Annotated in this window: 49 protein-coding genes (1 of these 49 cut by a window edge); 31 read left to right on the forward strand and 18 right to left on the reverse strand. The window is 37.7% G+C overall.

The features are described from left to right. From yaaA to K5G00_RS06480, 4 genes are all read right to left on the reverse strand, one after another. Positions 1-745, reverse strand: the 5' portion of a protein-coding gene (gene yaaA, locus K5G00_RS06465; RefSeq protein WP_238765321.1) for a peroxide stress protein YaaA. It extends 29 nt beyond the left edge of the window; only the first 745 of its 774 coding nucleotides appear in the window; it begins with the start codon at positions 743-745; its stop codon lies off the left edge, out of view. Positions 746-918: 173 nt separating this feature from the next. After that, entirely contained in the window at positions 919-1,353 is a 435-nt protein-coding gene (locus K5G00_RS06470; RefSeq protein ID WP_238765322.1) for a response regulator, read from the reverse strand. A 5-nt stretch (positions 1,354-1,358) separates the two neighbouring features. Next, positions 1,359-2,813, reverse strand: coding sequence for a PAS domain-containing sensor histidine kinase (locus tag K5G00_RS06475; RefSeq protein ID WP_238765323.1), 1,455 nt, complete (start codon positions 2,811-2,813; stop codon positions 1,359-1,361). Positions 2,814-3,020: 207 nt separating this feature from the next. Continuing rightward, complete coding sequence (locus K5G00_RS06480; protein ID WP_238765324.1) at positions 3,021-5,375, reverse strand: ammonia-forming cytochrome c nitrite reductase subunit c552; 2,355 nt, start codon at positions 5,373-5,375, stop codon at positions 3,021-3,023. Positions 5,376-5,521: 146 nt separating this feature from the next. Here K5G00_RS06480 and K5G00_RS06485 point away from each other — a divergent pair, with 146 nt between their 5' ends. The 4 genes from K5G00_RS06485 to K5G00_RS06500 all read left to right on the forward strand — a co-directional run bounded on the left by K5G00_RS06485 (position 5,522) and on the right by K5G00_RS06500 (position 8,315). After that, a complete protein-coding gene (locus K5G00_RS06485; protein ID WP_238765325.1) occupies positions 5,522-6,730 on the forward strand; it encodes an NAD(P)-dependent oxidoreductase in 1,209 nt (402 codons plus the stop codon). A 117-nt stretch (positions 6,731-6,847) separates the two neighbouring features. Next, positions 6,848-7,249 (forward strand): DoxX family protein, encoded by a 402-nt coding sequence (locus K5G00_RS06490; protein WP_238765326.1) that lies wholly within the window; start codon positions 6,848-6,850, stop codon positions 7,247-7,249. A 27-nt stretch (positions 7,250-7,276) separates the two neighbouring features. Beyond that, entirely contained in the window at positions 7,277-7,759 is a 483-nt protein-coding gene (locus K5G00_RS06495) for a glutathione peroxidase (protein ID WP_158863462.1), read from the forward strand. 76 nt (positions 7,760-7,835) lie between these two features. After that, positions 7,836-8,315 carry a MarR family winged helix-turn-helix transcriptional regulator gene (locus K5G00_RS06500; RefSeq protein ID WP_238765327.1) on the forward strand — a complete coding sequence of 160 codons (480 nt, stop codon included), beginning with the start codon at positions 7,836-7,838 and terminating at the stop codon, positions 8,313-8,315. A gap of 58 nt (positions 8,316-8,373) precedes the next feature. Here K5G00_RS06500 and htpG read toward each other — a convergent pair whose 3' ends face one another. Continuing rightward, positions 8,374-10,428: a molecular chaperone HtpG gene (gene htpG, locus K5G00_RS06505; protein WP_238765328.1), complete on the reverse strand. Its 2,055-nt coding sequence runs from the start codon at positions 10,426-10,428 to the stop codon at positions 8,374-8,376. Positions 10,429-10,616: 188 nt separating this feature from the next. Between htpG and K5G00_RS06510 the strand changes: the two genes are divergently transcribed. After that, entirely contained in the window at positions 10,617-12,089 is a 1,473-nt protein-coding gene (locus K5G00_RS06510; protein ID WP_238765329.1) for an aminotransferase class V-fold PLP-dependent enzyme, read from the forward strand. Between the two features lie 57 nt (positions 12,090-12,146). Further along, entirely contained in the window at positions 12,147-12,908 is a 762-nt protein-coding gene (locus tag K5G00_RS06515) for a patatin-like phospholipase family protein (protein ID WP_238765330.1), read from the forward strand. 16 nt (positions 12,909-12,924) lie between these two features. On the opposite strand, the gene pbpC is transcribed toward K5G00_RS06515, so the two are convergent. Continuing rightward, positions 12,925-15,273 (reverse strand): penicillin-binding protein 1C, encoded by a 2,349-nt coding sequence (gene pbpC, locus K5G00_RS06520; RefSeq protein ID WP_238765331.1) that lies wholly within the window; start codon positions 15,271-15,273, stop codon positions 12,925-12,927. A gap of 10 nt (positions 15,274-15,283) precedes the next feature. Next, entirely contained in the window at positions 15,284-20,824 is a 5,541-nt protein-coding gene (locus K5G00_RS06525; RefSeq protein ID WP_238765332.1) for an alpha-2-macroglobulin family protein, read from the reverse strand. A gap of 140 nt (positions 20,825-20,964) precedes the next feature. Between K5G00_RS06525 and kefF the strand changes: the two genes are divergently transcribed. The 9 genes from kefF (at position 20,965) to rsxA (ending at position 28,999) form a co-directional block, all read left to right on the forward strand. Then, complete coding sequence (kefF, locus tag K5G00_RS06530) at positions 20,965-21,561, forward strand: glutathione-regulated potassium-efflux system oxidoreductase KefF (RefSeq protein WP_238765333.1); 597 nt, start codon at positions 20,965-20,967, stop codon at positions 21,559-21,561. Continuing rightward, positions 21,554-23,455: a monovalent cation:proton antiporter-2 (CPA2) family protein gene (locus tag K5G00_RS06535; protein WP_238765334.1), complete on the forward strand. Its 1,902-nt coding sequence runs from the start codon at positions 21,554-21,556 to the stop codon at positions 23,453-23,455. Before kefF ends, K5G00_RS06535 begins: the two co-directional genes overlap by 8 nt. 137 nt (positions 23,456-23,592) lie before the next feature. After that, entirely contained in the window at positions 23,593-23,997 is a 405-nt protein-coding gene (locus tag K5G00_RS06540; RefSeq protein ID WP_317235536.1) for a SoxR reducing system RseC family protein, read from the forward strand. Between the two features lie 3 nt (positions 23,998-24,000). Next, complete coding sequence (locus K5G00_RS06545) at positions 24,001-24,867, forward strand: Fe-S cluster domain-containing protein (protein ID WP_238765335.1); 867 nt, start codon at positions 24,001-24,003, stop codon at positions 24,865-24,867. Positions 24,868-24,873: 6 nt separating this feature from the next. Further along, on the forward strand, positions 24,874-26,205 hold the full coding sequence (rsxC, locus tag K5G00_RS06550) for an electron transport complex subunit RsxC (RefSeq protein WP_238765336.1): 1,332 nt from the start codon (positions 24,874-24,876) through the stop codon (positions 26,203-26,205). Between the two features lie 23 nt (positions 26,206-26,228). Continuing rightward, complete coding sequence (locus tag K5G00_RS06555; protein ID WP_238765337.1) at positions 26,229-27,209, forward strand: RnfABCDGE type electron transport complex subunit D; 981 nt, start codon at positions 26,229-26,231, stop codon at positions 27,207-27,209. A 2-nt stretch (positions 27,210-27,211) separates the two neighbouring features. Further along, positions 27,212-27,820 (forward strand): RnfABCDGE type electron transport complex subunit G, encoded by a 609-nt coding sequence (locus K5G00_RS06560; protein ID WP_238765338.1) that lies wholly within the window; start codon positions 27,212-27,214, stop codon positions 27,818-27,820. Between the two features lie 10 nt (positions 27,821-27,830). Then, positions 27,831-28,415, forward strand: coding sequence for an RnfABCDGE type electron transport complex subunit E (locus K5G00_RS06565; RefSeq protein WP_158863494.1), 585 nt, complete (start codon positions 27,831-27,833; stop codon positions 28,413-28,415). 11 nt (positions 28,416-28,426) lie between these two features. Next, complete coding sequence (rsxA, locus tag K5G00_RS06570; protein WP_158863496.1) at positions 28,427-28,999, forward strand: electron transport complex subunit RsxA; 573 nt, start codon at positions 28,427-28,429, stop codon at positions 28,997-28,999. Between the two features lie 59 nt (positions 29,000-29,058). On the opposite strand, the gene K5G00_RS06575 is transcribed toward rsxA, so the two are convergent. Together K5G00_RS06575 and K5G00_RS06580 are read right to left on the reverse strand one after the other, a co-directional pair. Continuing rightward, complete coding sequence (locus K5G00_RS06575) at positions 29,059-30,141, reverse strand: TIGR04133 family radical SAM/SPASM protein (RefSeq protein ID WP_238765339.1); 1,083 nt, start codon at positions 30,139-30,141, stop codon at positions 29,059-29,061. Beyond that, the gene (locus tag K5G00_RS06580) at positions 30,141-30,581 is read right to left on the reverse strand and encodes a radical SAM-associated putative lipoprotein (RefSeq protein WP_238765340.1); all 441 of its coding nucleotides are present in this window, start codon (positions 30,579-30,581) and stop codon (positions 30,141-30,143) included. Before K5G00_RS06580 ends, K5G00_RS06575 begins: the two co-directional genes overlap by 1 nt. A gap of 115 nt (positions 30,582-30,696) precedes the next feature. On the opposite strand from K5G00_RS06580, the gene K5G00_RS06585 reads away from it, so the two are divergent. Next, entirely contained in the window at positions 30,697-31,389 is a 693-nt protein-coding gene (locus K5G00_RS06585; protein ID WP_238765341.1) for an aspartate/glutamate racemase family protein, read from the forward strand. A gap of 3 nt (positions 31,390-31,392) precedes the next feature. Here K5G00_RS06585 and K5G00_RS06590 read toward each other — a convergent pair whose 3' ends face one another. Next, positions 31,393-32,283 carry a cation diffusion facilitator family transporter gene (locus tag K5G00_RS06590; protein ID WP_238765342.1) on the reverse strand — a complete coding sequence of 297 codons (891 nt, stop codon included), beginning with the start codon at positions 32,281-32,283 and terminating at the stop codon, positions 31,393-31,395. A 79-nt stretch (positions 32,284-32,362) separates the two neighbouring features. Between K5G00_RS06590 and K5G00_RS06595 the strand changes: the two genes are divergently transcribed. The 4 genes from K5G00_RS06595 to K5G00_RS06610 all read left to right on the forward strand — a co-directional run bounded on the left by K5G00_RS06595 (position 32,363) and on the right by K5G00_RS06610 (position 35,958). Next, on the forward strand, positions 32,363-33,055 hold the full coding sequence (locus K5G00_RS06595) for a hypothetical protein (RefSeq protein ID WP_238765343.1): 693 nt from the start codon (positions 32,363-32,365) through the stop codon (positions 33,053-33,055). A gap of 728 nt (positions 33,056-33,783) precedes the next feature. Then, positions 33,784-34,338 (forward strand): RNA polymerase sigma factor, encoded by a 555-nt coding sequence (locus K5G00_RS06600; protein WP_238765344.1) that lies wholly within the window; start codon positions 33,784-33,786, stop codon positions 34,336-34,338. A gap of 2 nt (positions 34,339-34,340) precedes the next feature. Further along, positions 34,341-34,928 (forward strand): hypothetical protein, encoded by a 588-nt coding sequence (locus K5G00_RS06605; RefSeq protein ID WP_238765345.1) that lies wholly within the window; start codon positions 34,341-34,343, stop codon positions 34,926-34,928. After that, positions 34,912-35,958, forward strand: coding sequence for a hypothetical protein (locus K5G00_RS06610; protein WP_238765346.1), 1,047 nt, complete (start codon positions 34,912-34,914; stop codon positions 35,956-35,958). Before K5G00_RS06605 ends, K5G00_RS06610 begins: the two co-directional genes overlap by 17 nt. A 23-nt stretch (positions 35,959-35,981) precedes the next feature. On the opposite strand, the gene K5G00_RS06615 is transcribed toward K5G00_RS06610, so the two are convergent. Continuing rightward, a complete protein-coding gene (locus K5G00_RS06615; RefSeq protein WP_238765347.1) occupies positions 35,982-36,905 on the reverse strand; it encodes a glycosyltransferase in 924 nt (307 codons plus the stop codon). Between the two features lie 126 nt (positions 36,906-37,031). Between K5G00_RS06615 and K5G00_RS06620 the strand changes: the two genes are divergently transcribed. Then, a complete protein-coding gene (locus tag K5G00_RS06620; RefSeq protein WP_238765348.1) occupies positions 37,032-38,423 on the forward strand; it encodes a redoxin domain-containing protein in 1,392 nt (463 codons plus the stop codon). A 2-nt stretch (positions 38,424-38,425) separates the two neighbouring features. Here the strand turns inward: K5G00_RS06620 and K5G00_RS30010 are convergent, their stop codons facing one another. Continuing rightward, positions 38,426-40,060 (reverse strand): SulP family inorganic anion transporter, encoded by a 1,635-nt coding sequence (locus K5G00_RS30010; protein WP_238765349.1) that lies wholly within the window; start codon positions 40,058-40,060, stop codon positions 38,426-38,428. Positions 40,061-40,251: 191 nt separating this feature from the next. On the opposite strand from K5G00_RS30010, the gene K5G00_RS06630 reads away from it, so the two are divergent. Next, on the forward strand, positions 40,252-40,833 hold the full coding sequence (locus K5G00_RS06630; RefSeq protein WP_238765350.1) for a hypothetical protein: 582 nt from the start codon (positions 40,252-40,254) through the stop codon (positions 40,831-40,833). An 87-nt stretch (positions 40,834-40,920) separates the two neighbouring features. Next, positions 40,921-41,508: a hypothetical protein gene (locus K5G00_RS06635; protein ID WP_238765351.1), complete on the forward strand. Its 588-nt coding sequence runs from the start codon at positions 40,921-40,923 to the stop codon at positions 41,506-41,508. 2 nt (positions 41,509-41,510) lie between these two features. Here K5G00_RS06635 and K5G00_RS06640 read toward each other — a convergent pair whose 3' ends face one another. Together K5G00_RS06640 and K5G00_RS06645 are read right to left on the reverse strand one after the other, a co-directional pair. After that, positions 41,511-42,227, reverse strand: coding sequence for a LytR/AlgR family response regulator transcription factor (locus tag K5G00_RS06640; RefSeq protein ID WP_238765352.1), 717 nt, complete (start codon positions 42,225-42,227; stop codon positions 41,511-41,513). Next, on the reverse strand, positions 42,224-43,288 hold the full coding sequence (locus K5G00_RS06645) for a sensor histidine kinase (protein WP_238765353.1): 1,065 nt from the start codon (positions 43,286-43,288) through the stop codon (positions 42,224-42,226). Before K5G00_RS06645 ends, K5G00_RS06640 begins: the two co-directional genes overlap by 4 nt. Positions 43,289-43,503: 215 nt before the next feature. Between K5G00_RS06645 and K5G00_RS06650 the strand changes: the two genes are divergently transcribed. The 7 genes from K5G00_RS06650 (at position 43,504) to K5G00_RS06680 (ending at position 52,047) form a co-directional block, all read left to right on the forward strand. After that, the gene (locus tag K5G00_RS06650) at positions 43,504-44,280 is read left to right on the forward strand and encodes a S1 family peptidase (protein ID WP_238765354.1); all 777 of its coding nucleotides are present in this window, start codon (positions 43,504-43,506) and stop codon (positions 44,278-44,280) included. Next, a complete protein-coding gene (locus K5G00_RS06655) occupies positions 44,277-46,667 on the forward strand; it encodes an ABC transporter permease (protein ID WP_238765355.1) in 2,391 nt (796 codons plus the stop codon). Before K5G00_RS06650 ends, K5G00_RS06655 begins: the two co-directional genes overlap by 4 nt. A gap of 31 nt (positions 46,668-46,698) precedes the next feature. Next, the gene (locus tag K5G00_RS06660) at positions 46,699-47,076 is read left to right on the forward strand and encodes a hypothetical protein (protein ID WP_238765356.1); all 378 of its coding nucleotides are present in this window, start codon (positions 46,699-46,701) and stop codon (positions 47,074-47,076) included. Positions 47,077-47,280: 204 nt separating this feature from the next. After that, the gene (locus tag K5G00_RS06665) at positions 47,281-47,637 is read left to right on the forward strand and encodes a MotA/TolQ/ExbB proton channel family protein (RefSeq protein WP_238765357.1); all 357 of its coding nucleotides are present in this window, start codon (positions 47,281-47,283) and stop codon (positions 47,635-47,637) included. A gap of 162 nt (positions 47,638-47,799) precedes the next feature. After that, a complete protein-coding gene (locus K5G00_RS06670) occupies positions 47,800-48,564 on the forward strand; it encodes a DUF5995 family protein (RefSeq protein ID WP_238765358.1) in 765 nt (254 codons plus the stop codon). A 464-nt stretch (positions 48,565-49,028) separates the two neighbouring features. Beyond that, entirely contained in the window at positions 49,029-50,765 is a 1,737-nt protein-coding gene (locus K5G00_RS06675; protein ID WP_238765359.1) for a CotH kinase family protein, read from the forward strand. Positions 50,766-50,874: 109 nt separating this feature from the next. Next, the gene (locus tag K5G00_RS06680; protein WP_238765360.1) at positions 50,875-52,047 is read left to right on the forward strand and encodes a 6-bladed beta-propeller; all 1,173 of its coding nucleotides are present in this window, start codon (positions 50,875-50,877) and stop codon (positions 52,045-52,047) included. A 14-nt stretch (positions 52,048-52,061) separates the two neighbouring features. On the opposite strand, the gene ftcD is transcribed toward K5G00_RS06680, so the two are convergent. From ftcD to K5G00_RS06695, 3 genes are all read right to left on the reverse strand, one after another. Then, entirely contained in the window at positions 52,062-53,756 is a 1,695-nt protein-coding gene (gene ftcD, locus K5G00_RS06685; RefSeq protein ID WP_238765361.1) for a glutamate formimidoyltransferase, read from the reverse strand. Positions 53,757-53,837: 81 nt separating this feature from the next. Beyond that, entirely contained in the window at positions 53,838-55,091 is a 1,254-nt protein-coding gene (hutI, locus tag K5G00_RS06690) for an imidazolonepropionase (protein ID WP_238765362.1), read from the reverse strand. A gap of 371 nt (positions 55,092-55,462) precedes the next feature. After that, positions 55,463-55,633, reverse strand: coding sequence for a DUF362 domain-containing protein (locus K5G00_RS06695; protein ID WP_238765363.1), 171 nt, complete (start codon positions 55,631-55,633; stop codon positions 55,463-55,465). 384 nt (positions 55,634-56,017) lie between these two features. Here K5G00_RS06695 and K5G00_RS06700 point away from each other — a divergent pair, with 384 nt between their 5' ends. Further along, entirely contained in the window at positions 56,018-56,833 is an 816-nt protein-coding gene (locus K5G00_RS06700; RefSeq protein ID WP_238765364.1) for a ZIP family metal transporter, read from the forward strand. Here K5G00_RS06700 and nth read toward each other — a convergent pair. Continuing rightward, positions 56,830-57,489 (reverse strand): endonuclease III, encoded by a 660-nt coding sequence (gene nth / locus K5G00_RS06705; RefSeq protein ID WP_238765365.1) that lies wholly within the window; start codon positions 57,487-57,489, stop codon positions 56,830-56,832. The two genes, K5G00_RS06700 and nth, sit on opposite strands and share 4 nt — an antisense overlap. Between the last annotated feature and the right edge of the window lie 182 nt (positions 57,490-57,671).

Consider the following 57,671-nt stretch of genomic DNA (forward strand, 5'->3'; position numbering starts at 1 on the left):
TTCCGGGTTTCGATAAATCAGAATTAAATAGGTACCCCTCGTAATCAAATGCCTGCAGGTTTTCAGGTTCAGTAATATCGTTATCCAGAATAAAACGAGTCATAAGTCCGCGGGCTTTCTTTGCAAAAAACGAAATCATTTTATACTGCCCGTTTTTTAAATCTTTAAATTCAGGAGTAATAATTTTCGCTTTCAGTTTCTTCTTGTCAATACTTTTAAAATATTCGTTTGAAGCAAGATTTATTAAAAAATCAGTTCCCGACTCAGCAACGGCTTCATTTATTTTCCTGGTAATAATAGGATTCCAAAAAGAGTACAAATCATCTGATTTATAATATTTTAATTTGGTCCCCATTTCCAAACGATAGGCCTGAATTAAATCCAACGGTTTTAAAACTCCATATAATCCTGAGAGTATTCGCATTCGTTTTTGCGCCAATTCCAATTTTTCTTCAGAGAGTGTGGCTGCACTCAGCCCTTGATAAACATCGCCATTAAAAGCAAGTACCGCCTGTTTAGCGTTTTCAGTATTAAACGGGAGAATCCAATTTTGATAACGTTCATAATTCAATTCACCCAAATCTTTCGAAATATTCATTAATTTGGATAATTGCCCGGGACTCATTTTTTTTAGTTTCCCGATTAATTTTTCAGATTGCTCCAAAAGTTCGGGTATACTATAATTCGCAACCGTGGCAGGTGTTTCAAAATTCAATGATTTTGCCGGTGATACAACTATTAACATGACTTTTTCTGATTTTTTTATGTTTATCAAAAATAACAGAAAAAGTGCAGATTAGTTTACAAAAACAGTTACAAACCAAACAAAATATAATGCCACAGCGTTCCCGACAAAGAATCCTAAATAATCGAAAAACTTTCTCCTTTAATTGAAAATAAAACCAGAATAAAAATGGCTCAAACTTCAACAGGATAAAACTTAGAAATAATTTCCTCCAGTTTTTCCAATGTGAGAGGCTTATACAGATAAGCGGGAAGTTCATATTTTTCGAGTGCCGTATTTACATCGTCATCGTTGTTGCTCGATGTCAACATGGCAATTACGATGTCGGCTTTCTTGTTACTGTCAAGTTTGCTATACTCTTCCACAAACTCCCAACCATTCATTCTCGGCATGTTGATGTCAAGAAATATTAATCCTGGTTTTGGGAACCCATTGTTACCACTGTACTTTCCGGTAGATGTAAGATACTCCAATGCAATTTCTCCATTTAAGGCTACTTCTACATGAACATCGATCCCACTTTTTTTTATAAGCACCTTATTCAAATAATTTGTAACCTCATCATCATCAACCAACAAAATACAATCTAGTCCTTTAAACTTTTTCATTTTTATTACTTTAAGGGGATGAAAAAATAGAATGTACTACCTTTTTCGGGTTCGGACTCCACCCAAATTTTACCGTCATGTAATTCTACAATCTTCCGGCAATGTGCCAATCCGACTCCGATACCTTCATATTCATTGCGTCCATGCAATCGTTGAAATATGACGAAAATTTTTTCCTGTTGACTTTTCGGGATACCGATGCCATTATCGCTAACGGCAAACTCCCATCCACTTTCAACTTTTTGCGCCGATATTTCAATCTTTGGTTTTCTATATTTTGAACTATATTTTATCGCGTTACTAATTAGGTTTTGAAACAGTGAATGTACTTCAACTTCCAGCGCAGCCATTACAGGAAGTCTTTTAACATTGATTTCTGCTTCCGAATTTTTCACCAACAATTCAAGATCATTAACAACAATTGCTGCAACCTCATTAAAATCGACAATCCCAAATTCAGAATTCTTTCCAAGCCTTGCGTAGTCAAGCAATCCTTTAACAAGATCTTTCATGCGGGAGGAAGACTTTGCGATGTAGTCGAGTCGTTTTAACATTTCAGCGTCCACCTTTCCAGCATCTTCTTCCAGCAATAGATCAATTAAACTCGTAATTGAATTCAATGGCTCCCTCAAATCGTGTGAGGCAATAAAAGAAAATTGTTCCAATTCCTTATTTTTTGCTTCAATTCGTTTTGTATATAATCGTATGGCCTCTTCGTTCTTTTTCCGCTCGGTTATGTCAATTATCGAAGCCAAAACAAATTGAGACTCATTTTTTTCCAGCGGATTCAAACCTATTTCAATAGGAATTTCGGTTCCGTCTTTTCGGAGACCAAACAAATCTCTTCCAACTCCCATCGGCCGGGCCTGAGGCTTTGTATAAAATTTATCACGAAGCTGTGGATGATACCGTTTAACTGTTCCGGGAACCAATAATTCCACTTTTTGTCCAACCAACTCATCTCTTTCATATCCGAAAAGAATTTCAGTTTGCTTATTAATCATAACGATTGTCCCTGAATAATCAGCTAAAATCATAGCATTTGGAGCCGATTCTACTACCAGGCGAAATTGTTCGTTCGCTTTTTTCCTTTCTGTAATATCTATTATTGCCGCTAAAACAAGCGTGCCTTCAACGGTAACGATAGGATTTAAGCCTATCTCTACAGGAAATTCAACATTATCTTTTTTTAAGGCGTACAAATCTCTGTTCTCTCCCATTTGCCTTGTAACCGGATTGGTAAAATAGTCCTTTAGCAAATCAGGGTGGTGAGAACGATATTTTTGAGGCAACAAAATACTCAGATCCCTCCCTATGAGTTCATTTTTATTATATAAAAATAATTTTTCTGCATAACTGTTTAAATACGCTATTTTTCCATAACTGTTGACCAATACAAGTGAAATTGGAGAAGCTTCAACCATCAGCTGAAAGCTTAATTCTTTATGTTTTACATTCAAGGTGTTTGTAATTTGGCAATAAAGATAAAAATGTCTTTTATTTTTTCAAACCTTTATTTTATAAATTATTTCACATCCAGAAAAGAGGTGGATAATCCGTAACTACGCTTCTGATTATTTTAAACAGAAATAACAAAAAAGTACATCGTTTTTAAATAGATATAGTCAAGTTCGCGAACCTTAAATTTCTAACAACTCTCTCAAAACCTATATACTTTTCTGAATAGATACTATAGCCTGTTGAATTCCGGCTTTGTCCTGATCTGAAACACCTTCTGTTTTTAAAGTTTTCTCATACAGTTTGATTGCATCCTGTTTTTTGCCATCGCGCAGATAAATCTCAGCAAGAAAACTCACAGCTGTATAATAAAGGGGATTTTTATCGAGCAATGCTTTTAATGTAGCAACGGCCTGCTTTTTATTATTATTTTCCATCTGATAATAAGCCAAAGTATAAGCATACTTGGGCTCATCGGGTCGCGCATCAGCAGCGATTTTCGCGTATTGAAGAGCAGCATTCAAATCACGCGGTGCAGTTATAACACTTAGGTTGTATGCGGCAACTGCTTGCTCAGGATTTACCTTAAGTGCATTTTTTAATGCTTTTTCTGCTTCACCCATTTTGCCTTTTTCGGCAAGTAAAAGTCCAAGATTCAGATTAGCTGCCTCATTCTCCGGATCCACCTCAACAGCTTTTTTCAGATTTTCCTCTGCCTTCTCAGTATTACCAACATATGAATACAATACACTGCTATTGATTAGTGGCATCATCGATTCGGGATACAACCGGGCGGCTGTTTCGTAGGAATTGAGCGCCTCATCAACATTTCCCTTGTTTTGATAATAAATTCCAAGGTTGTAGTGATTGCTCCAATTGTCCAACCGCGAAGTCATTGATGTTACATATTCCTTTTCAGTTTTTTGAACTATCGACAACTCTTCTGCAGTAAAACTATTTTCAGGAAATGCTAATATGGCATTAACAGCCTGAATACGCACTAATCTAATTTCATCTTCGCATGCTTTTAGCAATGCGTCTTTTACTTTCGCTGTTTGAATTCCTCCCAAACCACCAGCTGCTGATGACCGAACCAACTCTGATTTGTTATTGAGAGCTTCCAGCAATACATTTGTTTTTGAGTCGAGCGTACAATTCGCAAGCAAACGAATTAAAGAATTTGCAACCACCTCATTGGTCTCTGAATCAGCAATGTATTTATACATTTTATCTACGTTGGTCCAGTCGTTGTCGCGGGCTTCTTTAATCAGCTGTGCCCATCTTAATGTTTCTTCCTGGTAATTACCGTTAGGGCGAGCTTTAACAATCTTATTCGCCCATTCGGGTGACTTATCAGTGTGGCACTGATTACACGCGTTTGGTGAACCAAACCGAATTGTTGCCTCGGGCATTGGTGGCCGAAATGAATGGTCGCTACGAAGGAAACGCCCAACAAATTGCCTTTTGGGCATGTGACAACTCAAACAAGTAAGCCCGTCTTCCGTTTTATGCCCCGTATGCGCCTGAATATTTTCAGCCTTATCAGTATGACATTGTAAACATGAATTGTCGGGATTATCCTTGTTCCTGTCACGACCGCTTGATGTATGACACGTCACGCAGTTCAAATCGCTTTCCTCTAAACAAGGGTTCATCTTCCATCCGGTCAGGGTATAATTTTCGCCAAGTGAACGACCGTCGGGATAAAAGTCAAGATCTTCGAGCGTTGTAAGATTATAATTGTCAAAATATTTATCACCGGGCATATAGCTCGGTGTAATCGGATTCATTTTTGAATGACAGGTAGCACACGCATCCGTATTTTGCTCGGGGGTAAAAGTACTGGTAACAATCAAACCAATGTCTTTTACCTCTTCCCCTTCTTTCAGATTTTTAAAGATGCGAATATGTTCACCTCCTGGTCCGTGACAAGTTTCACAGTTTATACCTGCTTCTCGCCAGGTAGTGTGATAGGTTTCAGTTGACAAATCAAAATTGCTACTCAACTGGCTGATATGACAACTGTAACAACCGGTATTAAAAGCGTACATGGCATCCTTCCACGGCAAAGCCTCATCTTCCGGGTATTCATCGCCAAAATGACGGACACCTGATTCGGGATAATTAAACCATGTTTTACCGTTTGCATCATAAGCCAGAGGGATATTCTGTAGTTTACCCTTTTCAAATGGCGTTAAAAAACAGTAGACATTGTGCCCCCCCATCGCCCATAAAACTTCATAAGTTTTAATTAACTTATCTCCATCTTTTTCATACATCATCATTGTTGAATCCTGAAATTCGACAGTAAACATATGACCTTCCACTTCGATGGGCTGACTGTTCGGCAACTGATGTTTCGCAATAAAACCTGAATTAACCGGCATCATTGCCTGACCGTGATAGGAAGGCTGCCAGAGTTTATAAAACTTGTCGTGACATTCGATACAGCTTTCCGAACCTGAATATTCGCCGGCAACTTGAGAATTGTTCCGCTGTGTGCATGAATATGTAAAAATCACCAATACGGTAGCAACAATTAGATTTATCCCTCTTCCCAACATATCATTTAATTTATATATGCAAATATTAGTATTATTTAACTAAGAATGAATAAAATTTATTTGTCTTTTTAAATTAACAGAAAATTTCAAGTTTGATTGTTACTAATGGATGAACTATATTTATCGATAATTACAAATTAATATTTATGAGAGTTGGAATTCTCCGTGAAAGCAAAACTCCACCCGACAAAAGAGTTCCTTTAACACCCGAACAATGTATTGAGGTTCAAAATAAATTTCCTCATGTAAAAATAATCGTGCAGCCAAGTCCGGTGCGAAGTTTTAAAGATGAAGAATACAGATTACTTGGAATTCATTTACAGGAGGATTTAAGTGAATGTGACATTTTATTGGGCGTAAAAGAAGTTCGGATTGAAAATTTTATTCCGGGAAAGATTTACCTTTTCTTTTCACACACCATAAAAAAACAGGAATACAATCGAAAATTGCTACAAACCGTGTTGGAGAAAAATATCCAGTTGGTTGATTACGAGGTCCTGACAAACAAAGAAGGATTCCGAATTATTGGTTTTGGGCGATTTGCAGGCTTGGTTGGAGCTTACAGTGGATTGCGTGCTTTTGGGCTTCGCAATCAGGCTTTTGATGTAAAACCGGCACACCTTTGTGCTGATTTAGGAGAAATGTTGACCATCCTCGATTCAGTAAAACTACCGCCGATAAAAATTGCAGTAACCGGCGATGGCCGTGTGGCTCAAGGTGTTCTCGAAATTCTGAATCATATGAAAATAATGCGTGTTTCGCCGGAAGCCTATTTGAAGGAAACCAAAATTCAACAACCGGTTTTTACTCAATTGCTTCCTGTAAATTATGCAAAACAAAAAGACGGTGAGCGTTCCGAGTTGATGCACTTTTTTAATCACCCGGAAATGTACGAAAATGCATTTCTTCCTTTTGCTAAAGTTACCGATATTTTGGTCGCTGCTGCCTTTTGGGATCCGAAAGCGCCGGTACTTTTTACTGCGGGGAATATGAAACAGCCCGATTTCAAAATCAGTATTATTTCTGATATTACCTGCGATATTGAAGGCTCAATTCCCTCTACAAAAAAGGCGGCAACCATTAACGAACCGTTTTATGATTATAATCCAGAAACGGAAGATTTGGAGAAGCCCTTTAATTCTGCAAAAAATGTAACGGTGCAGGCAGTAGATAATTTACCCTGCGAACTTCCCAAAGATGCCTCGCTCGACTTTGGCAGAAATCTAATTGACAAAGTATTTCCAAGTCTTTTCAATGAAGATGCTGATGAAATTATTGAACGCGCCTCCATAACGAAAGACGGAAAATTAACCGAGCGTTTTGCTTATTTGCAGGACTTTGCCAAGGGCAAATAACTTCAATCTCAGATTTAAATAAACATTAACTCCTTCAAAAAAACAAATACATCGCTTGCGATATAAACTAATTTTATTCATATTTGTATCGCGAACGATATAGTCGGAAAAGACAAAATGAATTCAAGAAATATTTTCAGAATCGTATTAGGTTTATTATTAGCCTTTTCAGGAACAGGACATTTAACGTGGTCGAGGGTGGAATTTTTGACACAAGTTCCGCCGTGGGTTCCTTTGAATCCAGATTTGACAGTTGTGCTTTCAGGAGTTGCAGAAATCATGCTTGGATTGGCGCTCATTTTTCTTTGGAAATGGAAAACCCTGGTTGGATGGGCAACCGCGATATTTTTCATTTTAATATTTCCGGGAAATATTTCGCAATATGTAAACGGAGTTGACGGTTTCGGGCTCGACACCGACAAAGCTCGTCTAATCAGATTGTTTTTTCAGCCATTGCTGGTTCTGTGGTCATTATGGGCAACCGGTGCCTGGAAAGCATGGAAAAACAGAAACAAATAGAGTTTAAAACACAAAATAATAGAAATCATGGAAACAAATTTTTATCAATTCTCAGCAAAAAGTCTCCAGGGAAACGAAATAAACATGGAAGACTACAAAGGAAAAACTGTTTTAGTAGTGAATACAGCAAGTAAATGCGGGCTGACTCCGCAATACGAAGGATTGGAAAAACTGTACGAAAAATACAAAGACAAAGGACTGGTGATTCTTGGGTTTCCTTGCAACCAGTTTGCCAATCAGGAACCCGGCGACGAAAAATCAATTTCGGAAGGATGCCTTATTAATTACGGAGTAACTTTCCCGATGTTTTCAAAAGTAGATGTGAACGGTGAAACAGCACATCCTATTTTTAAATATTTGAAAAGCGAATTGACAGGAACTTTGGGAAGCAAAATCAAATGGAACTTTACCAAATTTCTTGTTGACAAAGATGGAAAACCTGTAAAACGGTTTGCGCCAACAACAAAGCCTGAAAAAATTGACACCTATCTGGAAAGTTTTTTGAATTAATTGATCAATGTTTAGTAAGTCAGGTATATTTTTGTAGAATTACAAAGATATACCCGATTCATTTTTAAAAATTCAGATGATGGTATATGAACAATTAAAATTAGAAAATCAACTATGTTTCCCGGTGTATGCGGCATCACGCCTGATTACGCGCGAGTATCAACCTTATCTTGACAAACTGGGAATCACCTACCCGCAATACCTTGTTTTGATGGTGCTTTGGGAAAACGACGGTTTAACAGTAAACGACATTTCGCAAAAACTTATTCTGAATACCAACACCATTACACCACTTTTAAAACGGATGGAGACGATGGGAATAATTGTACGAAAACGTTCGGAAACAGACGAACGAAAAGTAATGATTACTCTCACCGAGAAAGGAGTTGCCATGCGTGACGAAGCGGCAGAAATCCCGGAAAAACTGGTTTCGGCATTACTATCAATAAATTTAACGCTGAATGATCTAATCGATTTAAAAGCAAAACTTCATGTAATTATCGATTATCTTTCCGACAAAGAAAAAAATGGGCACGCCAATATTTCCGACAGATAAAAAAACGCCACCCGCTTTTTAGCAGATGGCGCACGAAATAAATCACTTTCCCTCGTGTTTATTTAATTAATTCTACACTTCGTTTTACAAATTTATCCAAATCAGCTCCTTTTAACATGCCGTTGGCCAACAAAGCCAAATCGACCATTTGTTTTGCCAGTTTATTCTTTTTCCCAAAGTCAGACAATTTATTTCTTTTTGCTTCTTCCAGTTCCGCCAGCTTACTGTTCAATTCATCCAGCTTTTCTTTGTCAGACTGCGGCACTTCCTCCTCTTTTTTCCCTTCTTTGGCCTTTTCCAACGCTGAAACTTCTTCTTTTTGAGCAGCTATTTCAGTTCCTATCTTTTCCAATTGAGAACCTAATTTTTTATCCTTTGACTCCAACACTTTCTTCACCAGCGGATGAGAAGTGTTCACCACCAAATTCAAACTTTCAGGCATATCGCCATACATACTCATACCGCCTTGTGCTGCACTCATATCTTTCATTCTGCGCATAAATTCGCTTCGTGTAATTACCATTGGCGCCCCGGCTTCACCCAAATCCTGAAAATCAACGATAAAAGAAAGGTCTTTGTTTTCCGGGCAAACCGCCTGGAAAACCGGTGATAAATCTTGTTTTTGTTCCCAGCTCAATTCTTCTTTGGCTGAATCTTCCTTTTTTATTAAATTTTCAACCACATCCGAATCAACACGCACAAAACGTTTGTCAGATTGTTTTTGCTCAAACTTGTTAATTAAGTGAGGGGCCAAAACATCATCGAGCACCAAAATATCGTAACCTTTATCTTTTGCAGCTTCAATAAATGAATACTGTTCTTCCGTATTGGTTGTGTATAAATAAATCAGGTTTTTGTCTTTGTCCGTCTGATTGTCTTTAATCAGTTTTTCATATTCCTCGTAAGTGAAATATTTTCCTTCAACATTTTTAAACATAAAGAAATTCATCGCACGGTCGTAGAATTTCTCTTCTGTCAACATTCCGTATTCGATAAAAATTTTCAGGTCATCCCATTTTTTCTCAAAATCTTCGCGATTATCTTTAAAAATCTGATTCAACCGATCGGCCACTTTTTTATTGATGTGACTACTAATTTTTTTCACATTTGAGTCGCTTTGCAGGTACGAACGGGAAACGTTCAACGGAATATCCGGTGAATCAAGCACTCCGTGTAACAGCGTCAAAAATTCAGGTACAATCCCCTCAACCGAATCAGTTACAAAAACCTGGTTAGAATAAAGTTGAATTTTATTTTTCTGAACTTCAAAATTGTTTTTGATTTTTGGGAAATACAAAATTCCCGTTAAAGTAAACGGATAATCCACGTTGAGGTGGATATTAAACAAAGGCTCATCCCCCATCGGATAAAGCTGACGATAGAAATTTTTGTAATCTTCATCTTTTAAATCAGCTGGCATTTTTGTCCATGCAGGTTCCGTTTCGTTTATCTGATTATCCTCATCTGTATCTACTTGCTGGCCGTCTTTCCAGTCTTTCTTTTTACCGTATATTACCGGGATCGGCAAAAATTTACAGTATCGATTTAAAATTTCGCCCAGTTTGTTTTCTTCTAAAAACTCTTTTGAGTCTTCGTTGATGTGCATTACGATATCAGTTCCCACATCTTCTTTTTCCACATCCTCAATTGTAAACTCAGGATTCCCGTCGCAGCTCCATTTTACAGCCTGCGAACCTTCCTTGTGTGATTTTGTAATAACATCCACCCTTTCGGAAACCATAAAAGAGCTATAAAAACCCAAGCCAAAATGACCGATGATTGCATTTGCGTCGTCTTTGTACTTTTCAAGAAATTCGTTTGCGCCTGAAAATGCAATCTGGTTGATGTACTTTTCAATCTCCTCGGCAGTCATCCCAATACCATTGTCGGAAACGGTAATTGTTTTTGCATCTTTATCCAGCTTCACCTCAACTCTTGCTGCAGAAACATCCCCCTTGTATTCGCCTTTAGAAGCGAGTGTTTTTAACTTTTGAGTGGCATCAACTGCATTTGAAACAATTTCCCTTAGGAAAATGTCGTGGTCGGAATAAAGAAATTTTTTAATGATTGGAAAAAGATTTTCACTGGTTACACCAATTTTTCCTGTCTGCATTTTTATACGGTTTTAATTAAACATTTTCAAACTTTGTCCGCCAAAAATCAAATGCCATGCCAAGCCTTTTTTATGACGAATTGTCATTCCCCAACCCTACCCTCCACTAATTCTGTCTCAAAAAATGATATTTACCTTTATTTTATTCAAGGAAAGTCGTTTAATTTGTGTGCGCTAAAAAGTTAACGATGGGGAGTTTGCAGAACTATTTTGAAAAATTCAGAAAAAACATTGTTGGAATAAACCAGGAATTTGAATCGCCATTTGGCCAACAAAGAATTATTTATGGAGACTGGATTGCCAGTGGAAGGTTGTACCAGCCGATTGAAGACAAAATTTCAAAAACAATCGGCCCGTTTGTGGGAAATACGCATACCGAAACCAGTGAAACAGGAATGCGAATGACACACGCCTATCATAAATCACACCAATTAATAAAACAACATGTAAATGCGGGACCTGAAGATATTATCATAACTTCTGGTTTTGGAATGACAGCGGTGATTAACAAATTTCAACGCATTCTCGGATTAAAATACTGTGGAAAAGTTGCCCATAGAAATTGCCTGCAGGAACGTGAGCGCCCGGTAGTTTTTATTACGCATTTGGAACACCACTCCAACCAAACATCATGGTATGAAACCAATGCTGATGTTGTTATTGTGGAGCCGGGCCAAGGACTTTTGGTGGAACCGGAGAACCTCAGAAAAGCGCTTGTAGAATACAAAGACAGACCGTTTAAAATTGGTTCTTTTACTGCTTGTTCGAATGTTACCGGATACAGAACTCCCTATAAACAACTGGCCAGAATTATGCACGAGTATGGCGGGGTTTGTTTTATCGACTTTGCCGCTTCTGCTCCTTACGACGAAATTGACATGCACCCTGAAGATCCAATGGAAAAACTTGATGCCGTGATGTTTTCACCTCACAAATTTTTAGGCGGCCCCGGCGCTTCCGGAGTGCTGGTTTTTGATGCGACAATGTATAAAAACGAAGTACCGGATCAACCTGGCGGCGGAACGGTTGACTGGACCAACCCGTGGGGAAAATACAAATATGTTGATAACATTGAAGCGCGCGAAGACGGCGGAACCCCCGGTTTTTTGCAATCGATAAAAACCGCACTTTGTTTCGAATTAAAAGATCAGATGGGCACCGACAATATCAAAAAACGCGAAGAAGAATTGCTTGAGATTGCGTTTAATGGTATGGATGAGATTCCGGAAATAAAAATTCTGGCAGACAATGTCCGCGACAGGCTTGGCGTAATTTCATTTTATATCGAGGGAATTCATTACAACCTGGTTGTTCGAATTCTGAACGACAAATACGGTATTCAAACTCGTGGTGGTTGCGCGTGTGCAGGAACTTACGGTCACTATTTGCTGGAAGTTTCGGTAGAACAGTCAGAAGAAATTACAGAAAAAATAAACCTCGGCGATTTATCTGACAAACCGGGCTGGGTGCGTTGGTCTCTCCATCCAACAATGACAAACGAAGAAGTTCATGTAATGATTACTGCGTTAAAAGACATTGTTAAAAATATTGAGACCTACAAAAAAGAATACATTTACGAAAACCGCACAAACGTTTTCTGGCATAAAAAAGAAGTGAGTGACCAGGATTTAATGTTACGCTGGTTTTCGCTCGATTCATAAAAAACATACCCAAAACTCCATCCTTAATTTGTACTTTTGTTTTCATAAAATAATTGAATGAAAAAGTACAAAACAGGACTGGTTTTGAGCGGCGGAGGAACACGCGGGTTTGCTCATCTTGGAATTATTGCAGCACTTTACGAAAAAGGAATTGTTCCCGATGTAATTTCAGGGACCAGTGCTGGATCGATTGTTGGTGCTTTTATTGCCAGTGGAAAATCGCCCAAAGAAATTCTTTCCATTTTCAAAAAAGGATGGCTTTTTCAATATACCAAACTTCACATTCCTGTTAACGGGCTTTTAAAACTCGACGGTCTGAAAGAAGTAATTCAGAAAGAAATAGCTGCAAAAAATATTGAAGATTTGCAAATACCGTTCTTTATTTGTGTTTCAAACTTAAATAAAGGCGTTGTAGAATATAAAAACAGCGGCCCGTTGGGAGAAACAGTACTGGCATCCTCGTCGATTCCAATTTTGTTTTCGCCGGTAAAACTTGGAAATGATTTGTTTGCTGACGGTGGTGTTGTCGACAATATTCCGGCTGCTCCCATAAAAAAAGATTGCGAAAAATTAATTGTGTGCAACATAAGTCCGATAACTCCGAAGGAGAAAGTAAAAAACCTCATCCAAATTACATCACGAACCTTTTATATGAATGTGAATGCACGAACCAATGAAATTGCAAATTCAGCCAACATATACATTGAACCGGAAGGAATTAACAAATATGATTTTTTAAATTTGAGTCACGCGGATGAATTATACGAACTGGGATACAAATCAACGATAAAAGCCATTGAAAGCCAGCTTGTGGAATAATTTTTTTTCTCTTATTTTATTGATTTCTCTCGTTAACCACAAAAACCCGACGAGTCAAACTATTTCCCAATTGGTCGGTAACATTTAAAATATGCCAGCCACTTTCCGGCCGTGCAGCAAACTGGTGAATTCCTGATGTTGTCCCCAAAAACTTTTCATCCAGCTGCCAGAAAACCTTCGCGTTTTGCTGTCGGTGAACGAGTTCGAAGATCAACTGTCCGGGCGTCCCATCCAAATCGGTAGGAATAAACAAATTATTCCACTCACGTGGATATACAAATTCCATGTTTTCAATGTCATCCTCGCAGTCCGATTTTAACGGTGGCAAGATGGCATACATCGGATTTCTGGGTTTGTAATAATATTCCATTGCCGGCGGCAACACAAACCAATTTTTATGCTGCATTTTCGAAACCGGATAACAATTGGCATTTACACGTTGCGTTCCGTTTTCATTTAAATGAATTTTTTGATGCCATGGACAAACGTCCACTTTTAAACCACGGGGTAACCAAACCATTTTTATTGAATCACAATTTACTCCCGGGCGATAACCACTTTTGACACAAATTTCAACCTGCTCCATTTCATCCACCGGCATTTGAAACCAGCCAGCCCCTGGTAGCAAATCAAACACATCAAAAATCAACGGAGCGGCAGCTGTAACTCCCGTCAATCCGGGGCGACCTTCGCCATCTGCATTTCCTGCCCAAACAGCCACTACATAGTCACGCGTCATTCCAACTGCCCACGCATCACGAAAACCAAAACTGGTACCTGTTTTCCATGCAATATTTCGCGCCGAAGCAAATTCCTGCCAGCCCGCTTCCGAATCGGGTCGTTTTACTTTTAACAAAGCCTCCAATGTCAAGTAAACTGAGGCTGCCCTTATTTCAGGCTGAATAGCCATTTCTCCTTCATTTTGCACCTGAATGCCGTCTTTCTCCCACTTCAATCCTGAAAATGGATGTGAAGAATAGAAACCATCATTTTCATCGTAATTCCGTACAACGGAAACCATTGAAGTGTACATTCCCGATAAATCCCACAACGAAACTTCTGCTCCTCCCAAAATCAGCGAAAGACCGTAATAGTCCGGCGGATGAACAAGCGTTTTCATGCCTGCTTTTTTCAAAAAAGAATAAAACGGCGGAACTCCGTAATCCTGCAACATTCTCACTGCAGGAATATTTAATGAGCGAGCCAGTGCTTCGGCTGAGGAAACCGCGCCATTGTATTCCTGGTCAAAATTCATTGGCGTAAAACCGCCAAAACGGGTTGGGATGTCGGGAACCAACATTTGGGGTGCAAGCAAACCATCGTCTAACATTTTGCTGTAAAGAAACGGTTTCAAAATACTTCCTGTACTTCGCGGCGACTGAATAACATCAACACTGTTTCCGTGCTCTGTTTCTTTTCCATCGAAATAATTTCCCACATAAGCTTTTACTTCTTTTGTTGAGACCTTGGTAACGAGGACAGCGATATTATAAATGTGATTTGCCGCCAGCGTTTTCCGATGCCGTGTAACTAAAGAATTAACCCGTTCCTGCAAATTTCCATCAATGGTTGACCGAACCCGCTGCCCATTTTCTTCCAACGCCGCTTTTTCCACTAAATGATAAGCTTTCATCGGAAGGGAATGTACTTTTTCTGGAATCGATTCGGCAATAGAAAGCTGATAAGTTAAAGAATCAATTTCATCTGAATTCAATAATTTTTCCAGAAGTCGGTCGCGTTTTTGTTTAAGCCGTTCATCGAGCCGTCCCGGATAAATCAAAGATGGAGCATTGGGCAAAACCGCCAAAGTTGCCGACTCTGACCACGATAATTCAGAAACAGGTCGCGCAAAATAGCGCCAGGCAGCGGCATCCAGTCCAACAACATTTCCGCCAAACGGAGCGTGAGATGCATACATATTCAGAATTTCCTCTTTTGAAAAACGCAGTTCGAGGTTCAGAGCCCAAATCATCTCAATGATTTTATTTTTAACGGAACGCGGCCTCTCTCCTCGAGCCATCCGACAAACCTGCATGGTAATTGTACTTCCACCACTGACGATCTTTCCCGACTTAATATTTTGAAAAAGCGCCCGAGCTAATGCAACGGGATTAATACCGGGATGCACATAAAAATATTGATCCTCGAATTGAAGCAGACATTTTTCATATTTTTCAGGAACAGAATCCAAAGCAGGAAAGCGCCATTGTTCATCGGCCGCTATTCTCGCTCCAAGCAAACTACCGTCGCTAGCCTCAACAACAGTAGAAAACGGCTGGTTAAAAAGAGGGCGTGGAACAACAAAAAAGAAAGCGATGAAAAGAATCGCAGCAAGACTACCAATTATGACAAGCTTCCTTTTCACCAATTCAAAATTATTTCCCAGCTACAACTTCCACCCAATTTCCACGTTCCTGCGCCCGGATGCTATTATCATACATCGCTTCACAGTTTACTGGAGGTTGGTAAAAACGTCCTCCGTAGGCAGCATTCAGATAAAACACAAAGGTTTTCTGCTGATTCATTGCTAAATCAAAATAAGTATAAACCCGGTCGTCGCGAATATCCTGGTATTCGTAACTTGAGTTTTTATCTTCAGGAATATCATTCAGTCGTTTATTAATAATCTCCCAACCTGACGGGAACACAGTATTCAGCACCATTTCTTCATAATCTCTTTCTTTGCCCGGATTTTTCACCGTTACTATCATTTTAAAATCTTCGCCTTGTTTTAATGATTTGGGATTTACCTCCCGGTTTCCAGAATCAATATATTTTACATTCAAGACTAAGTTATTCGACAAGGAAGTTGAATCGACTCCCAAAGGAATTCCCCGCGCCAAAATTCGAACATAATTTGTATTCTCTCCTTTATTGGTAAAATTCACATTCACTTTCCCATCTGATTTTACCTTCACCGGGATTTTCAACACAGGAATTTCTGTCCGTAAACTTGATTTTTCGCCATTCGTATTCAACTCAAACTGAGTTTCAGAATCACCTTTGTAAAATGCCTTGGCAAAAGTTCCTGCTGAATTCAAACACCAGGCAGCTGTTTGCGTACTTAACCAATCGCGTTTATTTACTTCATCGGAAATATTTTGCAGCATCCGAAATGCTTCCTTTTTATCTTTTAGTAAAACCAGCGTCTCCAAAATCATTGCTTTGTCTCGCAATGCAGAACCAAAAGTTCCTCCCATTTCCTGATAGTCAGAAACCTCCGTAGTTAAACTATTTATCAGCTTGCGGGCCGCTTCCGGCTGACCGGCCAACACATAAGCGGCAGCTAAACGCCAGGATACTTCAGCAGTTTTCTCACCTTTTTCGCGCAGGCGGTTCATTGCGCCCAAATCAGGCGAGCCTGCCAGCGCCAGGGTGTATAAACGATACGCCTGGATAAAATCGTAACCACGGTAGTAAATTCCATTTCTATAACTCCCGGAAGAATTCCAGTTTCGCGCAGCCGTACGTTGAAAATTCAGCCATTTGTCTTTCAAACCTATGGGCAACGGATATCCTTCGCTTTCCGCTTTCAACATAAAATGTCCGGCATAATTTGTACCCCACTCATTCACCACCGCCGAACCGGGCCAGTATCCAAATCCGCCGTTGTCAATCTGATACGAAGGTAATTTTTGCAACGTACTGCGGATATGATCTTCTGTGCTTTGTTTCTCTTCATCTGAGAACTTTGTGAGATTGGCTAAAAACAATTGAGGAAAAGCACCGGAAGTTACCTGCTCAATACAACCATGCGGATACGAAATCAAATACTCCAGATGTTTGGTCAAATTCAAAGGTGGAAACCCTGAAATTTCAACCCACGCCTCAGCATCGGCCGGAACTCCGGGAACTGTCAACTCCTCCGACCAACTTTTTTGTCCGTCAACCGCGGCCGATTTTTCAACAGTAACAGCTGAGTTTGGATTTCTTATTTCCAGCTCAACTTCATAAGTAGCTCTTTCGCTTCCACTTTTTGCTTCTATTTCAATTTTTGCAACTCCCGTTCTTGACTTCGCTTTCAATTTGAAATGAACCATTTTGTCACCTAAGGCAACAAACTCGACATTTTTCTGGCTTTCGCCTGTAACTTCAATAAAATCGTTTGTCTTTACCGAGATAGTTGCATTCTTCACATTCTCTTTCATTGCAAAAACATCAACCGGAAGACTTACTTCCTCATCGGGAGCCAGCACACGCGGAAGTGTTGCCAGCAACATCAAACCTTTTCGCACCGGAACTTCCTTTTCGTTATTTCCATAAGCGCCATCTTTTCCGGCAACAACCATCACCCGAACCGAACCCACATAATTTGGCATTGTAAATTTATGCTTGTTCGTTTGTCCTTTTTTTAGTGTGAAGGGTCCGGCAAACTGCACTACCGGTTTAAACCGGTTTGCTTCCTTTTTCCCTTTATTTGCCATATCGGCATCACCTCCCACGGCAAATGCTTTTTCCAGCCGCGCACCGTAAGCACCGGCAACCAAATCATATAAATCCCAGGTTTTCACACCCAATGCTTCGCGGGCATAAAAAGCAGCATGAGGATCAGGTGTCCTAAAATTGGTCAAGCCCAGCAAACCTTCATCCACAACAGCGAGTGTGTAAGTCATTTCCTTTTGATTTGCTTCGGAAACTTTTATAGTGTATTTCTTTTCCGGTTCAATTTCTGCAGGTGCTTCAATTACTGGTTTTAAAATCGTTTCCGGATTTTCAACCGAAACCGGAATCACCCCGTAAAGTCGTAACGGCGCATCATTTTCTGTTTGTCCGTAGGCTTGAATCAAGCTCACATGAATATAAAAGTTGGGCGCCATTTCCGGCTTTGTTTCAATCGTAAATTTTGTTTGTTTATCCTGAGTTTCCACCCAAAACCAATCCATAACTTCCGTTCCATTTTCGAGGCTTACCAATGCTTTTCCCGTTTTCGAAGAAGGAATAGAGACTTCAATTTTTTCGCCAACTTTATATTTCTCTTTATCTGTTTTGAGCGTTAACAAAGTTGCGCCATCCGCCATTCCTTCAGAACGCCAGCTTCCCCATTTCGACATGTAAAAAGTAACACCGGAAGCATGCCCGCTGGTTTCATCCTTTACCCACAAAAGGTAACGACCATTGTCTTCCCAGCTTTTATATTTTACATTCAGTTTTATTCTATTTTTTTGCTGTGCTTTTTCAATATTCCATCGGCTCACCGGCTTGTAATAATTTCCTGAAACGTAATGCGCCAGGTTTTCCGAACCAGATTCCCACCACCAACGCCAGTCAATTTTATACAAACGCACCTGCAAATCATCCCCCGAAACCGGTTTCCCATTGGCATCCACCAATACAATCTCCGGCGAATAATCGGTATCCGTTGTAAACCAATCATCTTCCGAATCAGGCATTTTTACTCCCACAAAAGTTTCAAAGGGCGCCAGGCGAGCTTGTTTCACATTAATACTAAAATCGCCGCCTTCTTCAAAAACGCGTGAAGTAAACCAGGCCTTTAACATTCCCGGTGCATTTTCAAGCGAAGAAAAATCAACAGGAATTGTAGCCTTTCCATTGTCATCCAAACGACCTTCAAAAACGGTTTGTTCTTCCGGCGCAAACTGCGAAGCCGGATCAGTGAAAGAATATTTCTCAAACCCTTCAAATTCTGCTTTATCTTTTACAAAAAGCACGTCAACTTTTGCTTTTAATGACCGAGCTGGCGAACCAAACAACCACATTGATTCCATGGGAATTGATTCCGTATCCAATGTCATTGCCTTTTGCGGAAGTTTTAAATCCACTTTCAAACGATTGGGTTTTACCGTTTCAATTTTTACACGTTTTGAAAACGTCGCATTTCCTACTTTTACTTCGGCTCGCCAATTTCCAGTGGGGGCATCGCTTTCTGTTTTTATTTTGAAAGAATAAAACCCGTTTATATTTTCAGTTTGAACACGCTTTTCAACCACTTGTCCGTTGGGATTTACCAATTGAAAAACAACGGGATAATTATCCGGCAATTCTGCATTCTCTTTTTCCACAATAAAATTCAGAAAAAGGGTATCGCCCGGTCGCCAAACGCCGCGCTCGCCATAAATAAACCCTTTCAATCCGTCGGTAATAACTTCGCCCAAAATATTAAAATTACTTGTAGAAAGCGCACTTCCATCATCCAAACGCAGGTACCCGAACTGTTTTCCCTTTTGCGCCACCAGTAAAAACGGCTTTTTCTTCATATCCACTTTAGCAAAACCTCTGTTGTCGGTTGTCACTGTTTCAATCAGCTGATTCTGGTAATTAAATAATTTGAGCTCAACTCCCGATTCAGGTTCAGTGGTAAGCAAATTCGTTACTGCAAAATCCATCACGTGATTCCGGCCTTCTTTGGCAATAATCCCCAGTTCCGAAGCAAAAATATTTCGCGAAACAAAATGCGAATAGTTGTAATAAGAAACATCACAAGGATTATCCCGTTCATCCCAATCGTAACCGTCAGGATAATAATAATCGGAGTACCACCCAGGTTGATCCCACGCCGTTTGATAAGGCTCTTCTTCCGAAATTTGAGTCTGCTCCAAATTTGAATTTTCTTTTTTCTCTTCGCCACAACTGTAAAGCGAAAACTCCTTGTGAAAGCGGAATTGCACATTATAAATAGCGCCGGGTTCAATGGTTACAAAATCAGAGAGATTTACCTTGTATGTATTCCATTTCAACAAATCCTCCGGTGTTTGACCTTTTAAAGGGACCTTCCCCGAATAAACCAAACGCCCTACTTTTTTTAATTCGGAGTCGCCCTCCAATCTATTTTCCTGAAAAAACTGAAGTACATTATTTTTGAAAATCTGAATTACCCGAATTTCAACCGCATTCAAACTCACTGCCTCAAATGGCATTTCGAGTGTTCCTTTTTGCGAAACAATTACACCCTTTCCGATCAGACGCACAGCAGGTTTCAAGCTGCTAAACTGCAAGCGGAATGTTTGCGGCGATTTTATTTTTGCATAATTTACATTTTCAATTCCTTCAAAAACGGTTAAATCAATTTCTCCTGAAAGCATCTTTTCCGGCCAGGCTTTTATAATATTTCCTTCAGTAACAAGCCGCAAACTTGTAACATCTGACAGAGTAACCAAACCCGTTAAATCCTGCGACTTTTGTAAAGGATCTGAAAAGCGGATTTCTACATGCTGCTCAGGTTCCTGCAAAACTTTCGCTTCCAAAACATTAAAAACATTTAATGCCGGAACATCCACCTTTTCCTGTCCCTTTTTATCTACATTCAGCGGTTTCCCATCCCAAGAAATAATAAGTTCCTGCGTATTTATTTCGTCGCGTAACAAACTATCGATAGTAAAAAAATGCTTTCTACGGTCGGAGGCATGCGTCCAGTTCAAGGTTATTTCATTTCCCTTATATGAAGCTGCAATCACTTTTTCGGTTTCTATAGGATTGGCAACATCAGCTGTTAGCAGGTAGCCCGAAAATTTCATTTGTTCGGGAACGTCACTTTCATAGTTTTTAAGTCCGTCAAGCGTAACCGAAAACGATTGTTTAATCGTGGAAAAACTGAAAGGCATCTTCTCCAAACCTTTTTCCGTTTCCAATATTTTCCCCAAATAAAATTCAGCAGAATATTTTATACCTGATTTTAGCTGTTCTGAAGGACGGAATTCAACAATCCGGTTTCCAACTAAAACGGTTTTCCCTTTTATTTCAGGCGAAAACTGAAAAAGTTGTTGTTCCGGATTTACATCAGAAGTAAACGGTTTTGTCAGATAAACCGAAATTACCGGCTCTGTTGAAATCGTTCCGCTGGTGAATGCCTGTACATATTTTCCAAATGCGGCGTCAGTATCAACTGTTTTATTATCTGAATTGCAAGCAATTAAAAACAAAAACAGCCAAACCAATAAAGGGGATATACTTTTTTTCACGACGTTGATTTTTAAAAGTGTATTACTGAAAATCAAAAGTACAAAATATAAAGAGGGATATCACGGAACATTTATCATCAAATTCTAAACGAAAAAAACTATTTTTATGAAACAAAAAACCCGTTTACCCAAAATTAAAAATGAAGAGAATACTCGTAATATTTGCCCATCCTGCCATTCAAAAATCACGAATCAATCAACAGATGATTCGGGCCTTACGCGGTTTAGAATGGGTTACTGTAAATGATTTGTATGATAATTATCCTGATTTTTATATCGACGTTATAAAAGAACAGCAGCTTTTAATGCTCCATGATATAATTGTGTGGCATCATCCTTTTTACTGGTACAGTTGCCCATCTTTGTTAAAAGAATGGTTTGATTTGGTTCTGGAGCATGATTTTGCGTATGGAAAAAAAGGAACCTCGCTGGAGGAGAAAGATGCTATTTCTGTTTTAACAACCGGTGCGCGCAAAGAAGTTTATTCAGAAAAAGGCCGGAATCGTTATACCATCAATCAGTTCTTAATTCCTTTTCAGCAATCAGCTGCTTTATGTAAAATGAATTATCTTCCGCCATTTGTTGTACATGGCTCCTACACAATTCCTCCGGAAGAAATAAACAATTATGCAGAGCAATACAAAAAACTGATTTTGAGCCTTAGAGACGAAAAGCTCGATAGAAAAAAGATAAATTCCGTTGAATATCTAAATGAATTAATAGAAAACAATGCATAATCAAGATTTCTTTTTTCAGGCGTTAATTTATTTGGGAGCGGCAGTAATTTCAGTTCCCATCGCAAAAAAAATGGGACTGGGCTCTGTGCTCGGCTACCTTTTGGCAGGAGTTATTATTGGCCCGTTTATTTTAGGCCTTGTAGGAAATGAAGCCGACGAGGTGATGCATTTTGCTGAATTTGGTGTTGTATTAATGCTTTTTGTTATCGGCCTCGAACTCCAACCTTCGCTTTTATGGAAAATGCGAAAATCGATTTTTGGATTAGGCGGCCTCCAAGTATTGATAACTTCCGTGGTTATCGCAGCGGTCGCCGTCCTTTTTGGTTTCCGATTGAATAATGCCATTGCGATTGGATTAATTTTAGCACTTTCTTCTACCGCAATCGTTATTCAAACTTTAACTGAAAAAGGATTATTGCGAAATGTTGCAGGAAAATCAGCTTTTTCAGTTTTGCTTTTTCAGGATATGGCTGTTATTCCCATTCTTGCGTTGCTTCCTATTCTTGCAACCTGGGGTAGTAACATCAACCTGGCAGAATCGAATCTGGATAAAGTTACCGGAGTTTCTTCAATGCCGGGATGGGCGCAACTCCTGTTAATAATAGGTGTAATTGCTGCAATAATTTTTATTGGTCGTTTTATCGCCCGCCATGTTTTTCGACTAGTTGCAGAAACCGGTCTGCACGAAATATTTACGGCACTCGGACTTCTGCTGGTAATAGGCATTGCACTGGCCATGGATGCAATTGGCCTTTCACCTGCTCTTGGAACTTTTATAGCAGGAGTAGTTTTGGCTGAAAATGAATACCGTCATGAGCTAGAATCAACGATTGACCCATTCAAAGGACTCCTACTGGGTTTATTTTTTATTTCTGTGGGTGCAAGTATCAATTTCAATTTATTTGTTGAGCAGCCCTTCAAAATCCTGGTTTATGTACTTTTATTGATCTTTTTAAAATTTATCGTTCTTTTTATCCTCGGGCGAATCTTTAAACTCAGAAAAGGCTACGATTTTCTATTTGCATTTTTACTCGCGCAGTCCAGTGAATTCAGTTTTGTTCTTATTTCTTTTTCCATTCAAAACCAACTTTTTGAAACACAAACTGCCGGAATTTTGTTATTGGTTGTTACACTATCAATGACAATTTCTCCCCTTCTTCTGATTTTTAACGACAAAGCTGTTAGGCCTATTCTTTCCCGACGGGAGAATAAACAGGATTTCGATGAATTTGACGAAATAAATCCGGTAATAATAGCTGGTTTTGGGAGGTTTGGTCTGGCTTTAGGTAGATTTCTGCTCGCAAATAAAATCCAGGTAACCATTATTGATAGTAATCCTGCAAATGTGGAAATCCTCAGAAAATATGGGTTTAAGCTCTTTTATGGTGATGTTACCCGTCCGCAGGTGCTCGAGAAAGCCGGTATTGAAAAAGCAAAAATGTTGATATTAAGTATGGCAGAACATGAAGATGCTTTAAAAATAGCTAAGCACGTGCGGAAAAACTATCCCAGATTGCGAATTCTGGCAAGGGCAAAAGACATTTTTCATGTTTTTGAATTTTACAAACTACATGTTAGAATCACTCAGCGCGAAATGTTTAATTCTGCCACCGAGCTCGGTGTAAAAGCTTTGGTACAGTTAGGATTTACCAGGTATGAAGCATACAGAGCCGGCCGTATTTTCAAACATCATGAAGAACAAGTACTTGAAGAATTATACTCAACCTGGAAAGAGGACGAAAAAGAATTCATCAGGGAAACTCAACGCTTTTCAAAACAACTTTCAGAAACTCTGCTAACAGAAAGAAATTATACAATTCATGAGTCGGATGACGCATGGGATGTTGACTCGGCAAGAAAGGAATCAATCGAAAGTTCATCATCTAAAGAATAAGCTGGAAAATTCCTTAAATTAGACTTTTTATAAATAGCATTTTTTCAAATAAAACTGAATTTTGACATGTGTATGTATACATAAATATATAAATTTGCAATCTGTAAATTACAAAATTTTCAGTTACGGGAACAGATATCAGACATAGGGGCTTCGTCAAAGAGACAAGAGGTAATTCACTGATTGTAAACATCATAAATAAATCAGCTTGTTCAGCATGTCATGCAAAAGGTGCTTGTACTGTGGCAGATTACCAGGACAAAGAAATTGAAATCACCAATTTTCAAAAAAAATATTCTCCGGGACAGGAAGTAACCGTAATCTTTCAGGAATCAAAAGGTTTTACAGCACTTTTTTATGGTTATGTTCTACCTTTTATAATTGTACTTTTAACGCTCATTGTAACAAATTCTGTAACAAATGATGAATTATTGAGTGGTTTGATTTCACTCGGAATTTTAATACCATACTATATAACATTATTTTTTTTTCGTCATTTATTAAAAAAAGTTTTCAAATTCGAAGTTGAAGAAACGATCTAACCTATGAGTATTACCGTTATATATACGATTGCCACATTAAGTGTAATTGGAACTTCGGCAGCAGTAATCCTTTTTTTTGTAGCACAAAAGTTTAAGGTAAACGAAGACCCGCGGATTGACCAGGTAGAGGAAGTTTTACCCAGTGCCAACTGTGGAGGGTGTGGTTTTGCCGGTTGCCGGGCATTTGCCGAAGCCTGCGTAAAAAATGGTGAACTGGCCGATTTATATTGCCCGGTAGGCGGCAATGAAACCATGAACACAGTTGCTTCCATCTTAGGACTGGAGGCTGTAAAAAAAGATCCAAGAGTAGCTTTTATAAGGTGTAACGGAACTTGCGACCACAGACCAAAAACAAGTCATTTTGACGGCGCAACAACATGTGCCATCGCATCATCCGTTTACAGTGGCGAATCTGATTGCCAATATGGTTGTTTGGGTTACGGCGACTGTTATGATGCATGCGATTTTGATGCCATTGACCTGCGGGAAGGAATGGGGGTCCCGTTAATTCTTGACGATAAGTGCGTAGCCTGCGGAGCTTGTGTTGACGCTTGCCCGAAAGATTTGATCGAGCTGCGTAAAAAGTTCCCAAAAGACAGGAAAGTTGTTGTTGCATGCCGCAACGAGGATAAGGGTGGAGTTGCACGGAAAGCATGTAGCACAGCATGTATAGGTTGCGGAAAATGTCAAAAAGAGTGCAAATTCGATGCGATTACCATCGAAAACAATCTGGCATACATTGATTCAGATAAATGTAAACTTTGCCGGAAATGTCCACCTGTTTGTCCAACAAATGCAATCCTCGAACTGAATTTTCCACCGAGGAAAATAAAAAAGGAAGAAAAAGAAGAGTGTAATACAGCTAAATAGACCAGAATGTTAAAAACGTTCAAACTGGGAGGAGTTCACCCTCCTGAGAATAAGCTTTCAGCCGATAAAGAGATACAGGTTCTTCCTCTCCCGAAATCGGTGTTTATTCCGGTAGCTCAGCATATTGGAGCTCCGGCAACACCAACGGTAAAACGTGGGGATGAAGTAAAAGTGGGACAGGTTATTGCCAAAAGCAGCAGTTTTGTCTCCACCAATATTCATTCATCGGTTTCAGGAAAAGTTAAAAAAGTTGATTTTTCAGAAGATAGTTCGGGATATCCTAAGCAGGGAGTTTTTATCGATGTTGCCGGCGATGAATGGATAGATGAGATCGATCGCTCAGAAGAGTTGGCCAGAGAATTTGATATTGACGGAGCAGAAATCATCAAAAAGATTCAGGAAGCAGGAATCGTTGGTTTGGGAGGAGCTACTTTCCCCACACATGTAAAACTGGTTCCGCCAAAGGGAATGAAAGCCGAAGTATTATTAATTAACGGTGTAGAATGTGAACCTTACCTCACTTCTGACCACCGTTTAATGCTGGAAAAAGCTGATGAAATTTTAGTCGGCATACAACTTTTAATGAAGGCATTAAATGTGGAAAAGGCTGTAATCGGAATCGAAAACAATAAACCCAATGCGATTCAATTGCTTTCAGAAAAAACAAAAAACTACAAGGGTATTTTGGTTCAGCCTTTAAAAGTGAAATATCCGCAAGGTGGCGAAAAACAACTTATCAAAGCAGTTACGGGAAAAGAAGTTCCCTCAGGCGGGCTTCCAATTGCAGTAGGAGCCGTTGTGAGTAACGTAGGAACTGCTTTTGCAGTTTACGAAGCGGTTCAAAAAAACAAGCCTCTTTTTGAAAGAGTGGTTACTATAACCGGGAAAGGTGTTTCACAACCGTCAAATTTTAAAGTCAGGATTGGAACTTCAACTTCCGAACTGGTAGAATCTGCCGGAGGATTACCCGAAAGTACAGGAAAGGTTATTAGTGGTGGCCCTATGATGGGACGTGCCATTGCTTCGCTTGAAGTACCAGTTACAAAAGGCACTTCGGGAATTCTTATCATGAAAGAAGAGGAATCAAAACGTAAGGATTACATTGCCTGCATCCGTTGTTCGCGTTGTGTTTCAGTTTGCCCAATGGGACTGGAGCCTTATCTTTTAATGACACTTTCGCAGAAACAAATTTTCGACCGCGCAGAAAACGATCGCGTAATGGATTGTATTGAATGTGGATCGTGCAGTTACACCTGCCCTTCGGACAGGCCTTTACTCGACTATATACGTTTTGGAAAAGGGAAAGTGGGACAAATTATTCGTTCAAAAAAAAAATAATCAAATAATCTATACAACCGAAGATGAGCAAATTATTAATAGTATCACCTTCACCTCATGTTCATTCAGACGATTCAACCCAAAAAATAATGTACCGCGTTGTGCTGGCAATGATTCCGGCATTGGCATGGTCGGTTTTTGTTTTTGGTCTGGATGCTCTGCGGGTTACCATAATTGCAGTTCTGGCATGTCTGGCATTTGAATTTCTGATTCAAAAATACCTGATAAAAGTAAAGCCAACAGTAACTGATGGCTCTGCGCTGATTACCGGAATTTTGCTGGCTTTTAATGTTCCTTCAAATATTCCGTGGTGGATAATCGTTATCGGATCGCTGGCTGCTATCGGTATTGGTAAACTATCGTTTGGCGGGCTGGGACACAATATCTTTAACCCCGCGCTGGTTGGAAGGGTTTTTATGCTGATTTCCTTTCCGGTTCAAATGACGTCGTGGCCTGTAAACAGACAAAGCGGAATAGATGCTGTTACTTCGGCTACTCCTCTTGGAATCATAAAAGAAGGTATTTCAAACGGCACCCCTATTTCTGAAATCTCGCAAAGCCTTCCCTCCACCTTTGAACTGTTTTGGGGCGGAATTGGAGGTTCGCTGGGAGAAATCTCAGCTGTGCTTTTGGTAATTGGTGGTTTATACATGTTGTATAAAAAAGTAATTACCTGGCATATTCCAGTTTCTATTCTGGCAACCGTGGGAGTAATCGCCGGAATCTTTTGGATGGTCAATCCGGCAATTTATATCAACCCGCTTTATCATATTTTAACCGGAGGGTTAATGCTGGGCGCTATATTTATGGCAACTGATATGGTTTCGTCTCCCATGAACCCAAAAGGACAAGTTATTTATGGAGTTGGAATTGGTGTTATTACCATAAGCATCCGGTTATTTGGAGCTTACCCTGAGGGGATTTCATTTGCGATATTAATAATGAATGCTGTTACTCCTCTTATTAATTACTATGTGAAACCTGTAAGATTTGGAGGGAAATAACCATGGCAAAACGAGAATCGACATTTATAAATATGGTGGTAACACTTTTCCTGGTTACCGGAATTGCGGCCGCCGGCTTGGGTTTTGTTTATGATTTAACAAAAGGACCTATTGAAGTAGCAAGGCTAAAGGCACAGAGTGAAGCAATAAAACAGGTTCTTCCTGAATTTGATACACTGGGAACTTCATTTAAAACACTGGCCGAAGAAGGCGGAGACAGTCTGGAATTTTTCCCGGCATATAAAAATGGAAGACTGGTTGGCACAGCCGTACAGACATATACAAAAAAAGGATTCAACGGATTTATCTCCATTATGGCCGGAATCGATGAGGCTGGAAATTTTTCCGGATATTCAGTTTTGGAGCACGAAGAGACTCCCGGTTTGGGTTCAAAAATGGATGTTTGGTTTAACAACCCGGAGAAACCCAAACAATTTGTTATTGGAAAAAACCCGAACAATACAAATTTTACCGTTTCAAAAGACGGGGGCGACATTGATGCAATAACAGCATCTACAATCTCATCAAGAGCCTTTTTAGATGCGCTTACACGAGCGTATTCTTCTTACGAAAAAAATAGTGACGCAACTTCCGGATTAACCGGAAATTAAAAATAATACTATGAACCAGTGGAAAAACTTTTCAAAAGGATTTATTAAGGAAAACCCGGTTTTTGTTTTGCTTTTGGGAATGTGCCCTACGCTTGGAGTTACTTCGTCGGCGATTAACGGGCTTGGAATGGGACTGGCAACAACTTTTGTTTTACTGATGTCAAACATTGTAGTTTCGCTGGTTAAGAATCTTATTCCCGAAAAAGTTCGCATCCCGAGTTTTATAGTAATTATAGCGGCGTTTGTTACCATTGTGCAATTAGCTATGCAGGCCTATTTACCATCATTGTATAAAAGTCTGGGCTTGTTTATCCCGTTGATTGTTGTAAACTGTATTGTTCTCGGCCGTGCCGAAGCATTCGCATCAAAAAACACACTGGTTTCATCCGCAATTGACGGAGTTGGAATCGGACTTGGATTTAGCTTTGCTTTGGTTTTACTGGGAAGTATCCGAGAAATTTTGGGCAGTGGTAAAATATTCAACATCACCTTGTATTCTGAAAATTACGTAACCCTGCTATTTGTTTTGGCACCGGGCGCATTTATTGTTTTGGGTTATTTAATTGCCATCATCAACCGGATTAAAAAGAATTAGGAGGAAAAACAATGAACTACTTAGTAATTATCATAGGAGCAGTTTTAGTCAACAACATCGTACTGATGCAGTTTTTGGGGATTTGTCCGTTTTTGGGTGTTTCCAAAAGACTTTCAACTGCCATTGGAATGACAGGAGCCGTTGCTTTTGTAATGGTTCTTGCCACCATTGTAACTTATTTAATTCAAAAATATGTACTCGACAGTTTGGGATTGGCATTTCTGCAAACCATAGCATTTATTCTGGTTATTGCATCGCTGGTTCAGCTAGTCGAGATTATACTCAAAAAAGTAAGCCCGGCATTGTACCAGGCTCTCGGAATTTTTCTTCCTTTAATCACAACCAACTGTGCCATTTTGGGTGTTGCTATTCTAACCATTCAAAAAGAATTCAATTTACTTGAAGGTGTAGTGTATGCCATTGCCAATGCAGTGGGTTTTGGATTGGCACTGGTTCTATTTGCAGGTATTCGCGAACATCTCGACTTACAGGATGTACCTAAAGGTTTAAAAGGAACACCGATTGCTTTAATCACTGCAGGAATTCTGGCGATGGCCTTTATGGGATTTTCAGGATTAGTATAAAAACAAAGAAATAGAACAAAAGGATGGTGTCATTTCAGGGAGTGCCATCTTTTTTATATTCATACTTCCCCTTCTTTTATCCGTTTATAGTGGCAAAAAAGCAGGTTCCCCATTTCATCGCGAAGATGCATACCGCTCCCCTCGCAATATTTAAAATATTCGCAAAGCTCACACTCTCCCGTTTTTAACCATTCCCTGTTTCTAAATATGGAATAATTCTTTTCCCAGATTTCCCTGAAACTATCAGCGTAAATATTTCCCTGAACAAAGTTATCTTTTAAATTCGGGCATGCCGATATTGAGCCATCAATTAACACAGAAGCAATATTTATTCCTGCCCGGCAAAAAAACAGGTTATCTCTTACTTCGCTTTCATAATTTCCCAGAAAACCTTCGCAGCCATAATTTATTTTTATGTCTCCTTTTTTGCGCTCCGCAGCAATAAAATCAAAAAGCTGCCTGAATTGTTTTGGCGGCAGCTGTAATTCATTGTGAACTTTTGCCCTGCCAACAGGAAACACGGTAAACAAACGCCATTGTTTAACACCGTTTTCCAACAACACTTTTTTTAATAAAGGTAACTCGTCAAAATTCTTTTGATTTACACAAGTCACAACATCAAATCCCAAACCGTTTACCTTTGACAAAAGAGCAATACTTTTTACCGCTTGCTGAAAACTGTTCCGGTTGCCGCGTAACCAGTTATGTGAATTTTCCAAACCGTCTAAACTAATTGTAACGGCACGCATTCCCACATTTAACAACGACTCCAGGCGGTTTGCCGAAAGTTGTAATCCGTTGGAAACAATTCCCCACGGAAATTCTCTCTTGTAAAGTTGTTGTCCGCACACCTCCAAATCTTTTCGCAACAAGGGTTCGCCACCAGTAAATACAATCATTGTTTTATGCGGGTCAACAATTTCTTTAATATCGTCGATTGCATTAATAAAATCCTCAACCGGCATATCTTTTACCTGCGACTCCTTCTTACAATCGCTCCCGCAATGCAAACAATTCAGATTACATCTTAATGTGCATTCCCAAAAAATATAATTTAAACGGTGGAGTTTCTTTTCATTTTGTTTATAGCGGCGAAACAATTCCAACGCTATCTTTTTCCGAAAAGAGATATCTGAAATCATTAATTTTTGTCCTTCAGTTTTATGTCAAATTCCTTATTAGTCTCTCCATTGTACCAACCTCCGTCTCCTCCGTTAAACTCAGGATCAACAAATGCAACCACTGTATCAAGCTTTTGATATTCGCCATTTTCAGCATCATCTACGTCCTCAAAATAAATTGGAAACTCCTGGTCGGTAGGGAAATCGACTTTCCCCACTTCGTATTGCCCACTTTCATTGGTATAGGTTGAATCATAACTCATTTTTACCTTAATCCCTTTGATTCCGACGTCATTTTCATTTGTCACCTTTCCGGCAACAATAAATGTTGCACTTGGGGTACCATATTCTGCAACTGTGCCATATTCACACCCTCCAAAAGAGCAGGCAGTCCCTATTCCAAGAACGGATATAATAAATGCAATAATTCTATTTTGGCTTTTCAAAATTCGGTTTTTCATGTTGATTTTTTGGTTTACAGACTATTTTCTGCACAGAAAGGTTGCTTCGTTAAATCGTTTTTTCAAACTTAACAAAATATTTGCCACTTTTACATTCAAATTATTTAAATACAAAATGAAAACCATAGGATTAATTGGAGGTACCGGGTGGGTATCAACTCAGGAATACTATAAAATCATTAATGAAAAAGTTAATAAAAAACTTGGTGGGCTTCATTTCCCGCGAATAATTCTTTATTCGATCAACTACGGCGAGATTTATGCCTGTAACCAAAAAAACGATCGAGAGGGAGTATATAAAATCATAAAAGCCGGAGCTGAAACGTTACAACATACAGGTATTGATTTTCTGGCGCTTTGCGCAAACACCATTCATTTTACTTTCGAAAAATTAGTTACCGAAATTGACTTGCCATTTGTACACATTGCCGACGCAACCGGTAAAAAAATCAAAGAAAAGAAGTTAAAAAAGGTTGGGTTGCTGGGCACACAGGAAACCATGGAAATGGACTTTTACAAAACCAGGCTGGCAAAAATAGGAATTGAAGTCATTACACCTGAAAAAAACGACCGCAACTTCATACACCAATCGATTATGGAAGAATTACTTAAAGAACAGTTTCTTCCGGAAACCAAAAGTGGTTTTATTTCTGTTATGAATGATTTGAAAAGCAAAGGCGCTGAAGGTATTATTCTAGGTTGTACGGAGATACCTTTGCTGATAAAACAAAAAGATTATGATTTGCCCCTTTTTAGTACGCTTGAAATTCATGCTGATGCTATTGCAGAATTCTCTTTAACAAATTAAAAATTAGTCACAATCCCTACAATGCCCGGGATCATATTCAAACTGGATGGTAACATGCTCAATATCAAATTCATCGTGCAACATTCTTTGAACATTTCCAAACAATCTGTTGGTTTCCGAGACTTTTATGTCGTCTTTCAAAATAATATGGCATTCAAAATGAATCAGTTTATCCGTTAAATTCCACAAATGAATGTGGTGAACATCTTTTAAATCGTGTAACTCCATCAGCCTCTTTTCTATTTCATCAATATGTAAATCTGCAGGAGCCATTTGCATCAAAATAGTAACCGACTCTTTTAACAATTTAATGGTATGTACAAACAAATAAATGCTAATTAAAACAGTTACAACCGGATCGATCCAGTAAATTTCATAAAACCAAATCAGAACTGCTCCCAAAATCACGGCCAGCGAAGTAAGTGCATCTCCAAGCAAATGCAGGTAGGCTGCTTTAATATTAATACTCTTATTTTTCTCTTTTTCGAGAATTAGAACGGAAATCCCGTTTGCAACCAGACCGAGCAAACCAAGCCAAAACATCCATTTGGCATCAACCTCGGGCAATGTAGACAAACGCTCAATGGCCTCAAAAACCAAAAATATTGAGATTCCTATCAGTGCCAGCGCATTAATAAAAGCCGCAAGAATCTCAGCACGTTTGTATCCAAAAGTCGATTTTCTCGTACTTGGTTTCTGGCTAAGAAGCTGAGCAATATAGGCGAGAATAACTGAAACCATATCGCTCAAATTGTGCACAGCATCGGAAATTAAAGCGAGGCTTCCGGAAACTATTCCACCAACAATTTGGGCAGCCGTGATTATCCCGTTCAAAATAATTGTAAAAACCAATTTTGATGCTGATACCTGATGTATTTCGTGTGAGTGTGCCATATCGCTCTTAAAACATTATAATGTAAATTTGGTTTAAAAATTGTGGCAAGTGTTATATTTATCAAAAATTATTCAAAATATGAAAAAATATTATTTTCCCATCTTCGTATTGCTGCTGTTTGCCGAAATTTTAAATGCCCAAAATATTTTGGAAGTCAGACAGGCAGTTGATCTCTTTAACACGTCGAAAATGTTAAGGGGTGATATGACAAGAACACTTACCGAACGTGATATTGAAGGTTCACCTTTTCTGGAAGATGAATTTATTAAAGGTGTTGTTTATACCACATCGAATACAAAATATGTTGACGTTCCTTTGCGCTATAATATATACAATGATGCAATTGAATTTGACACGGGAAGCGGAGTGCAGGAACTTGCTGCACCTGAAATTGTAGATAAAGTTGAATTTGGCAGTTATACAATGGTATATGTTCCTTACAGTATCACAAAAAAAATACGACGTGGTTTTTTTATCGTTGAAGAGGAAGGGAAAGCCTCTCTGTTGGTAAAACCGGAAATTGCATTTGTGAAAGCAACAGAGCCAGGTGCTTACAAAGCAGCAGAACCGGCAAAATTTGACAGGAAGAACGATGAATATTACATTTGGATAAAAAAGAACGAAGCTAAAATGATTTCGGGAAAAAATGATATTGTGGATGTTTTCCCGGACAATCACGAGAAGATAGAAGCATTTATTAAAAAGAACAAAATAAAACACCGCAAACCGGAAGATCTAAAACAACTCGTTCAATATTACAATTCATTATAAAAATTATTCGTGATTCGGAACAATACTTAATCCGGGTATAAATTCATTTTATCCTGATTGAATCCTCAACACCCGAAAATGTCGGTGTGGCTCCCTGTATTTAAAACCATAGAATTCGCAAATCTGAAACGTGTAAATCCAAACGGATATTTAAACAGGCCTGCAGAATGGATGGCATACAAGTAAAACGATATACTGAAAAATACAAAGTTGAGAATTCTTTAAAAGAGGCTATTAATTGATATCGATTTTAAAATTGATGCTTTCGCGGGAAAAAAAGAATATTTCACGCTATCTAAACTGCCCGCTTTTATTATAAAAAAAGATACACTGAATACCCACTATATGTCTTTGCCCAAAAGGAAACAGCCTCAATAAATGAAGAGTTAAAACTTTAGGTTTTAGTTACTGCTGTTCTACCCCTCTTTAAACTAGGAGCAGGCTGTTTAATTAATATGAATTATCGAAACTTAACGATGTTGTTATGAAGAACAACAGAAGGAAATGAACTTAGATTGCTAACGCTAAAAAAATCGTTCTGCGAGACAACAGATCCAAAAAAAATACCAATATTTATCCCCTATTCTTTGAGCGATTGAACTTTCTCTGGAAGGACGATATTAACCTGCTACACTCGTTTTGTAATAAATACATCGAAAATAAAAATAATTCAGAAACGTATGCAACATTAATTTATTGCTGTCGTCATTGAATCAGAAATAAAAAAATTGGAAGCGTTATACAAAAACATACATCAGGAGATAATTGACCAGTGCAGGCAAGGAAATGAAAAAGCACAGTTTCAGTTGTATAAATTGTATTATAAGGCAATGTACAGTGTTTGTATACGAATCCTGAATGACGAAATGGAGGCGGAAGATGTTATGCAGGAAGCGTTTCTGAAGGCATTCAAAAAAATAGATACCTATAAAGGAGAAGTTAGTTTTGGTGCCTGGCTCAAAAAAATAGTTGTAAACCGTTCTTTGGATCAATTGAAAAAAAGAAAAGTTCAGTTTGAAGAAGTAAATGAAAGAAACTCTCAGATTGCTGAATACCAAATGGAAACAAAAGAAGTGAATGTAAACACAATTAAAAAAGCCATTCAAAAACTTCCGGACGGTTATCGTGTAGTTTTAAGCCTTTATCTGATTGAAGGTTATGATCACGATGAAATCAGCCAGATTTTGGGAATCAGTAATTCTTCTTCACGGACACAACTTTTGCGGGCCAAAAATAAATTGAGAGAACAGTTAAAGGACGAAGAAATATTTTCATACAATTAGCAATGAAAGAAAAAGACTACATAGAAGAAATTATTTTAAAAAACCTGGAAGAGTTAAACGACAACGAACCACAGGATGGGCATTTTGAACGTTTTGAAGCCAAGTTAAAAAACCAGAATAAAAAGAAAAAATTTACATTGAATGTGGCTTGGAAAGTGGCAGCGGCGGTTGTTTTTGTTTTGCTTGCAGTAAATCAGGTAGCAATTTATATGTCGCCCGATAAACTAACTACCAAAATCGCAAATGTAAAAAACGATATTTCACTAGGCTCTGTTTCAGAAGAATATGAAGAAGTTGAAATTTATTATACAAATGCCATTGACGCCGGATTGACACAATGGAACACATTAAACAATGAAGGCTTTATATCGGCGGAAGAACAGGAAATGATGGATACCGAACTTGCTGAATTTGAGATACGTTTTAAAGATCTTCAGGAAGATTTGGCTGCCAACCCCAACGACGAACGTGTGATAAATGCAATGCTGGAATATTATCAGACCAAGCTTGGAATTATAAATATGATTGTAAACAAATTAGAAGAAGTAAAACAACAACAAAAAAATACGGAACATGAAATCGAAATTTAAATTCTTCACCATTCTTTTTGTCCTCGGTATTTTCTCCACCGGACTAAAAGCATTTGCAGAAGAAAAAACAAAAGAGTATCACCAGGCATGGACGGTGAATAGTGTCCAAACCATGGAAATATCAAATAAATACGGAGAAATTAAAATCAATAGTTTTGGGGGAGACTCAATCACTATCGACGTTGTAATCACTGTAGAAGCTCCCAATGAAAAAAGAGCCAATGAGTTACTTGAGCAAATTAATATTGATTTTGGAAAATCAGGAAGTACGGCCAGCGCCGTAACCGAACTCGACAATAATTTTAAAAGTCGTCAAAAATTTAGTATCGATTACAGGGTAAATATCCCGTCGGATAAAAACCTGAAAGTTGTGAACAAATACGGAAATACCATTGTGAATGAGTTAAATGCCGATGGCGATTTTAATATTCAGTATGGTAATTTTACGGCCAACCAGTTAAACGCCCCTGTATCGGGAGGAGATATGAACCTGAATCTGGCCTATGGAAAGGCAGATATTGGTTCGTCTAACGACATGGATATAGAGGTAAAATACTCAACTATAAATCTTGGCGGCGCAGGAAATCTGAAAGTTGAGTCTAAATATTCAGTTTTAAATGTAGAAGAGTCAAAAGTTGTAAGTATCGAATCCAAATATGATACATTTGAATTTGAAGAAATTGAGGCACTTAGTGCGACGACAAAATACAGCCATTTTAAAATTGAAGAATTAAAGAAAAGATTAAAGATTGAAGCTGGTTATGGTGGAATCAGCGTTGATGAAATCGCTGATGATTTTGAATCCATTTCAATCGAAAACAGTTACGGACAAATCAAACTCGGACTTGATGAAGCGAGCTATTCGTTGGACGCAAGTTGCGATTACTGTGGAATTTCTTATCCTGAAGATGATTTTGTTGGAAACAGGATGAAAGAAAACCATTCGCAAACTGTAAAAGGAAAAGTAGGCTCAGGAGGAAGCGGAACAGTCTATATCAGAAGCCGCTACGGAGAAATAAAGTTACGCTAGAATATAATTACGATATTGCTGAACTAAAAACCGTGGACATTTTGTTCACGGTTTTTTATGGTTGAGAAAAAACTGAGTTTATATAAATCAAACCATTTTATCCGCGGATTTTGACTTTTCAGGTTTGCTTCAAGCGAAGAACAAAACACAGCATAAAACAAACGTAAAACAAACGTTGGAATCCACTTTGATATGGCATAAAACCTTTTAAGAAAATACACCTGATTTAAAAAGTCCGGATCGCTTTTCACCACTTCATCTGCAATGTAGTTCAAGTTTTTAAGTGCAGTTTTGCTTTTTCTGAGAAACATATCGGCATCTTCCAAACCAGTGTGCTCAACCGGATTATCGATATGCCATATTTCAACTCCCTTTTTAAATAAATCAAAACCAAGCACTGTGTCTTCATGACCATAGTTCCGAATATTTTCCCTAAAGTGAATAGCGCTAAAAACCTGCTTTGGAATCAAGAAATTATTTGAAGTAATAATAAATCCTTTTTTTCTGTTCCGTAAATCTGCAGAAACGGCTTCGCGTTCTGTTCCGTACTTCCAGCGCAGAACCTTCTCCTTCTCAACAGGTTTCTGCTTTTGATATGCAGTTCCTCCACACAAAACACGATTCGGCTTTGCATTTTTCAAAAAAACCGACAGATAATCTTCTTTTATAATTTTCGAATCTGCATCAATAAACAACAGGTTTTTATAGTTGGAATCAAAACCCATTCTATTCCGGATAGCAGCCCTGCCCTGGTTTGTTTCCATTTCAATGTATTTTACTTTTGGGAATTTTGCTAATGCCCGGTTTGCGCTTCTATAAACCTCCTCTGAGCCGTCATCGTAGATATTAATTTCATATAAATCGCTTATTTTTTTAGCCTGCTGAACAAGTTCTAAAACCAATTCGTTTACTTCAACGTTAAAAACCGGAATATTTATTGATAACATAAAACGACAAATGAATCAGGTTGAAATTACGGAAAGATTCCGTTTCAATTCTTTTTCTAACACTATTTTTGTAAAAAACTCTTAATAAAGTAAAATATTTTACTTTTAACATCAAATTTGGTTGCAATGCTAAAATACATTTTACCGATCCTATTTTTCATCACTACCGTTTCTTTTGCACAGGAACATCACATTGAAGTTCAGATAAATTCAGCTCCAAATCAAAAACTAAGTCTGGCATACTATTATTTGGGAAATATTTATATTAAAGATACAGTAGATCTGGATGAAAGAGGATTTGGTGCTTTTGAAGGGGACACCATCCTTCCTCAGGGTTTGTATAAAATGTATCTGGACGAAAAAAACCATTTTGATTTCTTGCTTGGAGCCGACCAAACTTTTTCAATAAAAAGTGATAGTTTTTCAGGTGAATACATAAACATAAACGGTGCAATTGAAAGTGAAGAGTTTGCAAAATATGTTGAATTTCTAAAAAACTTACAGGAAAAAAGTGCTCAACTAAAGCAGGAATTTCAGCAGGCAAGCGGTGAAGAGAAAGAAAAAATTCAGCAAGAACTGAACGAACTTACTCCACAACTTCATAATTACTGGAAAAACATTAAAAAGAAATATCCCAACTCGCTTGTATCGGCTTTTTTAATCGCAAACCTTGTTCCTGTGCTGGATATATCGACATTACCTGAAAATATACAAAATAACGATTCGTTGTTATTGGCAGCCAGGTTTAATTATCAAAAGGAACATTACTGGGATAATTTTGATTACACCGACGAACGATTGTTGTACACACCGCTTTACAAGCCTAAGCTGGAAAACTGGTTTACAAAAGTATTGTATCAAAATTATGACTCTGTAAAAATACCCGTTATTGAATTTATTAAAGAAACACGCCCGCATAAAAGGATATTTCAATATGTTACATCCTATTTCCTGAACAGCAGTATAAACAGCAACATTATGGGAATGGATGCTCTGTTTGTTGACATTGCCCGAAGATACTACCTCTCTGGTGAGGCTTTTTGGGCATCAGACGAAACCATTGAAAAAGTGAAGGAGAACGTAATGTTTTCTGAACATAACCTGATTGGGATGACTGCACCGGATCTAACACTTGAAAGTGTGGACGGAGATTTCTATAATCTTCACGGGATTAGTGCAAAATACACCGTTATCATCATATTCGAGCCCAACTGTTCGCATTGTAAGGTTTTTGTACCTGAATTCTATAAGGAAGTGTATTTACCCTTTCGCGACGAAGGTTTGGAAGTTTATTCTATTTACTCAATGGATGACAAAAATGAATGGACTGAGTTTTTAACGAAACATGATCTGTACGGCTGGATTAATGTTTGGGATGAACATAACGTGTCCCGTTTCAAAGTTTTGTATGATGCACGCAAAACACCAGGTGTTTATGTTTTGGATCGGGATAAAAAAATAGTAGCAAAAAAGCTCAGTGTCGAGCAGCTCAAAAAATTTATGGAAGACAACCTGTAGAACTAGTCAATCATCTTTTGTGCCTTTTGCAAGGCTTTATCAAACGATTCCAGAACAAACTCTTCGTCAATTAATTTGAAAATATTAGACTTCGCAAGGGCTTGTTTTACCTGAACATTCACACCGGAAAGAATTACTTTAATTCCCGAATCTTTTAAAATTTTCAGAGTCTGCGTTAAATTCTGTAAGCCCGTTGAATCGACAAAGGGAACGTGCCGCATCCGGATAATGATTATTTTACTTTTTAACCCGGTTGATTTTAAAACTTCACAATACTGCTTGGCTGAAGCAAAAAACAGCGGGCCACTAATTTCATAAATGCCTATTTCTCTGGGTAACGCTGAATAGTCCTCAATTACATCCGAGTCGACTACTGCCGGAATTGTTTTGCTCAAATCGGCCATTCTTTTCATAAAAAGCAAAGCTGAAAGTACAACACCAACTTCAATAGCAACTGTTAAATCAACCAAAACGGTTAAAAAGAAGGTGCTCAATAAAATTAAAATATCAAAAACAGACCCCTTTAGAATCGAACGGAATGTCCTCCATTCGCTCATATTATATGCAACCACAATCAAAATTCCCGCAAGGCACGACATGGGGATTAATTTTACCCATTTGCCAAAAAACAACATAATTAAAAGCAAAACTACCGCGTGTATCATTCCGGCTACTGGTGTACGGCCTCCGTTTTTAACATTGGTTGCCGTCCGGGCAATGGCTCCTGTTGCAGGAATTGCTCCAAAAAAAGGCGCAACAATGTTAGCAATCCCTTGCCCTATCAACTCAGTATTCGAACGGTGATGGCCACCTATCATTCCATCGGAAACAACCGCAGAAAGCAATGATTCGATGGCGCCGAGCAAAGCGATAGTTAAAGCCGGCTGAAAATAATACCCCAAATTGCTGAAATCAACTTTTGGAAATTGAAAATGAATTGAATTTGGGATCTCTCCAAAAAATGACTCAATCGTAGTAACAGGCAATTTAAAAACCTGCACCATTGCAGTTCCTATAATAATGGCTAGCAACGACCCCGGAATCTTCCTGATATAATTTTTTGAAAATACGACCATTAAAATGGTTGCCGCTGTAATGGAAACAGCATAAATATTTATACTATGTAAGTGTAAAAAATAAACTTTCCATTTCTCAACAAAAGTGCTGGGTACCGATTGAATATCGAGCCCAAAAGCATCGCGAATTTGGGTAGAAAAAATAACCAGAGCAATTCCGCTGGTAAAACCGACAATTAGAGGATGTGGGAAATATTTTAACAATGAACCCAATTTCAACAAACCAAAAACGACAAGAAATATGCCGGCTAAAATCGTTGAAATCAACAAACCATCAAATCCGTACTGAGAAAGAATACTATATACGATTACGATAAAAGCACCTGTAGGACCACCAATTTGGACCCTGCTTCCTCCCAACATGGAAATAATAAAACCGGCTATAACAGCAGTGACCAGGCCTTTCTCGGGAGAAACACCTGATGCAACAGCAAAAGCAACTGCCAATGGCAAAGCAACAACTCCAACTACAATCCCGGCCATAACATCGGATGAAAACTGTTTTCCCGAGTAGCCCTCTTTTACAATACTAAAAAACTTTGGTTTGAAAATTCTTTCCACGATTACTATAGTTAAAAACGACGCGCAAAAGTAATCGGAAAAGAAATCCTTTGTTCAAAATAGTTAAGAATAACTTTAATTCTTATGTAAATCTTAAGTCTTCCAAACAATTTATCTAAAAACACTCATTTTCAGCGCCCCCACAAAAAAACAAAAATAAACTGATGGTATTTTTTCTAAACCAAACTCTAGTGAAAATTTTGTATTTTTATAGATACCGGAAAAAAAGCAATTCAATCGGGAAACAACCTTTTCTTGAAACAGGTGTTTATAAAAACCGAACAACAAAAAATACAAATATGGTTCCAATAATTACCCGGGAAGAAATTCAGGAAATTCAGGAAAAATGGGCAAGTGGCCTTGTGGGAATCGGTAAGTCTTATATAGAAAAAAGGAATTTCCAAAAAGCAGCAGCCGAACATGTACAGAAATTGTACGGATATGGAGAGGAAACGGTTTTATTTAAACCAACAATGGCGAATAATAAACAGTTTCGTAAAACCTTTGAAGCCGCCCTGTCTTATTTTATTGGCGGAAATCCGGAATTTCCAAACGATGTTGGTTTTGCCTTAAAACCATGGAAAGATGTAAGATTTGAAAATTCAGATTTTATATTAAAAGAAAGATATGCGATTGCCATGGGTAACTATTTTTTTACAGATTATGAAGGCAGCGAAACCAAAGTTGAGTATACATTTGGCTTCTACCGCGATGAAAACCAAAAGTTAAAGATTCATCTGCATCATTCGTCGGTACCTTATAAACGAACTTAATAAGTTTAAAATTATCAGGAAGTTTTTATAGTTTTTTGACTGGTATGTTTTTTGCTTGCAACCGGGAATAATTCAAACCAAACAAAAATGAAAAGATTTACTTTCCTGTCCTTATCTTTCGTTTTCTATTCGACATTATCATTCTCTCAAAAATTAGTCACAGAACTAAACTTCAGTGATATAAGAAGTGCTTTAAAGCTGGCCAATATCGAAATTTACAAGTTTAATTTTTCAGAAGCCGATACAGTCCACAACCTGATTATTTATTTAGATGAAATAGCAGATGATTCAATTATTAACCATAAGGAATATAATTTTGGCAGGTGGAGTAACGACTTAACTAAAAGACAGTTGAAAATTATGTCAAAAATCGATTCGGCAAAAGACTCGGTTTATTTTATCACGCTTTCCCACCCCGGCATGCAACTCTCTGCAAGATTTGATATCTCTCCCGAATTTTGTAAAAATCACGCATGGATGGATGTGAAACAGGATGAGATACTTTACAACAAAAAAACACCATTACTTTTTTTCGGAATGTTTTGGGAAGATGAATTTAACGGGCAAAAAGTTTACCGGTTCTGCTGGGGAGAAGAAGTAACAAGGGAAATGAATAATGTGAGTCTCGAGCAAATTGACCACATGATTTTGGTTAGTTATGAACTAAAAGACTAAAATCAGACTTGTTCCAATCTTTCCAACACATCTTTTTTATAAGTGCGGCTGATGGGAATCTGTTTTTTCCCAATTTCAATTACTTCACTTGTAAAGGATTCAATTGCATTCCGGGCAACAATATATGAACGATGTGTGCGTATAAATTCCTTTTGTGGAAGTTTAGCTTCAATATTGATAATCGTTTCGCGCGTTACAACAGTTTTATCACTCAAATAAATCTTTATATAGTCACTTAAACTTTCGACAAATAAAATTTCGTTAAAACATATTTTTACCATTTTCCGATCGGAACGCACAAAAAAATAGTCACTTTTTTCCTCATCAACCTGAACAGCTTCAATCACTTTAACCGGCATATTCTCATTCATATACTTGTTCAAAGCCTGAAGCAAACGTTCAAAGGAAATGGGCTTTAACAAATAATCAACAGCCTGCAAATCAAAACCATCCACAGCGTACTCACGATAGGCAGTAGTAAAAACAACCTTGATGTTTTTATTGATGGATTTGGCAAATGACAAGCCCGATATTTCAGGCATATTAATGTCCAAGAAAATTAAATCAACATTCTGACTACTAATGATTCCAAAAGCCTCCAACGCATTTTTGCAACTTCCCAACACATTTATCCTGTCGATTTTTGAAAGATGTGTTTCCAAAATTTCCCGTGCAACAGGTTCATCATCAACAATAATACAATTGATTTGCTCAGTCATTTTTTTTGAAAGTTTAGGTTCGAAATGTTAAGCTCTGCCAAAAACCAACGCTCGCGTCTGGCTATATCTAAATTGTAATTTGTTTTATAATTCAACTCCAATCGCTTACGCACATTTTCCAATCCTATCCCGCCCTTTTGATTCGCTTCGTATTCAGAAGATGTATTCCGGACTAAAAAATTGAGACAGTTATTTTTTACTCTCACGTTTATTTCAATATGAAGAAATCCATCCACCAAACTACCGTGTTTAAAAGCATTTTCCACAAAGGGAATCAATAACATCGGCGCAATTTGAATGTTTTCGTCAATTTCATCCGAAATAAAAATAACCTTCAACGTGTCCTTAAACCTGATTTTCTCCAGCTCAATATATTCTTTGATGTGCAAAACCTCCTCTTTTAAAATCACCCGTGGTTTGTTTACCTGATACAAAATATAATCGAGCAGATTTGACAATCTTAGAATTATTTCCGGTGTTTGGAGCGACTGTTTCAAGGCAAAACCATAAATGGTATTCAGCGTGTTAAAAAGAAAATGCGGGTGAATTTGCATCTTCAGATAATGAAGCTCCTGCTCCTTCAATTGCAATTGTGTTTCTAAAATTTTATTTTGAAGCTCTTTGTTTTTTGAAAGGGTTGTAAAATTATGGTTTAGTAAAGTAATAAAACTAACTACACCCGAAACAAGGAAAACCAAAACCAGAATAAAAAAGAAGTTTTTACTCATGGGCGGCATTACCGCGACATTAAAACTAAGCAGAAAAATAAGACAACCATAAATTACCAACGCTATAATGTATGATGAAAATACGAGGGTATAAAAACTGTATAAGCCAAATAAAAAATATCGTTTAGTGAGCAGGTATTTGGGAATAAGGAAATAAACCAGAAAATAGGTCACCATCATGGTTATAGGAAGCAGGCAACTCGAAAAAGTGGTGATATAAACCGTATCACTGGAATTGTAGCTAAAAAAATAGTAAAAGAAAAACCAAACACTTATCCAGAATAAAAAATGAAAAAGGACAGTTTTGAGTTTTATTTTTTTCCGTCGGTTCATCAAACAATATTAATGAAAATTGATGTATTCGCTGCTATTTATCTACGAATTGCAGCTTTAGTCGGTGCCGTTGCAAATAAAACTCTTGTTTTAGTTTTCCGGTCTTTTTTCTGTGGAAACAGACAGAAAAAGCTCCATCCGTCGCAAATAAATGTTATGAGCTGTATTCAGTAATATCTTTGATTTGATGTTCATTAACCGGATAAAAAAATCGTATGATTCGACACCTAAATTTTATACTGGCAATTGTCCTTTTACTTTTTATAAGTTCTTGTAGGAAAACCAAAGAGACAATTTTGAAAGAAGCCTGGATTGAAAAACCGGTTTCTGAATGGCCCGACCTGGTAATGACAAATACGGTAGAATTTTCCGATACAACATACAGAAACATTGGTAACGCTTTCCTTGTGCACACAGGATCGGACACACTGGCTATAACCTGTAAACACATCTTTATGATTTTCAGAAATGAAACAAATAACAAAATTAATTTGAACGACAATTTCCGGAGCTGGAGCATTTATCCCAAGGAGGAAGTTGAAAAATCGATTCAATTGGGAAAGCTGATAAATCAGAACAGCAATGAAGAAACAGGGGAATTTAACACCTTAAAAAGCCGGGACTGGATACTATTCAAACTTAACAAAAAAACAGAATTTACCCCGTTAAAAATAAGAACACGTCCGGTGTCAGAAGGAGAAATTGTGTATGCTGTTGGCTGGGCATACAAACAGTACACCCAAAATCCATCTCTGGTAAAAATGAAGGTTTATAAAAACATGGGGAGTTATTTTTATATCAATACCATAACAGAAAATGTTGACCCGGCAGGCCGCAGCGGCTCTCCTGTAATCGACAAAAACGGATATCTTGTTGGAATAGTATCAGGTGCAGAAGGTAAACTTGGTGTTATTGGAGGAGTTTCGTACCTGAGCCGGCAGCTTGATGAATATAAAATTAATTCAATTTCTAAAAATGCTTACGAATCATGAATCTGATAATTCTAAAACTAGCCATTAAAAATTTGTTTGGCAGAGACCAAACATCGCTTTTAAGCATTTTGGGCTTAACCATTGCCCTGGTGTCAACGTTTTATATTTACTCCTATGTATCTTTCGAATTAAGCTACGACAGTCAGCATAAAAAAGCAAAACGGATATACCGGATCAGCGGAGACATTATTGCCGCTGAAAACACAGCTACACATGCGGTTTTGGGCCCACTTTTGAGCCCCGAACTAAAAAACCACTTCGCTGTGGTGGAAGCATTTACACGTTTGATTCCTATCCGTCAGCAGACTGTACTCGAATACCACAACCAACAATTTATTGTTGAAGAAGCCTATTCTGCTGACCCCGATGTTTTTAATATTTTTAGCCTTGAGTTTATTTATGGAAGCAATGACAATATTTTTAATAATCCGGACGAAATAGTAATCAATGAAAGCCTATATAAAAAAATATTTAACGATGTAAATCCAATAGGCAAGTCATTAATAAAAGATGGACAGCTTCTAAAAATAGCAGGTGTTGTAAAGGACTCTCCTGAAAATTCGCACCATAAATTAAATGTGCTGTTCTCGATTGACAACAGATGGAGCAAGCTGGAAAATTTATTACCGGTTCAAATTTCAGAAGGGTACTGGATGCCTTCTGCCTACCATTTTATTCTTTTGAAACCCAATACCAGTATCACATCAATAACTGATAACTTCGATTCATTTTATAAAAAATACATGGCTGAATTTGGCAATGCCATTAATGCAAAATTCAAACCTGTTGCGGTATCTCTAAAAGAATTACATTTTTCGCGTCATATGGATTACGATCTTCAAAAAGGGAATAAAACTTATATCTATTTACTGATAATGATTGGTCTTTTTATCCTTTCGGTTGCCGTTATCAATTATGCCAACCTGTTATTCACCCAAAATATAATACAATCAAAAAAAATTGGCATAAAAAAAATACTGGGAGCCTCGCACTTTACTCTATACAAACAATTTACAGCTAATTCCTTCTTTTTTATATTCACTTCATTCGTACTCGCTTATTTAATTTATTTTCTTAGCCTGTCTGCTTTAATATCGGTTACGAATATCGATAAAACGGTATTTAATATTCTAAAAATATTTAAACTTTCTGCTGTTCTTTTGGTAGCCCTTGTTCTGATTACTTCTTCCATTTCCTTTGTTAATCAGATGGGAAAAGAGGGCATAAAATTGCTCCACCCTTTTTCGTTAAAAATGCTCGCCCCAACAAATTATAGATTTGGAATATCTTCAACCGTAATACAATATACTTTATCGAGTATACTGATTATTTCGATGATAATTATTACCCGCCAAATTAACTTTTTACTGCAAAGCGATATGGGGTTTAATAAAGAGAATATTTTAATTATTGATTTAAACAACCTTGCCGGAACAGGAAAGAACATTAATCCGTTTTTAAACGAAATTCAGAGGAATCCGCAAATAAAAAATGTCGCCCTGTCAACAAATATTCCCGGCAATATTATGGGTACAAGCCACTTTCAGATACAACGCAATGGGGAAACCGTGACTAAAATCGTTAAGACAATGGGCGTTGATTATCAATATATTCCAACGCTGGATTTGCATTTAAAAGAAGGGCGAAATTTCGCAAAAACATTTAAAGACAGCAGCTTTAATTCAATAATCATTAATGAAGCATTTATTGATTTTTGTGGTTTTAACGGGGATATGATTGGCCAAAAACTGGCCGGAGATACCCAAGTTATCGGCGTATTGAAAAACGCCCGGTTCAACTCGCTACATAATCCAACCGAACCGATGGTGCTTTATTTAGGAAATAACAAAATGAAGTACTTAAACATAAAACTTCAAAGTAACGAATTAAAAAAGGCCGTTCAGTCAATTGAAAAAATCTGGTATAATATTTATCCCGAAGTTCTTTTTGACACCCAATTTCTTGATAACAGAATAGCTATGTTATACAACAAAGACCAGCAAATAAATACGTTAATAAAACTTTTTGCCTTTATCAGCCTTCTCATTTCAATTATGGGGCTGGTAAATCTTTCAACAATTCTAACAAAAAGCAAAACAAAAGAAATTGGCATTCGGAAAGCAAACGGAGCCAATACCCTTGGAATTTTATTATTGCTAAATACAAAATTTATTAAGTGGGTAACATTTGCGTTTATTCTGGCCATTCCTGCCGCCTATTTTATTATGAGTAACTGGCTTCACGGCTTTGCAAATAAAATTAATCTGAGTTGGTGGATTTTTGGACTCGCCGGAATACTTGTTTTCGGAATTGCCTTGCTAACTGTAAATTTAAACAGCTGGAATGCGGCAAGAAGAAATCCTGTTGAAGCATTGAGATATGAATAAAATTTAAGTAACCTGATAATTTACATAAACGATGAAAACAAAACTCATTTATCTGATCTTAATGACGTTAGTTATTTGCTTTAATGCAACTGCACAATTGGAAGGCAAAAAGTTTAGTACAAAAGTGGAAGGAATTGGAGAAATCAACCTGGAATTCAAAAATAATGTATATGAATTATCCACCTCTGCAAGTGTTATTGTTGTAAAAGGTAATTATGAAATCAATAAAAATACAATAAACTTTACCGATACAGAGGGGCCGATGGCCTGCCCCGAAGACATAACCGGAAAATATGAGTTTGTGTTTAACAATGAAGATTTAATGCTTAAAGCAATACAGGATGCTTGCCCGGGCAGAAACACAATGGCAGGAACGCTGTGGAAAGAAGTGACCAAAAATCGACAATAAAAATTGTATTTAAACAAAAGCAGGAATTGTCTTTTCAATCCTTTCAAATCCGATATCGATAAATTAAGAGTCTGTCAAGAAATAAAAAACAAAAATGGAAAGATACTTTTAGTCTGTTTGTATCACGTAGTAAAATTTCTTTACAATTCTAATCAGGAGTAATTGTAAATATTATTCAATACAACTAATTTTAAAACATAAATTATGAAATCAATTATCGGAAAATTTATTGACGGAGGCCCAGTTTTTACTGTCGTTATCTTTATCTGCCTTCTTGTAATTCTGGCCTTGTTTTTTCTTGCGCTGGTAAAAAAAGGCGACAATCAGAAATCGAAAGAACTGATGACACACATTGGCTGGTTTGCTGTTGCCTGGGGATTTATGGGGCGTACTTTTGGACTTATCAGTGCATTTAATGCTGTTGAAGCAAGTGGAGAACTCACCCCAAAACTACTTGCCGGAGGTTTAAAAATGGCACTTGTTGATCCGCTTTTCGGAATATTTGTTTTTGTTGTGGCGCGTCTGGCTATAATTATACTAGTTTCACTGCAGAAAAAATAAGATTTTAATTCTTCTAAAAGGCTCACGTCAACCTCACAAAATCATTGCCTGACAAAATATCAAAGAATCCGGTTTTTGCCGGATTTACTTATTTCCATTCAACTCTTTCATTCATAAACTGTTTACATTCAAAAGAATTCAAAAAAAAGAATTTTAAAGCGGATGAATCGGGAATTTATACAAACCATCGACGATGTAATATCGGTACTGGAAACGATTATCAACGAAACTGCAAAAAATGAAAATCCATTGGGCTATTTTGCCGTTCTGTATAAAAAAGTAACCGTCAACGTCAAAAAGGGAATAGAGAATAATTATTTTGATGATGGAAAACGAATGGAAAAACTGGATATAATTTTTGCCAAACGATACATTGATGCTTATTTCGCATGGAATCAAAAACAATGGGTTACACACTCCTGGGGAAAAACGTTCGAATTGGAAAAGAACAATAAAATGTTGGTTCTGCAGCACCTTTTGATGGGTATGAATGCACACATTAACCTCGATCTGGGCATTGCTGCAGCAAAAATTTCGGCAAACAAAAATATTCAGGAATTAGAAACTGATTTTAATAAAATAAACGAAATCCTTTCGTCTTTGGTAGATGAAGTTCAATTTGGTCTTTCATCCATTTGGCCGGCATTAAAATGGATACTTTCGAAATCGGGAAAACTTGATAATTACCTGGTTGATTTTAGCATGGAAATTGCCCGCGACGGAGCCTGGAATTTTGCAAATACAGTTGCCGGTCAGGAATCAGACAAATGGCCCTATGAAATAAAGCTAAGAGACGCTACAGTTGCTGAGAAATCTAAAATTATTACCCATTCAAAAAAATGGATTCAATTTCTTTTATGGATAATTCGTCTGGGAGAAAGAGGCACTGTTTCTGAAAAGATGAAAAAACTAAGCGGAATAGTTTAAAAATTCTGTGATTTACGCTGCAATAAAATCAGTATATCCGGAAAAACACATCTGCGGCAAAATTGCTTTTCACCATTTTAATGTATCCTCTGTACTGACATCTTACATCGCCCCCAAAAGTAAATCGGTGATGGAATCGAAGCAAGTAAACAACAAAATGCGACTTCGTTTTTTCGAAATTATGTTTATTTTTAAAAAGTCAAAAACCAAAATTTAATAAAATGCTTCTTTCCAATAAAAACCGAAAACAATGCGATCTTCTCAATCTGTAACAAAATCAAAATATTCTGACAATTAGGAATCCGGCGGATTCTTTCAGTATTGTATATCCCTTTGCGTGAATGCTCTCCACGACATGACGATTTTTTAGACTACCCACTGTCATAAAATAAAAGCAAGTCTGGAATTGTAGGCGAGGCTCTGGAAAAAGAAGAACACTCACACAAAAAAATTGACAAACGAGAATGATAAAAAAAGTTACATTTCAACTTATTTTTTTAAACCTCATTAGCGTTGTGGTATATTCTCAAAATGGTATAGTGAGCATCGAGAAGAACTATTTTAATGTAGATACAAACAAAAAAATAGTATTGATTAATCAAAATATCGAAGAGCTTAACTCAATATACAACGGAGCAAAAGAAAAAGTGCTCTCTGGCGGTATCAGTTATACTCTCATCTCTCCGGTATCCGAATTTAAAACAAGTCTGGCATACAAAGCTGTCAATGTTTATAATGAGCTTTTTGATTTATACTTCACTCGGCTACCTGTAATAACTATTACCACAAACAATACAATTGTTGACGAACCGAGAGTGTATGCCCATTTCTCAATGAGTGAAAGCAATGGAAATCTCACGGAGAACGCGATAGGGATAGAATACAGAGGAGGCTGGACTCAATCGTTACCAAAAAAATCGTTAAGAATTGAGTTTTGGAATGACACACTTGGTTATGATACGAAAGATGTTTGTATGCTTGGTATGAGAAGTGATGACGATTGGAATCTACAAGCGATGTATAATGAACCGCTCAGAATTCGTAGTAAAGTAAGTTTTGACTTGTGGAAAAAAATCGATGCACTATATTACGCAGACGCTGAACCGGAAGCCGTAAACGGTGTAAATATGGAATTTATTGAACTGTTTATAAACAAGGAATACCGGGGATTATACACTCTAAGCGAAAGAGTTGACAGAAAACAGCTCAAACTAAAAAAATTCAAAAACAATAAAATCAGAGGTGAATTATACAAAGGCATTAGTTGGGGGGCTTCTACATTTACATCTTTACCTCAATATTCCAATTCCAATACTTTGTGGAGCGGATTTGAATATATATATCCCGAAGAAGAAATAAACTGGGCAAACATTTATGATTTTGTTGATTTTGTAGTAAATGAAGACAGCATATCATTTTACAACATTTACAGAAACAAATTTAATCTTGATAACGCAGTAAATTACTTCTTGTTTCTAAATTTACTAAGGGCAACAGACAACACGGGAAAAAACATATTTATTGCAAAATACGCCGATGGCGAACCTTTTTTTTATATCCCCTGGGATCTAGACGGTACCTTTGGGATAATATGGAACGGAACGCAAGAAAATATTACAAATGATGTTTTAACAAATGGTTTCTACAAAAGACTACTATCTGATAACAGCGAAAACGGATTTGTAAAAAAGCTACAAAGCAGATGGACAGAATTAAGAAGCAACATATTTTCATTAGATAATTTAATAGGAGCATTTAATACACAGTTTTGTTATTTAACAACAAACGGAGTATATGAACGGGAATTGAAGGCATGGGAAAACTGCGATTTTTTTGATTATAACAATATTGAATATACATATGGTTGGTTAGAAAATCGTTTAAATTATTTGGATAAAGTTTTTAATAATCCAGCACTTATTACACACATAGCAAAACACAAATTGGTTAATAAAACAGAAGAGTTAAAAATATACCCTAATCCGGCAAGTTGGTACTTCCATTTCGAAGCTGTAAAAGATGATTGTTTTATTGAAAAAATATCGATATTCAATTTTTTGGGACAATCGTCGATTATAAAAATGCCGCACAAAAACAGCGGAAAAATTGATATTTCAACCTTAAATGAAGGAATATATTTGATTGTTACTGATTTCAATGATGGCTCCAGAGAAGTAAAAAAACTAATTATTAAAAAATAGCAGGAAAGCTCAAACACCAAAGCCGGGACTCTATATTTAACTATAACTTGCAGACAGATACTTATTACAAAAAATATCTATTTTTAACTTTCAAAATACAACTCATATTATGAAAAATCCTTCAACACTTATTTGTTTTATTCTTGTTCTTCTTACTTCTTTTAGCTGTACAAAAACAGAAAAAAAATCACAAAACATCCTGTACTTTGATTTAACGCAAAACTACGATGATATAGAAATTGATTTAGATAAATATGTTTCGGACATCCGGGTAATTCAGCTTGAAACCGATACAAATACATTGCTTCGGAGTTTTAATGGCTTTGTTGGTGAAAAATACATCGTTTCGATTGATTTTGACAAGTTGCTTTTATTTTCCGAAGATGGAAACTACATTACAACTATGGCAAAAAAAGGAAAAGGACCGAATGAATTTACACAAATTGACGCCTGGACAGTGGATGAAAATGAAACCTGTTTTTACTTTCATGATTACAATAAGGATTATATCTACAGGTATCACCTAGAAAACAAAGAATATCTAAAAAAAATACCATTTGAATCAAAAGGATATCTGCAAAATATTGAACTGTTTAACGATTCTGTGTTCGCCATTCTTCCCGGAATGTTTTCCATATATGGTTATCTATATTTTTTTCAGGAGTTGAATGGCAAAATCTTAGACGGGATAAAAAAAGAACCAGTATCTCATCCCGGAACGTGGGCCGGGGCATCGCCTGCCTTTTCAAAATGGGGAAAAAACTCGATTGTTTTTCAACCTTCAGGCTCCGACACGGTATTCCAGATCAGTCAATCTAAAAAGAATCCCTGGTTGATCTTCGACTTAGAAAAAGCACAAAAAACGGGTAACAAAACCGTATTTACAACCGGGAGCGTTCTTTTTAGCGACAATGAAAAACTTTTTCTGGAAAAGAATAAATTCGAAAAAACAGTGACTGAATTTTCTGCCAGTATGAGAAGGCTGGACACGGAACAGTTTATTTTTAATATAAAAAGTAGGGAGATACATGGTATCAACAAAATAACGATGCAGTTCAACAAAATTGAAATACCACTAAATACGGTTCGTTTTCAAAATAACAACCGTTTTGCGGTGTCAATTCAGGCAGCGTCTTTTAAATCGTTACTAAAAGAAGCCAAAAAAAATAAAAATCTTACCGAAACAGAAATTCAAAAACTAAATACATTTGACCAAAATTTATCTATAGACGATAATCCAATTATTATTACAGGAGTATGTAAACAGGATATAGAGATATGAGATTTGAAATCTATCTAATTAATTTTACTGTTCACAGTTTCCAGAATTTCTTTTTCTTTTTCCCTTGCTGAACGGAGCAAATTCTCCGCTTGCGTTAATACTTGGGAAAGCCAGTTTTTGTCCTCATAACCCGAAGCATTTATTTTAACATTCAGGAAAGCACCTTCAACGGCGGTACGAGCGCAAAGTGCTCCCACCCCGGCATCAGACACGGAGTTGGGATTTCCTGCTTCTGCCATTGCTTTTATTACTTCCATTGAATCAAAGGAAAGCTGCATAACTTTAAACGGAACTTCAATTGCATTTTTTGTTGCCTCCTGAATAGCTCTTTTCCGGTTTGTCTTTTCCTCTTCAGTTGATTTTGGCATAGCAAATGCAGCGATAATTTGATTAAAAGCATCGGTATCTTTATCCACACAATTGAGCAATGCCGAATGAAAATTCTTCCCTTTTTCTGCCCAATCGGAGAATTCTTCCCAACCTTCGTCCCACCCCCTTTTGTGCGCAGAAAGGTTAGCCACCATTGTTCCCAATGCAGCGCCCAGCGAACCAACATAAGCTGAAATTGAACCCCCTCCGGGAGCCGGAGACTCAGAAGCCGTTTCTTCGGAAAACTGTTTCAAGGTTTGCTCCACCAGCCTTTCTCCGGTGTTTTCCGCAATTACATATTCAATAATCTTTTTCTTCGGTTCAAAAGGCCCAAGCTCATCGAGGCCAAGCGACTTAACAGCAATTTTTATAATTTCTTCATCCGAAATTCCAAGCGAACGTTGTTGTTTTCCAAGGAAATATTTTCCTGCATCAAGCATGGCGCTGAGTGGAATCAATCCAACCAACTCCGAACCGGTCACTCGTAATCCACGTTCGCGGGCACGTTCACAAACTTCATCAAAAGCAACGTGAACTGGTGTAACTGTTATGTCGGTTAGATTAATTGAAATTTGCGCAACTCCGTATTCCTCAATATACCAACCAATTGCACGAGTTTTTTTTAAACTTCCCGGTATACGTACCGGTTCACCATTTTCATCGGTAACAATTTTACCTGTTAAGGGATTTCCTTCACGTTTTACCCGACCTGCTTCACGAATATCAAATGCAATTGCATTTGCCCTGCGGGTAGATGTTGTATTTAAATTTATATTGTAGGCCACCAAAAAATTACGAGCACCAATAGCAGTGGCTCCGCTCCCCGCCACTTGTTCCAACCATTTATCGGGGCCAAAATCAGGTTTCCATCTTTCTGTTGAGATTCGATCTTTTAATCCCTCATATTCTCCTGAGCGACAATTTGCCAAACTTCTTCGTTCGCTTTTAAAAGCAGCAAATTCATAACAAAACACGGGAATTCCCAACTCCGTTCCTACCCTTTGGGCAAGCTCCCGGGCAAACTCTACGGCTTCCTCCATATTAACGTTAGCAACAGGCACCAACGGACAAACATCGGTGGCTCCAAAACGGGGATGCTCGCCTTTGTGTTTGCTCATATCTATGATTTCGGCAGCCTTCTTTATGCCGCGAAAAGCAGCTTCAATCACAAATTCCGGCTCGCCAACAAAAGTTACAACGGTTCGGTTGGTTGCTTTTCCCGGGTCAACGTCCAGCAATTTTACTTCTGAAACACTCTCAATGGCATCGGTAATTTGTTTAATTTTATTTAAATCCCTACCTTCAGAAAAATTCGGCACACACTCTATTAGTTTATTCATGAAACAAATTTTTTCGTCAACGATTTAAGCCCGAAAATAATCAACCCTTCAGGAAATGCATATGATATTTTTCATCTGAATTTATAAGGTTTGTACTTCTCCGTTCAGAATAACAGTTTCAATAAGATTTGAACCAAAACTGTAGGGTATGTATTCAATCCCCGGAATTTCAGAAGTAATAAAAAGATTGGCTGTCTTTCCCCGGGCAACACTCCCCAACCTGTCTGAAATTCCCATGGCATAGGCAGAATTAATGGTAGTTGCATTGATTACTTCTTCCGGCAACATATTGTATTTAATACACCCCAGTGAAGAAATAAAATTCATATTTCCGCTTGGCGAAGACCCCGGATTGTAATCAGAGGCCAATGCAACCGGCAAGCCAGCATTAATCATTTCACGAACCGGAGACAGTTTCATATTTAGAAAAAATGCTGCTCCCGGCAAAACGGTTGGCATTGTTTCCGTATCTTTTAATGCGTCCAATTCATCTGTTCCCATGTGTTCCAGATGGTCAACAGAAATTGCTCCGTACTTAACCCCGGCCTGAACACCTCCGGTTTTTCCCAATTCATTGGCATGAATCTTTGGTTTTAATCCATATTTTATTCCGGCCATTAAAATCCGTTCGGTATCTTCAACTGAGAAGAATCCACGATCGCAAAATACATCAATAAAATCAGCCAAATCTTCACCGGCAACCTGGGGAATCATTTCATTGATAACCAAATCAACATAATCAGACTTTCTGTTTTTAAACTGTGCAGGAATAGCGTGAGCGCCCAAAAATGTTGCCCTTATGCATAAAGGTGTTGTTTCCCTTAACCAACGAATCACACGGAGCATTTTTAATTCATCTTCAGTATTTAAACCATAGCCGCTTTTAATTTCTACTGCCCCCGTACCCATTTTAATAATTTCAATTACCCTCTCCATCGCACCGTTATATAACTCCTGCTCCGACTTTTCGTGCAGTAATTTTGCTGAATTTAAAATTCCGCCGCCACGTTTTGCTATTTCTTCATAGGAAAGGCCACTGATTCTGTCCACAAATTCTTTCTCTCTGGAACCGGGATAAACCAAATGAGTATGCGAATCGCAATAACTTGGATATACCAACCGGTCAGAACAATCTATTTCAATCAGCATATCATCATCCATATAAACATCTTTTAAATGTTCCATCGGACCAAATTCTTCAATAATCTCATCGCGGATAATTAAAAAAGCGTTAGGTATATTGATTAACTTTGACATCTCTTCTCCGGCCCTGAATAAAACAGGATTGTCTTCCGTCTGAACAAGAAGTTTTATGTTTTCAAGTAATATCTTCATCTGTAAATCTTTAATATCTATATAAAAGTTACAAAAAGGTTTTCACAAATCATAAAGTCCGTTTTGTAATTATATGGTAATTGAAAATATAAATGGATACCAAAAATCATGAAGAGGATTCTAATTCCTCTTTTTCACAAAGATTTCTCAGGCAAACTTGAAAAATCTTATTGGAGAAAAACAAAATGTAAACTCATTTTAGCTTTTATTAAAAAAATAAAAGAATGAAGAGAGGCTGTTGGATTTCTTCTGCTCTTCTACTTTTAAAAAAATCACCGGTTATTCCTGTCACTTTTGAATTAAAATTAAATAAAACAAAAAAAGCCTATTCATCTTATGAACAGGCTTCAATGTTTTATGTTGACCGGATCTTACTCGTCTATCGAAATAGCTTCTACCGGGCAAACTTCCGCGCATGAACCACAGTCGGTGCAAAGGTCAGCATCAATTACATAGATATCACCTTCAGAAATAGCATCAACCGGGCATTCATCAATACACGTTCCGCATGCAATACATTCATCAGAAACTTTATATGCCATAGCAATTCATTTTATAAATTAAACATGTATGTTTCAGCAAATGTACGAAGTTTCATATAAAATCAAATAACCATGCGTATTAATTTACACACATCCCGACACCTCACCCATAAAATACTAAAAACAAACAACTTAAACCTTAACAAAACACTAATATAGAATTAATCTATTTTTGCTACTTTTGTAATACATGTCATCAACATATGATAATTATCGAAAAGATTTTACAAATCACCAATCTTAAAATTGATGAGGGTTTTCAAAAAAATAATTTTGAAAAAGATAAATAACAATACTCAAATTTTACAATTTTGCCTGACACTTTAAAAAAAATTCTGTGATAATAACTTTCAACCAAATTAAACATATATTTAACCTTAAAAAATGCATTACAAAACACTTTTAGAAATAAACCCAATTCTACTTGCGCTTTTTGCGGCTTTGTTTACCTGGGGGGTGACGGCATTGGGGGCATCTATGGTTTTTTTCTTTAAGAAAATAAATCAGAAAGTATTAAACTCGATGCTTGGTTTTGCGGCCGGAGTTATGATTGCAGCCAGTTTTTGGTCGCTTTTAGCACCGGCCATCGAAATGTCGGAAGAGCAGGGAGGAATCTCCTGGATTCCCGCAGTAGTAGGGTTTCTTGCTGGCGGAGCCTTCTTATTAGCGATAGATAAAATCCTTCCTCACCTCCATCTTGGTCAAAAACTGGACAAAGCAGAAGGGATAAAAACATCTTGGAAAAGAAGTGTTTTACTGGTATTGGCAATAACTCTCCATAACATTCCGGAAGGTCTGGCGGTTGGCGTCGCGTTTGGGGCTCTCTCCAATAACCCCGATACTGGTGCACTGGCGGGAGCAATTGCTTTAGCTTTAGGAATTGGTCTGCAAAACTTCCCCGAAGGAGCTGCCGTGTCAATCCCGCTTCGGCGAGAAGGCTTTCCGAGACTAAAAGCTTTTAATTACGGGCAACTATCGGGAATTGTAGAGCCTATTGCAGCGGTAATTGGAGCTTACCTTGTTTTAATTATGACACCAATTCTCCCTTACGCGTTGTCTTTTGCTGCCGGGGCGATGATTTTTGTTGTTGTGGAAGAATTAATTCCGGAATCGCAAACCGGTAACGAATCCGATCTTTCAACAATAGGTGCAATGCTGGGATTTGCAACAATGATGCTTCTGGATGTAGCCCTGGGTTAAACAGTGTTTATTTTCGCTTTGTTCTGCTGAGCATAATATTTACAGACCTCGGTGAGCCCACATTTTTCACATTTTGGTTTCCGTGCAATACAAACATAACGCCCGTGCAGAATAAGCCAATGGTGCGCTTTTGGAACCAATTCTTCAGGAATATATTTCATTAACTGGAGTTCGGTTGCCAAAGGTGTTTTTGCATTTGTACTCAAACCAATGCGGGCAGCCACTCTGAAAACATGTGTATCGACTGCCAATGTAGGCTTATTGTACACCACCGATGCGATAACATTTGCTGTCTTTCTGCCAACTCCGGGGAGTTTTTGCAAATCGTCAACGTCGCTTGGCACTTCTCCTTCAAATAACTCGATAAGTTTCCGGGCCATTCCAACCAGATGTTTGGATTTATTGTTTGGATAAGAGCAACTTCTTATATAATCAAAAACTTCAGCAGGTTCTGCTTCAGCCATTTTTTGAGGAGTGGGAAAACGTTTTAAAAGATCCGGGGTAATTTGGTTTACACGCTTATCGGTACACTGGGCAGATAAAATAACTGCTACGATCAGATCAAACGGATTCGTATACTCCAGTTCTGTTTCGGCAATCGGGATTGCCTTTTCAAAATAACGGATAACATATTCGAAAAGCTCTTTTTTACGCATATTTCTGAGTTTTTCTCAAAATAATTGAAATTTCGTGAATTTATGTGTAACAAAACACGATTTATTCAGTCCTATTAACAGATATTGTAACTACAATACCGTTTCTCCCCCCTTTTGTAGAAATGGTTTTAAGTTAACAAATTAAACAGACGTTAAAAAAGCCGGTGCTGACCGGCTTTTTA

This window comes from Maribellus maritimus (assembly GCF_022267315.1).
Taxonomy (GTDB): domain Bacteria; phylum Bacteroidota; class Bacteroidia; order Bacteroidales; family Prolixibacteraceae; genus Draconibacterium; species Draconibacterium maritimum.

Bases quoted from the DNA above. Each gene is read 5' to 3' on its own strand.
- K5G00_RS06470 (WP_238765322.1), bottom strand. From the start codon at position 1,353: ATGAAAAAGTTTAAAGGACTAGATTGTATTTTGTTGGTTGATGATGAT.
- K5G00_RS06480 (WP_238765324.1), bottom strand. From the start codon at position 5,375: ATGTTGGGAAGAGGGATAAATCTAATTGTTGCTACCGTATTGGTGATT.
- K5G00_RS06485 (WP_238765325.1), top strand. From the start codon at position 5,522: ATGAGAGTTGGAATTCTCCGTGAAAGCAAAACTCCACCCGACAAAAGA.
- K5G00_RS06490 (WP_238765326.1), top strand. From the start codon at position 6,848: ATGAATTCAAGAAATATTTTCAGAATCGTATTAGGTTTATTATTAGCC.
- K5G00_RS06495 (WP_158863462.1), top strand. From the start codon at position 7,277: ATGGAAACAAATTTTTATCAATTCTCAGCAAAAAGTCTCCAGGGAAAC.
- K5G00_RS06500 (WP_238765327.1), top strand. From the start codon at position 7,836: ATGATGGTATATGAACAATTAAAATTAGAAAATCAACTATGTTTCCCG.
- htpG (WP_238765328.1), bottom strand. From the start codon at position 10,428: ATGCAGACAGGAAAAATTGGTGTAACCAGTGAAAATCTTTTTCCAATC.
- K5G00_RS06510 (WP_238765329.1), top strand. From the start codon at position 10,617: ATGGGGAGTTTGCAGAACTATTTTGAAAAATTCAGAAAAAACATTGTT.
- K5G00_RS06515 (WP_238765330.1), top strand. From the start codon at position 12,147: ATGAAAAAGTACAAAACAGGACTGGTTTTGAGCGGCGGAGGAACACGC.
- kefF (WP_238765333.1), top strand. From the start codon at position 20,965: ATGAAGAGAATACTCGTAATATTTGCCCATCCTGCCATTCAAAAATCA.
- K5G00_RS06535 (WP_238765334.1), top strand. From the start codon at position 21,554: ATGCATAATCAAGATTTCTTTTTTCAGGCGTTAATTTATTTGGGAGCG.
- K5G00_RS06545 (WP_238765335.1), top strand. From the start codon at position 24,001: ATGAGTATTACCGTTATATATACGATTGCCACATTAAGTGTAATTGGA.
- rsxC (WP_238765336.1), top strand. From the start codon at position 24,874: ATGTTAAAAACGTTCAAACTGGGAGGAGTTCACCCTCCTGAGAATAAG.
- K5G00_RS06555 (WP_238765337.1), top strand. From the start codon at position 26,229: ATGAGCAAATTATTAATAGTATCACCTTCACCTCATGTTCATTCAGAC.
- K5G00_RS06560 (WP_238765338.1), top strand. From the start codon at position 27,212: ATGGCAAAACGAGAATCGACATTTATAAATATGGTGGTAACACTTTTC.
- K5G00_RS06565 (WP_158863494.1), top strand. From the start codon at position 27,831: ATGAACCAGTGGAAAAACTTTTCAAAAGGATTTATTAAGGAAAACCCG.
- rsxA (WP_158863496.1), top strand. From the start codon at position 28,427: ATGAACTACTTAGTAATTATCATAGGAGCAGTTTTAGTCAACAACATC.
- K5G00_RS06575 (WP_238765339.1), bottom strand. From the start codon at position 30,141: ATGATTTCAGATATCTCTTTTCGGAAAAAGATAGCGTTGGAATTGTTT.
- K5G00_RS06580 (WP_238765340.1), bottom strand. From the start codon at position 30,581: ATGAAAAACCGAATTTTGAAAAGCCAAAATAGAATTATTGCATTTATT.
- K5G00_RS06585 (WP_238765341.1), top strand. From the start codon at position 30,697: ATGAAAACCATAGGATTAATTGGAGGTACCGGGTGGGTATCAACTCAG.
- K5G00_RS06590 (WP_238765342.1), bottom strand. From the start codon at position 32,283: ATGGCACACTCACACGAAATACATCAGGTATCAGCATCAAAATTGGTT.
- K5G00_RS06595 (WP_238765343.1), top strand. From the start codon at position 32,363: ATGAAAAAATATTATTTTCCCATCTTCGTATTGCTGCTGTTTGCCGAA.
- K5G00_RS06605 (WP_238765345.1), top strand. From the start codon at position 34,341: ATGAAAGAAAAAGACTACATAGAAGAAATTATTTTAAAAAACCTGGAA.
- K5G00_RS06610 (WP_238765346.1), top strand. From the start codon at position 34,912: ATGAAATCGAAATTTAAATTCTTCACCATTCTTTTTGTCCTCGGTATT.
- K5G00_RS06615 (WP_238765347.1), bottom strand. From the start codon at position 36,905: ATGTTATCAATAAATATTCCGGTTTTTAACGTTGAAGTAAACGAATTG.
- K5G00_RS06620 (WP_238765348.1), top strand. From the start codon at position 37,032: ATGCTAAAATACATTTTACCGATCCTATTTTTCATCACTACCGTTTCT.
- K5G00_RS06635 (WP_238765351.1), top strand. From the start codon at position 40,921: ATGAAAAGATTTACTTTCCTGTCCTTATCTTTCGTTTTCTATTCGACA.
- K5G00_RS06640 (WP_238765352.1), bottom strand. From the start codon at position 42,227: ATGACTGAGCAAATCAATTGTATTATTGTTGATGATGAACCTGTTGCA.
- K5G00_RS06645 (WP_238765353.1), bottom strand. From the start codon at position 43,288: ATGAACCGACGGAAAAAAATAAAACTCAAAACTGTCCTTTTTCATTTT.
- K5G00_RS06650 (WP_238765354.1), top strand. From the start codon at position 43,504: ATGATTCGACACCTAAATTTTATACTGGCAATTGTCCTTTTACTTTTT.
- K5G00_RS06655 (WP_238765355.1), top strand. From the start codon at position 44,277: ATGAATCTGATAATTCTAAAACTAGCCATTAAAAATTTGTTTGGCAGA.
- K5G00_RS06660 (WP_238765356.1), top strand. From the start codon at position 46,699: ATGAAAACAAAACTCATTTATCTGATCTTAATGACGTTAGTTATTTGC.
- K5G00_RS06665 (WP_238765357.1), top strand. From the start codon at position 47,281: ATGAAATCAATTATCGGAAAATTTATTGACGGAGGCCCAGTTTTTACT.
- K5G00_RS06670 (WP_238765358.1), top strand. From the start codon at position 47,800: ATGAATCGGGAATTTATACAAACCATCGACGATGTAATATCGGTACTG.
- K5G00_RS06675 (WP_238765359.1), top strand. From the start codon at position 49,029: ATGATAAAAAAAGTTACATTTCAACTTATTTTTTTAAACCTCATTAGC.
- K5G00_RS06680 (WP_238765360.1), top strand. From the start codon at position 50,875: ATGAAAAATCCTTCAACACTTATTTGTTTTATTCTTGTTCTTCTTACT.
- ftcD (WP_238765361.1), bottom strand. From the start codon at position 53,756: ATGAATAAACTAATAGAGTGTGTGCCGAATTTTTCTGAAGGTAGGGAT.
- hutI (WP_238765362.1), bottom strand. From the start codon at position 55,091: ATGAAGATATTACTTGAAAACATAAAACTTCTTGTTCAGACGGAAGAC.
- K5G00_RS06695 (WP_238765363.1), bottom strand. From the start codon at position 55,633: ATGGCATATAAAGTTTCTGATGAATGTATTGCATGCGGAACGTGTATT.
- K5G00_RS06700 (WP_238765364.1), top strand. From the start codon at position 56,018: ATGCATTACAAAACACTTTTAGAAATAAACCCAATTCTACTTGCGCTT.
- nth (WP_238765365.1), bottom strand. From the start codon at position 57,489: ATGCGTAAAAAAGAGCTTTTCGAATATGTTATCCGTTATTTTGAAAAG.